Genomic DNA, 47284 nt, shown 5'->3' with positions numbered 1-47284 from the left:
AATTTTGTATCTTAGTTTTTAGTAACCCAATTTTGCTTTGATCGCGAACTTTTGCTGATCGAATGAAATTTATAAAATAAAATACAATGCCTTGGAATCCGGAAATCTATAATAAATTCAAAAATATTCGTTATCAGCCTTTTTATGATCTGGCCGATTTTATAAAGCCTGTAAACGGCATGAAAGCCATTGATTTAGGTTGTGGCACGGGAGAGCAAACGGCTATTTTGTCTGATAAATTCAAAGAAGCCAGTTTTCTGGGTGTAGATTCGTCGGCAGAAATGCTGGAACAATCGAAAGCTTTAGAAACAAATCGTCTGCATTTTAGAAAAGCAACTACAGAAGAAACATTAGCTTCAGGCGAAAAATGGGATTTAATTTTTAGTAATGCAGCTTTGCAATGGTCAAACGATCACGAAACGTTATTTACAGACTTAATAAAACTCGTGAACCCAAAAGGACAATTTGCAGTACAAATGCCGGTTCAGCCGGAAAATAAACTCAATGTAATTCTTAGTGATTTGGTTGATGAAGAACCTTTTAAATCGTATTTGAAAGGCTACAAAAGAGATTCCCCTGTTTTGAGTATCGACGAATATGCGCAAATTCTGTTTGATGGCGGACTCGAAGAGTTGCAGATTCAGCAAAAAGTATATCCTATCATTGCCAACGATCATGAAACGCTTTATAATTTTATATCGGGCTCGGCTTTGATCCCGTATATAGAGCGTTTGGAAGGGGAGGAGAAAGCGCTTTTTATTAAAACGTATAAAGAGAGAATTGCGGAGTATTTCCCTAAACTTCCAGCGATTTATTCGTTTAAAAGGATTTTGCTTTATGGTATTAAGAGGTAATTAGATGTCTAAATATTTTCACGTAGATTTTAAAAAGATTTGGGCAGATGTTTGCAGATGATTATTTTGAATTAAATCTGCATAATCTGTTGTAATCTGCGAAATCTGGGTGAAAAAAATCTTTTAATCTTTGGCTTTATTTAAACACATAGAAACATAGCTTTTAGGATCGTTTAAAAAGCTTTTTACTTTAAATATTATCGCATAGACCGGTCGTAAAGCTATGTGTGTAAAAATTTTTACGCAGATTTTAAAAAGATTTAGGCAGATGTTTGCAGATGATTATTTTGAATTAAATCTGCATAATCTGTTGTAATCTGCGAAATCTGGGTAAAAAAAAATCTTTTAATCTTTGGCTTTATTTAAACACATAGAGACATAGCTTTTAGGATCGTTTAAAAGGCGTTTCACTTTAAATATTACCGCATAGCTTGAGTTGAATAACTATGTGATAAAGTCTAGATTTTTTTAAGCTACCTCTAATCGGAGCGCAGAATCTATGTTTCTATCTGTTTAAAAATTTTCACCCAGATTTTAAAAAGATCTAAGCTGATGTACGTAGATAATATCTAAAATTTAATCTGCTAAAATCTGAGAAGAATATTTAATCCTTTAAAATCTTATTTAGCCTTGTAAAAAGTAAATGCTTTATCAAAAAAAATGCCCTTTAGGCTTTTTATCGGATTAGAATTTTTCTTTCGTTTCATTAAACCAATTTTTAATGTAAGCCAGGACAAATTTGGATGTTGATGATGAACATCATGATTGCTAATGCCAAAACCCATTGGAAACCAATATGTATTAGTCTTGCGTTCTAAAGAAGTTCCCATATGTTCGCACCAATTTCTTACTACTGAAATAAGATTTAAAAGTAAAAGTGTAAGCAGGATAAAATGAAATGGAGGTTTAATAACAATAAACCACATTACACTAAGAGCAATAGAAAGCATAAAATAGATTTTGTTAATTTGGAGTGCACTTGTGACTTTTTGTATATTTTCTCTTTTATTAAAATCAAATATTAAATAGGAGGTATATAAAATTGGAATTGTTTCCATAAGCATATATAAATACCTGTTTTTATAGTATAAATTTTTTAATAAAGGAGAAGCAAGGGGATCCAGATCTGTGTTTGTATAGCCATGATGGATTAGGTGATACTTTCTGTAATGCTCACCATAGAATGGTATGAAGATTAAAGCAGCACTTATATTTAGAATTAGACGATCGTACTTGGTTTTTGTTATTGCTTTGTGTGAGCCATCATGAACAGTAATGATTAGAAAGGAGTGCGCAAAAAAAGCGGCCGGAATAAATGCCCAATAATAACCTTGCTGAAACAAATGCATACAATAACCAATTCCTAACAATAAAATTGATGCACATAAGATTGTTGCGAATGGTATTAAGTAATTTTTTTTTCTAAGCTTTTTTTTAATAGAAATTTCTTCTATTAGTTGTGTGTTTTTTCTCATAATTAGCAAACTATAGCATAACTGTTCCTGTAATCCTGTCCACTCTTTTAATTTGACAGATAAGAACAATTAAATGCAAACGTAATGTTACTTAGAAAAGAAAATGTCCCCTTTAAGTTTAAAAATAAAAAGAATAAGACATTTTTTTCTAATTAATAGTAATTATGAGATATCGAAAAATTAGATAATTAGATAATGAGTAAATGAGCGATGGCACACGGATGGCACGGATTCACTTACGCCAAAATGCGGATGTGTGCGGATTTTGTTATTGTTTGATTGCTTTAAACATAGCGAACGGTTTAAACCGTTTGATGCAATCCATGACTGCAATATATACACAACACGATGCCGATATTTTATCACAATCTGTATCCCAAGGTTGAAACCTCGGGCTATGCTAGAATAAATCTTTTTCAAAGTTATAAACTTTGAAAAAGATAGGGAAAATCTAAAAATCTAAAAATCTAAAAATCTAAAAATCTAAAAATCTAAAAATCTAAAAATCTAAAAATCTAAAAATCTAAAAATCTAAAATCTAAACCTTCAGCGAGGTCGGTGCATAGCCAAATTGTTTTTTAAAGGCATACGAGAAATGAGATAAATTTTCGAAACCCACTTCGTAATAAACCTCGATTGGTTTTTTCTTGTTTTCGGATAATTGATAATGGGCGAGCTCTAGTCTTTTTTTTGTGAGCCATTTTTGTGGGGTTGTGTTGAAGTATTTTTTGAAATCCCTGTTGAAAGTAGATAAGCTTCGGCCGGTTAAATAGCCTAATTTTTCCATTGGCATATTAAACATGAAGTTGCGCTGCATAAAATCTATTAGATCTATTTTGCCGGGTTCATCAAAGTTGGCGAGGATATTATCGATTCCTTTGTCAATTTCTCTAAGAATACTAATGGCTTCGGTGATTTTTAGAGAGGCTAAATTCTCAGGGAAATCGCCTTCGATATCAAAGTAGGGTATTAATGAAGCCAGACAGCTTTCTAATAACGGATGATTGTTATAACTGATAATTTTTTGTTCAGCAATTCTGTTTGCATCTAAATCGATATTTTTGTAGAATTCCTTCAGGCGTTTGGTCGAAAGATACATTACGACGGTTTTATGTGGCTGACCATTTTTAGGATAGTTGATAATAGTGGCGAGTAAATTTCTGGGAATCAAAAAAATATCCCCTGCCTTGAAAGTAAAAGCAGCGTCGGCCTGAATGATTTTCGTTTCTCCTGATATGAACCAAATCAACATATGATCATCGAAAACCAAATCTGATTTAAAGAACTTATCTTCGTAGCACGAGAGTTTGATATCCTGAGTTAAATATTTTGAGATATGTTCCATTTTGAAATATTATTAATTTTTAACCAGCAGATTTGCTATTTCAATTTATCAAAGATAAGAATCTCTGGTGGCATTTTGTTTTCTACAGTAACGGGATTAATTAATTTCGAATGTGATTCCGGTCATTCTTTCGCTTAAATCCCATAATCTTTTGGCATTATCATGATCTAAAGAATAGGGCTGCACACCGCGAATTGTTGCAGGATCATCAAATCTATGTTCGATATTGCCGAGGTCAAGTTCTGCTATATCCGCATCTTCGCAATACACTCCGCCTATATTATTGAGCATTGGGCTTGTAGCGCACCAGATGGTTGTTGCAGTCCCTTGCGGAATTGTTTTTAGCAAAGCAGCAACCTCAGGTTTCAGGTTGCCATCCTGATCGTGTGTTCCCATTTGTTTGAATAATTCTATGGGTTCTTCTCTCCCTAGATCGGTTCCTAAAACGCTTCCCGGATGTAAAGAATAAGCTCTTACATTGAATTCTTTGGTGCGATTGTCTAATTCTAAAGCAAATAAATTACAAGCCGTTTTAGATTGTCCGTAACCTTGTAACGTGTCATAATCACGATGAAGAAAATTAGGATCATCAAAATTAAAAGGTGCCATTTGATGCCCGTATGAAGATACATTCAGTACTCTCGCTCCGTTTGCTTTTTTAAGGGCAGGAAATAATTGGGCAGTCAATTGAAACTGACCCAAATAATTGGTCACCAATTGCGATTCATGACCGCGATGATCTCTTCGTAATGGCACCCACATAATTCCGGCATTATTAATCAATAGATGCAGAGGTCTGTTTGAAGATAAAAATTTTAAGGCAAAAGCATCAATAGAATCCGGATTCATGAAATCCAACGCTTCTAATTCTACATTGTTGATTCCGTTTAGATTTTTTTCGGCTTTAGCCAAATCTCTTGCGGCAACAATTACGGTGGCTCCGGCGTTCGAAAGTGTTTTGGTTGTTTCTAGACCAATTCCGGTATGTCCGCCCGTTACAATAGCAATTTTTCCGGTAAGATCAATTCCTTTGATGATTTCGTCTGCTGTTGATTTTGCATTAAATCCTGATTGTAAAGGTTTTTGCAATGCTCCCTGATAATTATTTGTTTCCATTTTTAGTAAGTGTTATTTGTTACGGGAGCAAAGTTATAGCGGCATTATTTTTTGAGTTTTGTTTAAAAAGTCAATTTTACTTTGTTTAAAAAGTCATTTGAGACGATCTTCAAACAGGAATAAATTGTATGATTTTGACTTTATGTATCTTCTTTTTACCGGATATATATTTTAAGTAATAAAATTCTTAAAGCCTTGCTATTGTGTGTTTTTAACATTGGTAAACTAAAAAATAGGGTAGTGGCCGGTTTAGATTTTTACAGCCTACGCGCTACACGTAACGATGCTATTGTAAATATGCCTGTTATGGATTATAAAAAACCGGGAGATGCTTACAATAATTTTAATATAAATAAAGTGGCTCCAATGTTTGCTGATCCTAAGATAAAATTCACGAATTATGTATCGACTAACGAAAATGCGTATAGCGCCTACGTTTCGGATGTTTTGAATGTAACAGACAAATTATTAGTAATGGGGGGAATTCGTGTAGATCGATACGAAAATGAAGGAACTTATTACCCAAGTAAAGACTCTATTGCAGGAAATTACAATCAAACGGCATTTTCACCAAAATTTGGAATGGTATATCAAATTATGAAAGACAGGATTTCTGTTTTTGGTAATTATATGAATGGTTTTAGCAACGTTTCGGGTTCTGATTTTAACGGAAACACTTTTAAACCCAATCAGGCGAACCAGTATGAGGGAGGTTTTAAATTTGATTTGAATAAGATATCAGCAACACTTAGCTATTATGATATTCAGGTTACAAACATTACACGCGATGATTCGGATCATATCAATTATTCTATTCAGGACAGAACTCAGGTGAGTAAAGGTTTTGAAGCTGAGTTGATTGCCAATCCAATTTCAGGATTAAATATCGTCGCTGGTTATACGTATAATGATAGTAAATTTGAAAAAAGTAATGCCAACGTCCAGGGATTAAGGCCAACAACAGCGGGGTCTCCAAGAACGGCGAATTTATGGGCGAGTTATAGAATTGTAAACGGTCCCGCGCAAGGGTTAGGTTTTGGTTTTGGAGGTATTTATGGCAGCGAATATTACCAGACCAATACGACGACTTTCAAATTTTCGATTCCGTCCTATACCGTCTTAGATGCTTCACTTTTTTACGATCAGCCTAAATACAGACTGGGTATTAAAGTAGACAATTTAACAAACATTTAAGCTCTTTAGAAAATAAAATTAATCTCGCAATCCCGATGGCTATCGGGAGTTAAGAAGAAAGTTTAAACACAATATTGTTGTTTTTAATGACATTGTATAAACAGTTTATATAAAAGCTCCATAGGAGCGATATATAAATATGTATGGGAGCTTTGGTTTTCTATGAAATATCGGTTCAGCTTTGACTTGAAATATTTCTTATTTATTCAACCATGCTTTAAATTCTGCAGCTTTATTTTTGCTAATGATGATATCGATTGTAGAATTGGGAACAACTTCGATTTTCAACTGATTATTACCGTATTTGAGTATTTTGTCTATTGATTTTATAGCCAGAATAAATTGTCTGTTGGCTCTGAAAAAAGTTGAGTTGTCTAATTCGGTGTAAATTTCTTCGAGACTGTTGTTACTGGTCGAGATTTTTCCGTTTACATCTTTCACGTAAGTGATCGTATTTTCCATGTAGATATAAGCGATTTGTTCTATCTCGAGTGAGACGATTTCGTTTTTAAGATTCGTTAAAATCCTCTTTTTATTCGCAGTAAAACTAGATACTTCCTGAACCTTTAATTGCTCATTCAATTCTAATTTTGATTTGTAACTGGTTAAATCATAATTGAGTTTCGAAAGGCTTAAAACTTCATTTAAAAGGTTTTCATTTTTCTGTTCCAGTTTTCTTTCGTATCGACTTCCAAAAAGGCGAATCATAAAAAAAGAAAGCAAAACAATCAAAGCCCCAGTGCTTATGTACACCAGAATAAAGTAGAATTTTAAATCCTGCACCTGTTTATTGATGCTTTGAAGATTGGCGTGCGAAGCAATAATCCAATCGGTGTTTTTTACCGGATAGAGATAGATAATTTCAGAATCTTTTTTTGGATTATTGTAGTTGCGAATACCGCCGCCTTCGGTTTTGTTTTTTAGATACGAATAAAAATCTTCAGGATTTACTTCGTTATGCGTTGTAGAAATATACGATTCTTCAGGACCCGTCATTCGGCCAATTTTTTCCGGATTAGGATGGCATATTTCTTTTCCTGTTTGATCGAACATGCAAATGAATCCGGTTTGGGTATCGGTTTTTTCAATGCTCTTTTGTACGTTATTAATGATTACCTTTCTATCACTATTTTGTTGTGCTTGTAAAGAAATCAGGTTCGCCATTTCTTTGGCTTCTCTTTTACTGGATTCAATCTGAATTTTTAGAAATTGTTCGGTACTCAGATTGACCAGATAATTCATGCTAAAGTATCCGCAAATGTATACGACAATAAGTAATGATAAAAAAGTGAAAAGATAAAGCTTGTCTTTTTTCATGGGAAAAGTTTGTATTCAAGAGTCAAATTTAATTAATAAATATGGGTTGGGTGTAATTATTTCGATACTAAAAAGAGAATTGGAAATCAATTTCTGTAACTAAGATATCAATATAGAGAAAGCCAAATTCTATTCAATTCTATTTATTCCCTTTTAAGTTCATTTTTTCCCTTTCGCGCATTTTAAGTTGATTTCAGTGGGTTTTCAGTTCTTTATTTGCAGTATGAAATTTCGAAATGATCATTTTTGGTCTGTCTGATTTTGATTTTCAAATTTAAATTGAGTTTAAAGTTTAGCAATTAACCAGAAAAACAACGATATGAAGAAGCAAAAAGTGTATAAAAGAAAAGTCATCGTGATTCCGTTAATAATCTTGTTTTTGATTTTTGCAGGAATACAATTTATTCGTCCCGTAATTACAAATCCACCAGTTACGGGAGATTTAAAAGTACCACATGGAGTACAAACTATTTTAAGAAACTCCTGTTATGATTGTCATTCGAACCAAACCAATTTAAGTTGGTATGATAAAATAGTTCCCGTGTCGTGGTTTGTTGCACAACATATAAAAGAGGGAAGGAGCGGACTCAATTTTTCTGAATGGGATAAGTTATCACCGGCAGATCAAAAGGCAAAACTTTGGGAATCTGTCAATCAGGTTGCTCAGGGAGCGATGCCTTTGCAGAGTTATACATTGGCACATCCTCAGGCTAAACTATCTCAAAAAGATATAAAAGTGCTTCAAAATTATATATGGGGTCTAAGAGTAAATAATAAACCACAGGATACAGCGAAAATAAAGGCTCTGAATGATCAATCTAAAGAACTAAAAAAGGTTGAAAATTCAGTTAAAATACCAAAGACACCAAACGGGATTGCTTATATATCCGATTATAAAAACTGGGCTGTTGTAAGTACGACGCAACGTTTGGATAATGGAACAATGCGAATTATCTACGGAAACGATATTGCCATAAAAGCTATTAAAGAAAAGAAAATTAATCCTTGGCCCGATGGTGCAATTTTAGCGAAAGCAGCTTATGAAGAAATTGAAGATGAGGATGGGAATATTTCTCAGGGCGCTTTTAAGCAGGTAGAATTTATGAGTAAAGATCATAAGAAATACAAGAAAACAAATGGTTGGGGATTTTCGCGCTTTAAAACCACCGAACTGATTCCGTATGGCAAGAGAGCCGATTTTGTAATCGAATGTATGAATTGCCACAAACCTATGGAAAAAAACGATTATGTATTCACACTTCCAATACGTCATTAAATATGAAAACAATACTCTATTTTACAGGAATTCTTTCTTTGTTTTTTCTTTTCTCCTGCTCAGATAAAACAAATGAAAACGCTCTGAATAAAGATGCTTCATTACCGGATGCAATGCTGGACAAGGTTTCAGGTTTGCAGGTCATTAATTCTTCTATCAATAATAAAAAACACACAACATCATTGCTTTATGGAAATCAAATGGCAATTGAAAGAATTAAAACAAACAGTTTCCATCTACAAAAAGGTGAAAAATTAGTATGGATTACATGGTATCAAAAGTCAGATCCTAACTGGATTGGTGCCATTATTCCCGGAGAATTATTGTCTCTTGAAATTCTGGAATCTGTTGTAGAAAAAGAACGTTTAATCTATCAAAAATACGCAGGAAACAAAATGGAACTACAAAAAGATACTCTTGGTAATGCTTATCGAATAAGTCTTTTACTTCAGCAAAAAAAGGCAATTGTGCCTCAATTATAAATCTGCTGAAATCGAAGCGAGACATTTGTAATGCTTTAGAAGCCAGCTAGAAGTGTTAGGTTTTATTGACGATGCTGCAATGGCAAAATGATTTAAAAGGTAAATTAGAAGCTCCGAAGTCATAGATTTTGGAGTTTTTTTTATGAAGTTTTATTGGTAAAACCTGTTAAGTATAATGAATTCTTTCACGCAGATTTTTAAAAGATTTAAGCTATTATTATCTACATTAAAATCTGCGTGAAAAAATCCTTGTAAGTGGTGACTGTCACTTGTGTTATTGGAGTTTTGTAATCTCTACCCATAATCGTGTAAAATTTCTGACTTGATCCTGAATTAATTTTAATCCTCTGTAAAAGAAATTATTACAACAACAATTCAAGCTATAATCATTATGATACATAAAATAGAAACAGCCAAAAATTTAATTGCTTTTAGGGCTTTGGGTCAGGTAACAACAGCTGATTTTAAGAGCGTTGTGCTTCCTGAATTAGAAGGATTATCAAAAGAATCAAATGAAATTAATTTTTTATTTGCGCTAGATACAGATGTTCAGAATTTTACTGAAAATGTCTGGTTCCAGGATGCTGTTTTGGGATTACAACAATTTGAAAACTGGAACAGGGTAGCGATTGTCTCAGACTCTGAAGAAATGAATTTTAATGACGGATTTACTTTTAATAGCACGGGTGAATTACGTGGTTTTAAAAAGCTAGCTTTCAATAAAGCCCTGAAATGGGTCGAAGGAAATTCAATTTTATAAATTAAAGTTATGAGAGCAATTTGGACAGGATCGATTAGTTTTGGGTTAATCAATATTCCCATTAAAATTTTTTCTGCTGTGCAGGAAAGCAGTATTGATATGGATATGCTGGATGAAAAAGATCATGCCAACATCAAATTCAAGAGGGTAAATGAAAATACGGGAAAAGAAGTCGCGTATGCCAATATTGTAAAAGGGTATAAAATAGACGACAAATATATAATTCTTGAAGATGCTGATTTTGAAGCCGCAGATGCTGAGAAAACAAAAACGATCAACATTCAGAGTTTTGCGTTAGAAAAAGAAATTAATAGCATTTACTACGAACAGCCGTATTATCTTGAGCCTGACAAAGGCGCCATGAATGCTTATGCTTTGCTAAGAGATGCGCTTGAAGCATCAGGTAAAGTAGGGGTAACGAGTTTTGTTTTGCGTAACAAGGAAAGCCTGGCCATTTTAAAACCATATAAAAATGTGATTCTTTTAAACCGAATTCGTTTTGAACGGGAAATAAGAGATACATCAGAATTAAAACTGCCCGCAGCGTCTAAGAAAGCCACGAAAGAAATGGATATGGCCGAAAAACTGATCGATCAGCTTACGGAGAAATTCGATATCAGCGCTTATAAAGACGAATATACCGCCAAGCTTATGCAAATTATAAAGAACAAAGCGAAGGGTAAAAAACAAGCTGCACCAAAACTTAAAGTTGTTCACAAACAAAGCGACGATTTGATGGCGATGCTAAAAGCAAGTCTGGAAAAAAAGAAATCCTCTTAATGAGGATTTTTGTTTTCCAGTTTGTGTAATATCTTTTTAATATTAGCACCTTTTCCTAAAACGGGCTGCCATAAATCTCCTTTTTTCTCAAAACGTTTCAGCACATTTTTGATAGTAAATTGGGATGGATGCAGTTTCGAATTTACTTCGCTCCATTCTAATGGGGTCGAAACTGTTGCTCCCGGCTTAGGCCTTACAGAATAAGGCGATGCCAGAGTTTGCCCGCGTCGGTTTTGTAGATAATCAATATAAATTTTATGGTTTCTTTTTTTGATACTTCGTTCTAAAGAGGTTGTTTTGGGTAAACGCGAATGAATTTCGGTAGCCAGTAATTCGCCAAAGATTTTAATAGAATCGTAATCGTATTGCGCGCCTAGCGGAATGTAAACGTGTAATCCGGTAGCGCCTGAAGTTTTGCAATAACAATCGGTTTCGAGTTCATCGAGAACTTCTTTTACGGTTAGAGCCGTTTTTACAACTTCTGCAAAGTCATCTTTTTCAGGATCAATATCAATCACAAGCCAGTCCGGATTTTCGACGTGTTTGATTGTAGAATTCCACGGATTCATTTCGATGCAGCCTAAATTGGCCATATAAAGCAAAGTTGCCCTATCATTACAAATCAGGTAATTGAGATATTCTTCATTCGATTCTGAAAAGATTTTTTTGGTTTTGAGCCAGGACGGAACTTTATCTACGTCGACATCTTTTTGATAAAATCCGGGCGCATTGATTCCGTTAGGAAAACGATTCATAGATTGCGGACGATCTTTAAGATAGGGAAGAATTAAATCGGCTACCTCATTATAATACTGTACAATTTCTCCTTTGGTAATACCATCATCAGGAAAATAAATCTTGTTTTGATTGGTCAAATGCAAAGTAGTTTTTCCTATTTTTAAATCGTAATCGTTTTCTGTTGAGGGAGTTGGTTTCTCTTTCAAGGTATCTTCTTTTACATCTTTTTCGATTGCATTATTTGATTTAATATTAGATGGAACAAAAACTTCCGATGCTTTTTTATCTATTCTTAAACCCAGATATACAGGATGTCTTAAATGCTTGTCATTTGTCCATTCTGAGAATTTAACCTGACAGACCAGCTTTGGTTTCACCCATTGAATTTCATCCCTTAGTGCAATTTTTTCGCTAAGCGGAGATTCATTCACAAAATGCGGCTGCAGTTTTGTATACAACTCTTTTAGGGTCGAATCTGTAAAACCGGTTCCGCACTTTCCTATAAACTGAAGCCTTTTGCCGTAATATTGCCCCAGTAAAATGGCTCCAAAATATTTTCTGGATTTTTTGGGTTCGGTAATTCCAATAATAATGGCTTCTTCTTCATTCGAAATTTTAATTTTAAGCCAGTAGCTGCTTCTTTTATTGGGGATATAAGTACTATCGGCTTTTTTGGCAACAATACCTTCGCCTTTATTTTTTATCGAAAGATCGAATTGTTTCAACCCTTTCTCTACGGTATGTTCTGAGTAATAAATATTTTTAAAATCATATTTATTGAATAAAATTTTAAGCAGTTCCTTTCTTTCGAGCAGTGATAAATCAGTGATGAGGTTTCCATCTAAATTAAGAAGATCAAAAACATAATATTTCAAAGTTCCAAAACCTGTTTTCAGATAGTTTTGAAGTAGCTGAAAATTGGCTTTTCCGTTTTCGTCTTCCACAACAATTTCACCGTCTAAAACTGCAATATGATCTATTTTTTGTAATTCATCTGCTATAGGTTTAAAATTGGCATTAAAAGATAATTCATTTCGGCTAAATAATTGTATATCAGCAGGATTAATTACAGAAATCGCCCTGTAGCCATCGTATTTGTTTTCGAATACCCAATTACTGTCATCAAACGCTTTTTCTTTGGTATTGGCTAACATGGGTTTGATAAAAACGGCAGGCGTTTCAGTTGAGGAATGATTTTTTCTTGAAGCTTTTTTTTCATTTGCTTTCTCATCCATTTTTTTGGATTTTTTTTCTAATTCTTCCAGAGTCCTTTCAGATATAACCGATTTATTTTTATTTAAGATATCACTTTCTGTAGCATGAGGATCGTGTTTTTTTATGAGTAACCAGGCATTTTCCTGTTTGCCTTTTAGTTTGATTAATGAGAATTCTCCTTTTAGTTTTTTTCCTTTTAAAACAAAACTTAAATGACCTTTTTTAAGATCTGCCAATAAGGTTTTTTCAGGGTTTGGCGTTGGTTCATCTGGCGTATAAGTACCATTATCCCAAACAATAACATTTCCGGCACCGTAATTTCCTGCGGGAATTGTGCCTTCAAAATCTTTATAACTGTACGGATGATCTTCGACCATCATTGCCAAACGTTTATCATCAGGATTCATAGACGGACCTTTAGGAATCGCCCAGCTTTTCAGCACACCATCCATTTCTAATCTAAAGTCGTAATGCAAATGCGAAGCGGCATGTTTTTGTACCACAAAAATCAATTGGCTTGCCGATTTTTCGACTTTACCTTTTGGTTCCTGAGTTTGTTTAAAATCTCTTTTTTGATTGTATTTAGACAGTGACATGAGCGTTTGTTAAGATTAAAACAGTTAATGAAAGAGTATAAATACCTGTTGCAACAAGACCGAAAATGATATGGGCGAGAAGCAACTGAAAATAATAGCCTTTAAAATCGATTTTAGGTTGATGATCACTCATTTTAAACATAATCATCCAGCCAATAATGCCAATGATTCCGCTAACAAAACCCAGTAAAAAGGCCGTTAGAAAAGAAATAGGTAAAATGTCGTTTACCCATAAAAAATAATAGGCCAGGACAAAAAGAAAACCTATAAAATAATGCAATAACCAGGCTAATGTTTCTTTTACCTTATTGGATAATTCGAGTTTGAGTTTGCTTAACATAAAAGTTAATAAAACGGGTTCTTTGTACAATTCCCGAAAACTTGCTGATACAATATAACTGAATAAAGTCATGGCCGTTGTGGCTGCGATTGTAACAATTACTAATTGAAAAAAAGTATAGATATCCATGATAAGCTGATTTGATTTATGAGAAATAAAATAAACCATTCACGAGAGAATGGTTTATCTGAGTAAAGCTTTTATTAAAACTCTCTGGGTTTGTTTACGGGATCTTTTTCTTCAAGATCCTGATCGATATCGTATTCCTGATCGAGTTCGTCCTGTTTTAATTTTTCGGTAGTGAAACTGTCCGGCTCACGATCATTTTCGTCATAATCTTCTATAAGATCATCATCTAAATCACTTTCGTCAAGCTCTTCGTCGAGATCATCTTCTTCAAAATAATCGTCGTCTTCATTTTCTCTGTCCAGTGCATCTTCGAAATTATCATCTAAATCATCCGGATCTTCCTCTTCATTTAAAATTTGATCGTCATGATAATCTCCTTCTTCATCCATTCGTTTCTGATATTCATCAACATAACTTTCGTTGCTATTGTAACTTGAAGCATAGATATCATTTTGTGTGGTATCAGATTCTAAGCGAGTCTCATCTTGCTGTGGCTGCAAAATGCGATCGTCCTTGATGTAACTTCCATGAGTTTGTCTTGTTTTATGGTTTGAAGTATTCATAGCTATTTGATATTAAATTATTAGATAATCAAAATGTATTTTCCTGATTCTAAATGTGTAACTCAAAATTAGTTATGAAGTAGTGGTATTTACTTATAAAATTTGAAACAGTAATTATATAATTAACAGCATTTTAGCTTTTAGCAAAAGAAATCCTTAACCATATTGCGGTAAATGAAAATTATATAAGGAGAAATGAAGATTTTGTAAGTAATTTTCGCTCAATTTTTAAAATATTTGAATAGAATAAACTGCATGAAGTAGCGCACGTGCAAACCAGAATTTAAACTTATTGTTATGAATAAAAAAGGACCTATAGTTGTAATAGAAAATAAACAGGAAGACCGTAAATTATTTATTGAGGTTTTTAGTGAACTCAACTACGCGAACCCAATTCTATATTTTAATACTGCCGAAACGGCTTGTAATTATATGCTTCGCCATCAGATTAAACCTTTTTTGGTGTTTTCTGATATTGTACTATTGAATGTTATGAATTATAAAGTAATGGAAACGAATCCGGATAATAATGGAGTAGGGACGATATTCAATTGTCCGTACTTGTTTTTTACCACATTATTTGAGCAGAGTTTTGTAATCGATCCTTATTCTTTGCCTACTCATAGTTATTTTGTGAAGCCTTTTGACTATGATAAATTCAAGCAGGTTATCAAGACGATTATAGAATATTGGCATGAACCAAAATCTATTGCCCAGTATAATAAGATCGAGATTAAAGCAGTTAAAATTGAATAAAAAAAATCCATTCGCCGCAACGAATGGATTTTTTTTATTACTACTGATGAGCTTATCTCACTGATCAAATTTTGATTTATCGAATAGCATATCTTAGTTTAAGCCCATAAGAAACCAATCTGATATCATTTGAAATAGAAGTATCAAGTACGCTGTTGTATTGCAGCTGCACAGGTAATTCCGGATGGTATTGTACCAGATTTTTGCTTCCTTTATTATCATAGATATTATTTAATCCGTAGTCTAAATAAAGTCCGATGTAGATAGCGCTGTGATCCCCAATTTTTTGTTTCAAACCAGTTTCGAATGTAGCAGAATAAGACACCTTTGTATCCAGATCCTGTTTACTTGTTTTTAAGTTGTTTACATTCTTAAACCCGGCAAATGCCGGGCTGAACAGCTCTACATTATATTGCGGATAATAGCCGCTTGTAGTAAGGTTCTGGAAAGTACTTTCGTAACTTCCGGTGGTAGCAAAACCTATTTTAGCTCCTGCTGCAAGATATAATTTTGTAGCGCCGGGAGTTTCAAACTGAATATTAATTGGAATATTAACGTATCCTAATTTTTGTTGCTCTCTTAAATTTGTTGCTTTGTATCGAAATTGAAAAGCTTCATTTTCAGCATCAACAGCGTTATATTGTCCGCCATAAAATCCATATTTCACATCAGAACTGTAAGTTTGATATTCGGCACCAATACCAATACTTAAACCTTCATTTAAGTAATAAGAATATCGAATTCCTGCATTTATTCCGTTTCCGGGTACTAGCTCTCCGCCATTATTAGATTTTAGAAATGAAAACGGTCCTCCCACAGCTATTGATAATTCCTGCTTTCTATCCTGACCGTAACTGTTTAGGCAAGATCCTAAAACTACTGTAACGATGGATATTGATGTTATATAGTTTCGTATATATTTTTTCATCTTATTTTTTTTTAATGCCAGTGCTATTCGAAAATAGCACTGACAGGTTTTATTTATTTACAATTACTTTTAGCGTTTTCTTGATATTGGCAGTTTCAATAACTACAACATACATATTACTCTCAGCATCAGGTAACTGAACTTCAGTTCTTACCGTAGATGATTTCAATGTTTTTATCAATTGACCCGAAACAGAATACAGGCTAATTTGCATGTTTTCTAATTCTTCTGCAGGGAAATCTGCTTCGACCGTAATCACTTGTCCTGTTTGAATTGGGTTAGGATAAAGTCTGGCCACCAACGATTTTTGAGTCGTAATTTTGGCACTACAAGTCTGAAGTGTTTTTCCGTCTTTGGTGGTCATTTTTACACTATAGTCGGCAGAAGTATCTAATGAATTCGCTAAATCATCTCCCGCTGAATAATATTGACCTGTTCCTACCAATTGCCCATTTTTAAACCATTGGTACGAAACAAATTCATAACCTCCATTGGTTTGAGGATTGTTATTGATTAGCAATACATTGTTGAATTTTTGATGAACAATATCATAGAAACCAAATGGCTTTTCTATAGTTAAAGCATACATAGCCGTTGCTGTTCCGTCTTGTGAAGTAACAGTAACATTTTGCGTATAAATTCCCGGTTTAGGAGTTGTAATAGTAAAATTGGCAGAAGGTGTGAATGTTGCTCCGGTTTCATTTGAGAAGGCAACATTTGGATTGTTTTCACCACATTCCATCAAATATTTAATTTCCTTAGCGGGATTTTGGTATACTTTACTTCCAAGCGTAATTTTTGGAATCGTTATATCATTGTTTTTAATAACAAGAACTTGTTCCACATTCGCAGCAGGTAAATAGTTTTCATTACCATCCTGATGTGCTACAATTACTAAATCGCCAGATCTTAACAAATTAACTAACCCAATTGCCGAAACATTTGCAGGTGGCAGGGCAGAAGTATATGTAAAAGAGTAACGAATTGGCAAACCTGAACTAGAAGTTGCTTCTAAGTTGAAGTTATTATTTGCTCCAAGAATTTTTGCAGGAATTGCATCAAAAGTAATTTGTTGAGGCGCTTTATTGATAGTAAGTTGCGCAGTAAGTGTAATTGGTAAACAATTTGGCGTACTTGCTGAAGGTGAAACTATTGCAGTAACAGTATAAATACCAGCATTTATTGCACCATTTTGTGTACTTGCCGTTGGTGTAATAGTATACGCTACAGAAGCTCCGGCAGGAAGATTTTCAACTTGCAGGCTATGAAGATTTCCATCAAAAGTATATTCAGCATTGCTAAAAGTTACCTGATCTAAAGATGAAGCTGTTACATTAATCGTTTGATTTTGAGATGAAGTATTTCCATGTCCGTCATCATAAGTCCATGTGATGGTATAAGTTCCCACAGCTGTGTAGCTTAAAGGACTAGTTGTGGTAGCATTTATAATTCCTGCACAGTTGTCAGTTGCTGTTGGAACAGGAATTTGAGCCGCTGTAATTGAACAGCTAGCAGTGATAGTTGGCAATGTTGCTAAATTAGGCACTGGCGCTGTTACATCAGGAATTGTTATTATGCTTAGTGATTTTGTCACTGAACATCCGTTTGCATCGGTAATTGTTACAGTGTAATTTCCTGCGATAAGACCAGTTGCAGTTGCAGCGTTTCCACCTGATGGAGACCATGCATAAGTATATGTACCAGTTCCTCCGGTTGCAGTTACACTTGCAGATCCATCAGTTGCTCCCATACAAGTTACATCTGTTTGTGTAGTTGTTGCAGTTAAGGCAGATGGCTCACTGATTGTAACGTTTTGTGTTGCACTACATCCATTAACATCAGTTACTGTTACGGTGTAAATTCCAATATTAAGTCCTGTTGCCGTTGCTGCGTTTCCACCTGATGGAGCCCATACATAAGTATATGCGCCAGTTCCTCCAGTTGCAGTTACCGTTGCAGATCCATTACTTGCACCATTACAAGTAACATCTGTTTTGGTTGTAATAGAAGCAACGATTAAGCTTGGTTCAGTTACAGTAACGCTTTGAGTTGTAGTACAGCTATTAGCATCAGTAACAGTTACTGTATAAGTTCCCGCAGTAAGTCCTGTTGCCGTTGCAGCAGTTCCTCCAGAAGGTGACCATGAATATGTATAGGTACCAGATCCTCCAGTTGCGGTTACGGTTGCAGCTCCTGTAGTTCCACCGTTACAACTCACATTTGTTGGAGCTATTGTAGCACTAAGAGCATTAGGCTCAGTTATCGTAACACTTTGAGTTGTAGTACAGCTATTAGCATCAGTAACGGTTACGGTATAAGTTCCGCCACTAAGTCCTGTTGCAGTTGCAGCATTTCCTCCTGATGGAGACCATAGATAAGTATAGGTTCCGGTTCCTCCAGTTGCTGTTACAGTTGCAGATCCATTTGCCTGACCATTACAAGTAACATCAGTTTGACCAGTAATAGAAGCAGTTAAAACAGCAGGTTGTGTAATTATAAAACTTTGATTTGCAGTACAATTGTTTGTATCTGTTACGGTTACTGTGTAAACACCTGGGCTAAGTCCTGTTGCTGTATCAGCCGTTCCACCTGATGGAGACCAAGCGTAGGTATAAGTTCCGGTTCCGCCAGTTGCTATTACGTTTGCAGATCCATTGTTAAGACCGTTGCAGGTAACATCACTTTGACCTCCCACAGAAGCAATTAAAGCAGCTGGTTGAGTTATAGTAACACTTTGAGTTGTAGTACAGCTATTAGCATCTGTAACCGTTACGACATAAGTTCCCGCAGTAAGTTGTGTTGCCGTTGCAGCAGTTCCTCCAGAAGGTGCCCAAGCGTAAGTATAAGTTCCAGTTCCTCCAGTTGCAGTTACTGTTGCAGCTCCTGTAGTTCCTCCGTTACAGCTCACGTTTGTTGGGGCTATTGTAGCAGTAAGAGCATTAGGCTCAGTTATAGTAACACTTTGAGTTGTTGCACAATTATTAACATCAGTAATGGTTACGGTGTAAGTTCCGCCACTAAGTCCTGTTGCAGTATCAGCCGTTCCACCTGATGGAGACCATGCATAAGTATATAAACCTGTTCCGCCAGTTGCTGTTACCGTTGCGGATCCATTTGCCTGACCATTACAAGTAACATCAGTTTGACCTGTAATGGTAGCAGTTAAAACAGCTGGTTCTGTAATTGTGAAAGATTGAGTTGCAGTACAATTGTTTGCATCTGTTACGATTACTGTGTAAACACCCGGGCTAAGTCCTGTTGCAGTATCAGCCGTTCCACCTGATGGTGACCAAGCGTAGGTATAAGTTCCGGTTCCGCCAGTTGCTATTACGGTTGCAGATCCATTGTTAAGACCGTTGCAGGTAACATTATTTTGACCTCCCACAGAAGCTACTAAAGCAGCTGGTTCTGTTAGAGTAACGCTTTGAGTTGTAGTACAGCTATTGGCATCTGTAACCGTTACGATATAAGTTCCCGCAGTAAGTTCTGTTGCCGTTGCTGCAGTTCCTCCAGAAGGTGACCATGCATAAGTATATGCACCAGTTCCTCCAGTTGCAGTTACGGTTGCAGCTCCTGTAGTTCCTCCGTTACAGCTCACGTTTGTTGGAACTATTGTAGCGGTAAGAGCATTAGGTTCAGTTATCGTAACACTTTGAGTTGTTGTACAGCTCTTAGCATCAGTAACAGTTACGGTATAAGTTCCGGCACTAAGTCCTGTTGCTGTATCAGCAGTTCCACCTGATGGAGACCATGAATAAGTATAAGCTCCAGTTCCGCCAATTGCTGTTACAGTCGCAGATCCTGTAGTTCCTCCATTGCATAAAATATAAGTTTGACCAGTAATAGAAGAAGTTAAAACAGCTGGTTCTATAATTGTAAAACTTTGATTTACAGTACAACTGTTTGCATCTGTTACTGTTACAGTATAAGTTCCCGGGCTAAGTCCAGTTGCTGTATCAGCAGTTCCACCTGATGGAGACCAAGCGTAGGTATAAGTTCCAGTTCCGCCAGTTACATTTACTGTTGCAGATCCATTGTTAAGACCGTTGCAGGTAATATCACTTTGACTTCCCACAGAAGCGACTAAAACAGCTGGTTCAGTTAGAGTAACACTTTGAGTTGTAGTACAGCTATTAGCATCAGTAATTGTTACAGTATAAGTTCCTGCGCTAAGTCCTGTTGCTGTATCGGCAGTACCTCCGGTAGGTGCCCATGCATAAGTATATGCACCAGTTCCTCCAGAAACTGTTACAGTTGCAGATCCATTAGTTCCTCCGTTACAGCTCACATTTGTTGGAGCAATTGTAGCAGTAAGAGCATTAGGTTCTGTAATTGTAAACGATTGTGTGGTTTGACATAAGTTACCATCCGTAATTGTTACCATATAAGTTCCGGCAGTAAGTCCTGTTGCAGTTGCAGCATTTCCACCTGATGGAGACCATGCATAAGTATATGCACCAGTTCCTCCTGTTACGCTTACAGATGCTTGTCCTGTAGTTCCACCATTACATAACAGATCGATTTGTGATGGAGTAACTGTTAAAGCAGAAGGCTCAGTAATTGTAAAGTTTTTTACAATAGAACAACCATTTGCAGAAGTTATTGTTACTGAATAGTTACCAGCTGTAAGGTTGCTTGCAGTATCGCTATTTCCGCCAGAGGGTGCCCAAACATAACTAAATGGACCCGGTGCTCCTGATGGAACTACCGAAGCTGAACCTGTATTTGCACCATTACATAAAACATCAGTTTGAGATGTAGTAGCAACAAGTGTGTTAGTTGTACCAATAACTGTATTTTGGGTAGTGGTACATCCGTTTCCATCAGTAACAATGACTGTATAATTTCCTGCGCTAAGACCTGTTGCAGTTGCTGCGTTTCCACCTGATGGAGACCATGAATAAGAATATGGGAGCGTACCGCCATTAACACTTACAGTTGATTGACCGCCTATTAAGCAAGTTGCATCTATTTTTGTTATTGATGAAGTAAGAGTTGGAGGTTCGGAAATTGCGAAAAATTGTGTAAAAGTACACCCGTTTGCATCAGTAATCATACAAGCATAGTTTCCAACGCTAAGCCCTGTTGCAGTTGCATCAGTTCCGCCAGCCGGTGACCACGCATAAGTATAAGGTAAAGTTCCTCCGCTAGTTGTTACAGTTGCTGTTGCGGTAGCTCCACCATTACATAAAACATCAGTTTGTGATGGGATAACGGTTAAAGATGCAGGCTGATCTATGGTAACGCTTTGAGTTATAAAACAACTATTTGCATCAGTAACAGTTACGGTATAAGTTCCCTGAGGAAGCCCCGATGCTGTTGCGGCATTTCCACCTGTTGGTGCCCATGAATAGGTATATGCACCAGTTCCTCCAGAAGCTGTTACGGTAGCTGATCCATTAGTTCCTCCATTACAGGAAACGTCTACTTTTGCAATCGTACTGGATAATGCAGAAGGACCACTAACAGTGACAGGTTGAATCAATATACATCCTTTTGAATCAGTAATTGTACAGGTATAATTTCCGGCAGTAAGCCCTGTTGCTGTATCGGCAGTACCTCCAGAAGGTGCCCATGAATAAGTATAATTAGGAGTTCCTCCAGATACCGTTACGCTTGCAGTACCATTTGATCCGTTATAACAACTAACTCCTGTTGAAGATGTACTTGCTGAAAGTGCTGCTCCAGGCTGGCTGATGTTAAAGTTTTGAGATGTCATACACCCATTATCATCGAAAATGGTTACAGTATAATTTCCAGCGGATAAGCCTGACGCTGTAGCTCCTGTACCACCAGAAGGTGCCCAAGAGTAAGAGTAAGAACCGGTCCCGCCGGTTACATTTACGGTAGCTGATCCGGTAGTTTGTCCATAACAATTTACATTAACAGTTGTTCCTTGAGAGGCAGTTAATGGAGTTAAAGGTTCTGTTATTGTAATTGATTTTGTAGTTGAGCAGCTGTTAGCGTCTGTGATTGTTACTGTATAAGTACCAGCAGTTAAGCCAGTAGCAGTAGCAGCTGTTCCTCCTGACGGAGCCCATGAATAAGTATAAGTGCCTGTTCCTGTTCCTCCGGTTGCATTTAGAGTTGCAGATCCAGTTGCAGATCCGTTACATAATATATCAACTTGCGAAGATGTTACAGCTAAGGCTGCAGGTTCAGTAATAGTAAAAGGTAAAGTTTTTTGACATGAATTAGCATCTGTTACGGTTACTGTATAAGTTCCAGCTGCAAGTCCTGATGCTGTAGCGGCAGAACCTCCTGTTGGAGCCCATGAATAAGTGTAACTGCCTATGCCTGTTCCTCCCGTAACATTTACCGTAGCAGTTCCGTTAGAACCTCCGTTACAGCTTACATTGTTTATTGCTCCTTGAGACGCCACTAATACAGGTGGTTCAGTTATTGTGAAATTTTGTATTTTTTCGCATTGGTTAGCATCTTTAATCGTTACACTATAAGTTCCTGCTGTAAGGCCGCTTATAGAAGAAGTAATCGCATTGTTAGACCATAGAAAGGTATAAGGAGCTGTTCCTCCGGTTGGGCTAACAGTTGCAATACCAGTTGCAACACCATTACAGGCAATATTAGTTTGTGATGCGCCTGCAATAATAATAGGTATTGTTAATGTTCTTGCTGAAGATGTAGCTGCAGGTGTACATAAGCCTGTCGTTACAACCCGGTATACATATCCATCCATATCGGCAGTAACACCTGTTATGGTAAGTGTTGCTGTAGTTGCTCCGGAATAAGGAGCAATATTTGGAATATTAAAGAAACCAGCACCTTGATTTACCTGCCATTGATATCCGGTAGCATTGGAAGCAGCAACGGTAAAAGTAGCATTTGTACCTAAACAGGTAATACTATTACTAGGTTGTGTGGTAATGGCGGGTGCAGAATTTATGGTAAGAGCTGCAGTGTTTGAAACGGCATCAGGTGTACATGCCCCTGTAGCGACAACTCTGTAAACATAACCATTTAATCCAACAGTTGCTCCTGTTATAGTAAGTGTTGCAGTAGTTGCTCCAGAGTAAGGAGCCCCATTTGCAATATTAGAAAAACCAGCACCCTGATCTACTTGCCATTGATATCCGGTAGCACCAGAAGCTGTAACAGAAAAGGTAGCATTCGCTCCTACACAGATTGTACTGGCAGAAGGTTGTGTTGTAATACCCGGTGCAGAATTAATAGTAAGTGCGGCAGCGTTTGAAACTGCATTTGGTATACATGTACCTGTAGCGACAGCTCTGTAAACATATCCATTAAGTCCAGTAGTGGCTCCTGTTATAGTAAGTGTAGCTGTAGTGGCTCCTGAATAAGGTGCTCCATTTGAAATATTAGAAAAACCAGCACCCTGATCTACCTGCCATTGATAGCCAGTGGCATTAGTAGCAGTTACAGAAAAAGTTGTATTGGCTCCTGCACATATGGTAGAAGCTGAAGGTTGTGCTGCTATAGAGGGAAGAGGATTAACTGTAATGACTACGGTAATCGGTGTACCAGAACAACTATTAAGACTAGGTGTTACGGTATAAGTAACAATACCATTGCCAGTAAGAGTCTGATTGATAGAAGTCCCCGAACTAGCAGAAGCACCAGTAACTGTACCACTTGTTGTAACAACTGTCCAGGAGAATGTAGCACCACCTGGTGCTGATGTTAAAGCAATATTTGGAGAAGTTCCGCTACAAATTGATGCAGAAGCAGGTATTGCTGTAGCTACTGGTAGCGAAGTTACATTTAATTGCGCCAAACCATTCGATGCAATTGTATTGGAGCATGAACTTGTAAGTACAACTCGGTAAGAATAACCATTCATTCCAGAAGTAATAGAACTTATGCTAAGGTTTGCAGTATTAGATCCGGAGTAATTAGGACTAGCACCTCCATTGGTAATATTAGCATATCCGGAGCCATTGTCTACCTGCCATTGATAAGTTGCAGTATTTGTTGCAGCAACTGTAAATGAAGCAGTTGATCCTGTACAAGCTGAATAAGAAGCAGGTTGGGTCGTTATTGATGGCGATGAAGCTGCTAACGTAGGCTCTGTTATTGTTACAGTATATGGTGTAGGACATCCAATATTATCTGTAGCCGTAACTGTATAAGTTCCTGCAGTAAGATTTGTTGCGGTTGCTGCTGTACCCGCCGAAGAGGACCATAAATACGTATAGGGTGGAAAACTTCCTGAAGCTGATACAGTGGCTGAACCATTGTTTCCGCCATTACAGGTAACATTGCTTTGTGCAGTTGTAATAACAGTTGTACTAGGGACAGTTAATGTTGCCGGATTAGAGGTGGCTGTGCCAGTTCCGCTTGCAATACATCTATAGGTGTAACCGCTCATCGCTGCCGTTACTCCTGTTATGGTTAAAGTTGCTGAAGTTACGCCAGAATAAGGTGCTGTATTAGAAAGGTTTGCAAAACCACTTCCTGTATTTTCCTGCCATTGATAACCACTGGCATTCGTTGCGGTAATTGGAAAAGTAGTGGTACCGCCAATACAAAGCGTTCTGTTAGGCGGATTACCAGTAATTGCTGGTGGTGTTCCTAAAAAAGGAGCAGCTGATGGCATGGCAAGTGAAATAGCAGAAAGTGTCCAGTTTGACGGATTCATGACTGCGGTTCTAATTTGTGCTATAGTAGTAATAGGATCAGTACTGCTTAGATTAAACTTTGCAGCGCTAGGAGTAGAACCTCCTGTATAAAATGCACTTGTACCTGCAATTAGAGCCGGAGGCCTGATAGAGCCATTTGTTCCGTTGGCACAGGCATCAGGATCCCAGGTTGCCTGAGAGGTTCCCGGTGCAGTAGCACAACGAAAATAATGTAATCCACTAATAAGGGTAACTCCGCTTCCAGTAACAGAGCCTGCACCGCCTTGAAAAGCGATAACCTGATCTCCCGTAAAAGATAAATTTAGTCCATTTGTCATAGTTCCTTCGGTAATAACTACGGTACCATTTGTTGTTGTAGCACCAGTAGCCACGTTATAAGTCGAAGCAGTCATACCTTTTATCATGACCTCTGTTCCTGCCGCAATAGCAGTTCCACTAGTCCATGAAATGGATCCTTCGGTACCACTTACAACTTGCCAGGTTAAGGTTTCAAAATAGCCTCTGTCTGTAAAATTAATTACAGTACCTGCAGGTATAGGGGTAAGAAGTACAAACGAAAATACATCACCACCATCGGTTTGTGAGAAATTTGAATCGTAGCCGGTAAAAATAAGGTCACCGTTTGCCAGAGTCTGAGAATTCACAATGTAGCTTTGTAAAAATATCCCCAAAAACAAGGCGATATTTAAAAATTTTTTGATTTGAGAGTAAAAATGTTCCATAATTAAGATAGTTAAATTATAAAGTGGCAAATTGTTCACCGTTTTTGATACCAAAAGCGAGCAATTTATGCCCACTCATAAATCCTTCATCCGTATAAACTGTATTGATACGCAATTGGGTATTATTATAACATTGTATGATTAATCCCTTGTTTTCATTTATTTCTAAAATAGTTCCGGGAGCATGCTGATCTGCGCGCAGTGTATCCGTTTGTGAGACTTCTACTATTCGTACATTTAAACCATTCCAATGCGTGTAAGCTCCTTTATTCCAGGGATTACATGCATTTACTAAAGCCTGAATTGATTTTGAATCCTGATGTTCCCATTGAATGCTGACATCAGCAATAGTGGGTTTTTTATAGTATTCCGCTACTGTTTCATCCTGATGCATACCTTCATCATTACGATGCAGAAGCGTTAATACTTCTGGCAAAATATAAGAAGCGAGGTACGATAAATGAGTGCATAACATTCCATGTGTAAAATCTGTATGCAGCGGAAGCGTTTTTCGCAAGATTATTTTTCCCTTATCAATTTCTTTTTCTATAGCGTGAACAGAAATTCCAGTTTCATTTTTTTGTTTTTTGATCGATTGAAAAACAGGATCTGCTCCACGCATTTCCGGCAACAGACCATAGTGGAAATTATAAAACAAATTAGGATGTTGTCTGATCAGTTCTTCAGGGACTTTCCATGGAAAAGTCATTGTAAAAATGAATTTCAGATCCTTAATTGCCGTGATTTCCTGAAGCTGAAATTTTAGTTTCGATTTTTCAATTATTATTAAATTAATTCCTGCATCTGAAGCAAAAACAGCACAAAAGGCTTTTACATCTTCATTTTCTACAGGTACTCCAATAGAATGTAGCCTTCCAAGGCTATGTAAAGTTTGTATAGCCGGAAAAGCCATTCTGTTATTACATAAAATCGCTATGTCTCTAATAGTACTCATGATTCCAGACAGGCATAAGAATTAATCCAGGAATTTGAAGGTATATCTTGAACAGCCAGGATATGATATTGTAAGCGTTCACGTTCTTCCTCCAAGCCCGAAACTTCAGTTATATTTTCTAAGAGGCAATTGCCTGTTTCTTCATTTTTGGTTACAGTAGCGTAATACAGTGGTGCTTCGGAAAATCCAGTGTTTGGATTCATGTATACTTTTCCTCTCGGGGAGTCAATAGCAATATTATCTAATGACTGGCCATCTGAATTTGTAATAAACAAAGCAGCTTCCCATCCTAAAAGAGAAAAGAGATTCGCTTTCTGTTCTTTAATATTTTTCATTGTAGCTATAAAATCTTCATTTTCCTTATTGTCAGTAACTGAAGACCATGCAACTGCACAGCTCCAGTTGTATCCTGGATATGGTATTTTATTGAGCCATAATTCTTCGGCTGTAAAGCCACTTCCGTATGTTTTTGAAGAAGCAATATTTTTTAATTTTGATGATTCTCTAAAGAAATCTTCTGCCATGTCTCCGCAAAATGAGGTAAATATGGAGACATCCTTATGCTGTTCAATATATTGATCTAATGGACTTAAGTTTAATTCTGAACGTTTCAAAGGAGTAATGTGGTTATAACTAATAGTGGCTCCTTTGTCTTCTGCAGCAGTCGAATACGTGTAGGGAGGGCGGTATCCTGCATCATAAAAAGAACAGGTAAAAACAAAATTATTTTGACCTTCTTCGATAGCTTTACGAACAATAGCCCGTGAGCATAAATTACCTTCTAATGAAATGAAATAAACGTTAGATAATTTTTTTTCAAAATTTTGAAAGTGGTAACCGCTGTCTAATACAATCAATAATTTACCCGAACTTTCAAAAAGCGGTTGTATAAATTCAGCAGTAACAGGGTTTATGTAAGCAATTATAATATCTGTACCATTTAAGAGTAATTGTTCAGAACAAGTATAAATTTCCTTATTATTACCGCCAACTCCTATACTGGCAGTTACAATTTCATGTTTTTCGTCGTGGCTTGTTTTTTTCAGGGCAGATTTAAATCCATCCATTATGTCAAAAGACATCGAAGGGTAAATCACAGATCGGGGCATGAGTAAAGCTATTTTCATAAGCAATTGAATAGATAATTTTAAAAAACAAAACAACCCATTAGAAACTCTAATGGGTAATTTATGTTAGTTTCTTGAAGGGAAAAGCCCCTGAAGGCATATTATATAATTCAGGCCCAAATAAGGCTGTTGAATTGACATGGGCTGGTTATTTCCTGTTTGTCCTATTGTTATTACAGCTGTTACTGGCTTTAAAGCACTATCTGGTGTAGCTGTAGAATAAAGATTGGGTAAAGAGGCCAGACTGGCATCTGATGCAGACCCTGTATCTCCTGTATCTGCAAACGCCTTTAATGTCAATGAACCCTGAGCTGCATGTGTATGCAATGGCAGATTTGAAAGAGTTGCCGTTACAGTATTTGTACCAGTTTTGGCACCTAATGGAAATTGAGTAATTCCTTGCGCAGGACCTGTTCCTGCAGCAATTCGTCCTCTAAAATCAGGCAATTGAAAGGTTTGAATTCCGTTACCTCCGTATGTAGTCCCTAAAAGACTGAATAATGCCTGGTTAGTGTTAATATTAAGTGTTTGGCCCGCACAAATTGCCCAAAATTTAGGTGCAAAATTTCCAGCAAATAATCGAATTTCTGAGATTATTCCTTCCATAATTATTGTTTTTAGTTAGTTTCTAGTTGGAAAAATACCCTGCATACAAATAATGTAATTTGTAGAAAGATAAGGTTGTATAATACTGAAAGGAGTAGTGTTGCCTGTATTTGTAAGAGTAACCGTTGCCGCAGCGGTTTTTAGCGTATCGTCGCCTGGTATTGCGGTATAAGCTTTTGTTAAACCGGCTAAAACATTTCCTGTTGGTGATCCTGTATTTCCTGGTGCATTAACGGTAGCTATTGCAACTGACCCGGTTCCAATATGACTATGTGTGGGCATTTGATTTATGGTCATAGTAGTTGTTTCTGTTCCGCCTATCTGACCCAGTACAACATTAGGCAGGCCTATGCCCTGACCAACACCAACTGGAACTCGGCCACGAAGATCAGGAAGATTAAATGTTGATACACCATCTCCGCCATATGTGGTGCCTATTATGACAAAAAGAGCGTCATAGTTAGCAATACTTTGTGAAGATCCATCGCAATAAGCCCAATTTGCTGGTGGGAAGTTTCCGGCAAATAATCGGATTTCTCCTAAATTTCCTTCCATAATTAATATATTTTTAGATTTAAATTATAGTTTTTGAGTTTGTTCGTTTATGAGCGGGGAGGAAAATTTCCAACTAAACAGATCATGTAATTCATGCCCAATGTGGGTTGAGTTATAGTGATTGGCTGCCCCGAGCCAATTGGCCCAACAGTTACACCGAATGCAGTAGGTTTCATATCATCTTCACCTGGTGCTGAACTGTACATATTGGGTTTAGCGGCAAGAGTGTTTCCAGCGGGCGTATCAAGATCACCTGAATCTGAATAAGCAGGAATTGAAATCGAAGCCAAAGAGACATGTGTGTGTGAAGGGAGTTCTAAACTTGTTAGTGTTATCGCATTTGTTCCGGATATCTGACCTAAATCATAATCTGATAAACCTACTCCCTGACCACTTCCAATAACTGTACGACCGCCCAAATTGGGCAATGCAAATGTAGTGGAGCCATTTCCGCCATATGTGGTACCTATAATAGCAAATAATGGAGTGTTGCTTTGTACTGCAAGTATCTGACCATTACAAAATGCCCAATTGACAGGTGCATAACTTCCAGCCATTAGACGTATTTCTCCAATTGTTCCTTCCATAATTATATTGATTTAAATAGTTAATGATTAGATTTAGTTTTAGATTACGACTATTTTTTTATAAAACAGAACGCTATCGTATTTTAATAGAACGCTAATTTACTTTTTATAAATGTCTCATATACAGGTATTTTTACCTGTTTTTGTAGAGTGATTATATTATAATTCAGATTTTGAACCAGAAACTTTCAAAAAGTAAAACCTTTCGAAGATTTTGCATTTTGTTTTTATACCTCAATAATATTGTATGCTAATAAACACTGTTTCCTTAATTTGATTTTAAAATTATATATCTATTACCTATCACCAGAAAAAGATGTTATAAAACGGCTTTTTCATGTCATGAAATGTCCTTTTTATGTCAGATAAATTTTGATGTATAAATTCTGAATTCGCGGATTGATTTTTCGATAAAAAAAGTAGCTTTTTATGGAAAAATGTACTGATAAAACATGTTTTTAGGCTCGTAGAAAGGGTGGTTTCGCGTATTTGAACGAATAAAATTACAAAAATAAATAACATAACTATAAGGAAGACAGTGTTTTTTGTGTAAATTCTTATTTAATGTATAAATACAGCAAGAGTAAGCTTATATTCGTTTCATGACTATCTCATAGTATTTCAAATTTGTAAAGATTCTAATGTAAGTTAATGAGATTATTTTTTTAACGAAAATAGGCTTTGAATACTTTCGGAAGATTTACCACACTATACTTCACTACAAACCATGAATAATGTAAGCTTTCAGTAAATTTTTATTGAATGTCGATATTTAGGCACTTTGATGCTATTTATGAATGTTGAAGAAAATCATTTTTAGTTTTTAAAGTTTATATTCTAAAACTAAAAGATTTATTTTTGCAGTTTAACCACGGTTATAGTAAACTTGAATTCCGATACTTTATGAAAGCAGTTATTTTTGACATGGACGGTGTAATTATTGATTCGGAACCGTTTTGGCAAAAAGCCGAATTTGAGGTTTTTTCATCACTTGGCGTAGCCTTAAGTGCAGAATTTACTAATGTAACCAAAACAATGACCACTATAGAAGTAACCAGGTTTTGGTACGAAAAATATCCATGGGATAGCAAAACGCTTGAAGAGGTGGAAGAAATGGTGATCACAAGAGTAATGGAGCTGATAGAGCAGGCTGGGGGTGAAATAAAAGGCATTGAATTCTTTATTAAAAAACTCAAATCAAATGGTTTTAAAATTGGTTTAGCCACTAATTCGCCTTATAAAATAATACCAGTAGTTTTAGAAAAAACAGGTATTGCTCAATATTTTGATAGTATATTCTCCGCTGAATTTGTTGAGTTTGGCAAACCTGATCCTGCTATATATTTAATGACATCTAAAGAATTAGGAATAGATCCTGAAAATTGTATTGTTATCGAAGATTCTTATTCGGGAATGATGGCTGCAAAAAAAGCCGGTATGAAGGTGGTTGCATTTACAAACGGAAATCAGGATGTTAACTTAAGTTTAGCCGACTATAAAATGGAAAGTTTTTTAGAACAGGAATTGCACATATTTTCATAAGCTGAATTTAGTCTATTTTAAATAAAAACAGATTTTTTTTGAAATAACTTGTAGCCGAAATAGTCATTCTTAACCAATGCGCTTAGTATAATAGGGGATTACATCATGAACTTGTATATTTGCCATCAGTTTTTAAACATTAAAGTCTATAATGCTCAAATTTTTGCCGCTAGATCCAAAAACGATTTTTATACTTTATTTTTGGGGAAACTTGTTTATTTGCATTCTTATTTTTAGTTATTCGTTTTCGTATGCTACGGTTGAGAATAGAAAAAAACTAAAAACCTTTGGTAATGGTAAAATATTACTGACGATAGGCTGGATACTAATTTTTTTAAGAAATATCATTCCGGATTTTATTTCGATTAATATCGCTAATTCTATTATTTTATTCGGGGTTTGCTGCGAAACTATAGCGATAATGTCTTTGCTTAAAACAAAGTGCAAAAGACATTATGATTTACAAAAAGGCCTTACTATTACCACAATTGTAGTTTTTAACCTAGCGACATTATTCGAGAGTACTATTGATACCCGTATTTTCATTATGTCTATAGGAATATTTGCTATTTATTTACCGCCAACAATAGGTTACTATAGAGAAAAAGGAACTAATTTTTTCCGAATATTTTATTTACTATGCTACGTTTTATTTGAAATTTTAATTTTTCTGCGAGCCGTTTATAGTTATGTCGATCCGCAAAAATATTTTTTCAGACCCAGTATTTTCGACAGTTTGTATAGCATAAGTTTGTTTTTGCTCACTCTTATTGGCACAGTAGGATTTTTATTGCTGGTAAAGGAAAAGCAAGACCTTAAAATCAAGAAACTTTTAAACGATAAAAATTTATTCTTTTCTATCATCGCCCATGACCTTAAAGGTCCGTTGGGATCATCAGTTACCTTATCAGAAATATTGGCTCAAGAAATTGATACCTACAGCCGTGAAGAGATTAAGGAAATTACAGGAATGCTTCACGAATCGAACAAAAATATTTATAAACTGCTGGAGAATTTATTAGACTGGTCAAGGGTGCAAACCGGAATGATCGAATATAATCCGCAAAAAGTAGTATTAAATCAATTGATTGAAGAAAATATAGCACTCAATAAAAATAGCGCCTTAAATAAAAACATAGATCTAAGTTTTGAACCCACTGAAATTATCGAAGTTGAGCTGGATAAATACATGATTGATACCGTTTTGAGAAACTTACTGACCAACGCAATTAAATTTACAGATCAGCAGGGAGAAATTAAAGTTACAATGCAGGTAATAAATCAAAAAGTTGAGGTATCCATTACAGACAACGGCATTGGAATTCCTGATAAGATAAAAGAGAAGTTGTTTAAAATTAACGGAAAAGTGATTCAAAAAGGAACCGAAAACGAAACCGGAAATGGTTTAGGACTATTACTTTGCAGTGAATTTATAAAAAAACATCAAGGCGAAATTTGGGCCGAAAGCGAATTTAGAAAAGGAAGTACCTTTAAGTTTATATTACCACTTAAAGGGTAATTTTTCAATTTTTTAAAATTCCAAATTCCAATTGTTGGAGTTTTTTAAACTTTGTAAAGGAGAGTAAAAGATTTTAATCTTTTACTCTCCTTTATGGAATTTGGAATTTAGATTTAAAAAAAGTCCCCCAGTTTCATAAGGGTGTGAAACTGGGGGACAAATAAAAAAAATAAAACACAATCTTTAGAACGAATATCTCAGACCAAGCTGTCCTTGGAATCTTGAAGCTAATTGATCCACAGTATAAGGTGTAGCCGTAGGTTTTTGGAAAGTATATGTTGGATCGCCAGTAGCAACTCCGCCTAAGTTTCCTGATTTTGTTAACCCAAGGTTGGCTGTTGAATTGTAAGTGTTTGGAACGAAATAACTTCTTCCCCAATCTTTGTTGATAAGGTTTCCAACATTGGCCATGCTAAATGAAATTTGGAATGTACCTACTTTTTGAACTTTAATTTCATCTGTTAATTTCAAATCTGCCTGAATGTTCCAAGGAGTAGTATCACCATTTCTTTGAGTGAATGTTCCTCTTCTGCTTTTTAGGTAATCATTTCCATTAATGAATTCTTCGTAAGCTGCAACTTGTTGAGCTGCTGTCGCTGAAGGAACTCCTGCTGCATTTACACCAATGTATTTAGCTGCTTCTGCTGCATCTTTAAAGATATAAGCTAATCCTGCTGCTTGTCCTGTTCCTGCAATTGTAGAGTTTACAAATCCCCATGAGAACGGATTTCCTGATTGCGCATTAAAATACGCATTAGCAGAGAAAGTATTGTTGTCTGCCAGTTTTACCGAATATCCTACATTAGAAACGATTCTGTGTTTGATATTAAAGTTTGAAGTGGCCAATTGAGGATCATTTGGTGTCAATGACTGGTTCATCTGGAAGTTACTTTCCATAGAATTACGAATTCCGTTTGTAACGTCACGAGAATCTCCATAAGTATACGCCACCATAAAATTCAAACCAAAATCGTATGTTTTCGAAACCATTTCGGTAATGCTGTATCGGTATCCTTTATTTGTATTAGAAAGCAAGTAAGCATTAGAAAAAGCTGAGTTTATGTTTGCTGCATAAATTGGCATTTGGTGATTCGTATCGTAAGAGAAATAAGTAGGGTTATCTGTTTTATTTACTTGTTGAAATTCAAGATCACGAATTACTTTCGTATAAATACCTTCGGTTGTAAATTTGTAACCGTTGATGATTTTATCGATTGCCAAAGAGTTTCTTAATACAGCCGGCATTTTAAATTTATTATCTACTAAATCTGCCTGTACTTTTGGCGTAGCATCGTGATATCCGTTTAATCCGCCTGTTGCTAAGGGATCACCAGCTGTTGCAACCTGAGCAGGAGTAAGGTTGTTTTTATCATAACTTCCGTAACCAACACCATCATTATAGTAAGCATATCCTAACCAAGCAAACGGAATTCTACCTGTAAATACTCCAGATCCGCCTCTTAAAACCATCGTTTTATCTTCATCTACATTATATGTAAATCCTATTCTTGGAGAAACTAATGCTGTAGTAAAAAAGTTGTTATTGATTTTGCTTAATGGTGTGTAAGTATAAGTATTACCGTAATTAGGATCAGCAGGAGAACTTTGAACTTGCGGGCTTAATTTTGGTTTATTTGGTAAATCAGTATAATCAACTCTTACACCAGGAGTAACTTTAAGTTTGTTTCCAATTCTAATCTCATCCTGAACATAAACACTATAAAGATTTACTTTGAATTTAGCGTACGGATTATCAAAAATCTGATCTCTCGTTGAACCATCAAAAGGATATGTTCCGCGAACACGAGTAGGAAGTTTATTCATGAAATCTGCCAGAGATTTGTACGAAACTCTTCCGTTTAATGCGTTTACAAATCCGTAATTAATGTCGTAGAATTCGTTGTGAGTTCCAAACAATAAAGTATGATTTCCTGTTTTGTAAGTAAGGTTATCAGTGATTTCAGCCGTATTTTGTTTCATGTTAAAAACAGTTGCTTCACGATCATTTCCTAAGAAAATAGTTCCCCCGTTGTAACCAATTTCTGCCTGAGGAAACATGGCATTCGATGATTTTGGATCACGATAATCTTTAATGGCCGAATAACTTGCAAGGAATGAGTTAGACCATTGGCTGTTAAAGTGGCTTTTTAATTCTAAAACCGTACTAATAGACTGGTTTTTTTGAGTGAAATCCATGCTTGAAAACCTGAAGTTTGCTGCATCACGCTCTAAATTCGAAGCTTGAGAAATAACTGTATTGTTTCTTAGCGAAAGCGAGTGTTTGTCATTAATTTTCCAATCTAATTTATTGAAGAATTTTTGGCTTTTTGCAAAGTTGTTGTAAGCACCATAACTTCCAGGATCAAAACCATAATTTGTTTTAACGAAGTTTGAAATTTGTTCTGCTGTAGCATTATCAACCAATGAAGTTAATTTTCCTGCAGAATTGGTTTCTCCGGCATTATAGAACAAAGGATCTGTTCTTTCTGCATATTCCATGTTGGTGAAAAAGAACAATTTATCTTTAATAATAGGTAAACCTAATCTGAAACCAACTTGGTAATCCCCGAACGAATTTGGCATTTTTGATCCGTCACCAGCATTATTAGGACCTGTGATGGCAGCATTTCTTCCATAGCTATAAATAGATCCTGTTACTTCATTTGTACCGCTGCGGGTAACAGCATTAACGCTTCCTCCTAAAAAGTTTCCTAATTTAATATCGTAAGGAGCAATATAAACCTGAATGTCCTGTATCGCATCCAAACTTATAGAGTTCGAGCGTGTGCTGCTTCCTGGCATTCCAGAAGTTCCGGACTGACCTCCTAAAGATGGACTAAAACCAATCGCATCATTATTGATAGAACCGTCAATTGTAACGTTGTTGTATCTAAAGTTGGTTCCTGCAAAAGAGTTGTTTGAACTTTGCGGAACCAGTTTTGTAACATCCTGAATTCCTCTGTTGATTAACGGTAAGCCATTGATTTTTTTCTCATTAATACTTGTTCCGTTATTTTTAGAAGAAGGTTTAGAGCCTGTAATCACCACTTCTTCTAATACATTATCTTCGGCTTTATTAACCACAATTAAAGGTAAATCATTATCGCCCAATGCTAAATGTATTTGTGCGTTTGAATAATCTTTAATACCTGAACTTTTAATTTCGAGTTCGTAAGGTCCGCCAGCATTCAAATTTTCGAAGCTAAACCTACCTTGTTTGTCGGTAACAGCTCTGTAAACTGCATTGGTAGGCAAATGTGTTAATGTAACCTCAGCGCCAGTAAGCGGACTTGTACCATCGCTAACTTTTGCAGATAAAGATGAGGTTGTAATTTGAGCAAAAATGTTCCCCATAACAAGAAGCATAAATGCCGAAAAAAAGAGTTTTAGTTTTGTCATGTTGTTTTTAGTTTTTATTTGACAAAGAAACTGTCTTTGTTTCGATCAGATTTAACGCTTTTGTTAACTTAAAATGATAAAACTATTCATTGTTAACTTAGGATTATGAAGATGTTATTTCAAGAAAAAGGAATTAGCTCTTTAAAATCAACTACTTGGGTAAAATGGTAAAAATAAGTAGATTAAAGCTCGATTTAAAGTAGATTAGAAAAAGATTAGAGTGTTAAGCTAATGTTAGCGATTGTGAAAATTGATAATCTTAGGTATTGATATTTTAATGTAAATGTGTAATTGTTTGACGTTTTAAGCGTAGGCATTTTTGTCATCCCTCGTTCCCCGGGATGACAATGATTGTGGTTAAGTTATTTTCTATGTTGTTAATTATACTCAACAATTAAATTCTTTATGGAAACACCAAAGAAAACGAAGTACCTTTCCCCAGTTCAGAATCTACGATTAAAGTAATATTATGAAGTTTAAGAATCTGGGTTGTGATAAAAAGACCCAATCCTTGTCCCTGAATATGGCGTGTATTATCGCTTCGGAAAAAGAGATCGAAGATAGATTTTTGATCTTTTTCCGAAATTCCGGGACCCTGATCTACGATTTTTATAATGAGTTTATTTTCATCCGAAAGTGCAAAAACTTCAACCGGTGCAGGAGAGGAGAATTTAATAGCATTATCTAAGATATTGTACAACCCAATAAAAAGCATGTGTTTATTAGCGTAAACAGAAAGTAAATCTTCCTGATCTGCAATCGCATTTAAATTGAATGAAACCTTAGATTCGGGATATTCTATGGCTTTTTTCTCGAGAACATTCCATAATATCTCATCGACTCTGATCGTTTCCATTTGTTGCGGCTCAGAAAGTTCCAATCCGGATAAAACCAAAAGACCTTCGAGAGTGGCTTTAAGATGTAAGGTATCTTTGCGCAGCGATTTTAGAATTTGCTCATATTGCTCGTTGGTTCTGGGTTGTTGGAGCGATACATCAATGTCTCCTATAATAATGGTAAGAGGTGTTTTTAATTCGTGCGAAGCATTTTTTAGAAAATTATTCTGAATCATGATACCGCTTTCTAATCTTTCCAAAAGATAATTGAAGGTCGTCACCAATTCTTTAATCTCATCTTTGCCGTTTGTTTGTGGTACATCTAATCTCGAATGAAGATTCTCGGTTGTTATGGTGTTAACTTTTGCAATCACTTCGGTAAACGGACGGAAAGTTTGTTTGGCTAAGAAAGTTCCTAAAAGATAATTTAGAGGAATTCCGGCGAGATAAAACAGAACAAACATAAGACCAAGCATTTCCAGTTGTCGATTTCCGGCACGATCGATTCCTGAAACTACAATGATAAAATCGCCCTGATTGTCTTTATAAAACAAACCAACAAATTGTCTGTCGCCTCTTGTAAACGTTAGTAATTTTTCTTTTTTGATGTTCTCTAAATCTTTATCACTTAAATGAAAATCAATAGCGTCTTTTATATAAATTTTATTGGTCTTAGCATCATAGACACGTATAGACTCATTATTGATGCGTTTGTACTGAAGTTCAATTTGTTGATAACGCGAACGGTTGAGTTCTTTTATTTCATCTTTTTCAAAATAAAAAAGAGCCGTTGTCATGGCGTGATCTTCTAGATTATCAAAATAAAGATCCTTCATATGACTCCTAAACAAAAGGAAAGATCCGGCCATAAGCAGTCCTACTATAAAAGCAAAAAGCAAAGTAGAATTAGTGGCTAACTTATTTTTAAGATTCATAACTCTTTTGTTTGAGCATATATCCTGTTCCTTTTATGGTATGAATGAGAGGAGTAGGGAAGTTCTTGTCGATCTTATTTCTTAGATAATTAATATAAACATCTACGGTGTTTGATGTCGTATCAAAATCTATATTCCAAACCGCTTGTGCAATCGCAATTCGGGATAAGGCTTTCTCGCGGTTTTTCATAAAAAAGATCAAAAGCTTTAATTCTCTCGAAGATAAATTCAGTTCTTTTCCGTCTCTTCTAGCGCTTTGTTCTTTCATATTAATTTCGACTCCGGCATACGACTGAAAATCGAGAATTCCGGTGCTGAATTCGGCACGACGAAGCTGGGCGTTGATTCGCGCCAGTAATTCTTCAAACAAAAAAGGTTTTGCCAGATAATCATCGGCTCCGGCCTGTAATCCTTTTACTTTTTCGTGCGGAGTATCGAGCGCGCTCAGAATAAGAATTGGAACAATTATTTTCCGGCTTCGTAAAACTTCACAAACTTCAAATCCTGTAATATCCGGAAGCATAATGTCGAGAATAATAATATTATATTCGTTCTCCATTACTTCTTTTATCGCTTCAAAACCTTTGGTAATGGTTTTGACTTCATACAAATGTTCCTCAAGTCCTCTCGTAATAAACGAAGCAACCCTTGGATCATCTTCAACTAATAATACTTTATTCATAACCGGATAGTAATCAAATTTGTTGTCATAAAAGTAATTAAAAAGCAATAGTTATTTAAAAAAAAATCATGCGCGAATAGGAGTACATTCTCTATTAAATTTAAATGAAAGGTCTGCAAGAATGTTATATATTTGAAGTATAAAACTATATTTATTTCATAGTCAGAACTATTAATTACAAGTATATTATGAAGCTACACTATACTAAAGCATTATTTTTTTTAATGTTTTTAACCTTTTTTTCCTGCGAAAACAAAAAACAAAAACAAGAATCGAAACCGTACAAAGCAGGTGTGATTTTATCTTTTGATGATGCGTATGTAAACGAATGGTACGAAGCCGATCAGGCCTTGAAAAAATACGGATGGAAAGCGACTTTTAATGTTTGCAGAATCGATTCGATAGGAAAGCCTCAGATTAAAAAACTTCTTCAATTGCAAAAAGAAGGTCACGAAATTGCCGGTCACGGATATCATCATTACAATGCTGTAAAATTTGTCAACCAAAACGGAATCAATGCCTATATGCAACAGGAAGTAGATCCTATGATTGTTTCCATGAAAAGGTTAGGTTTTAATGTTACGACCTTTGCGTATCCCTACGGAGAAAGATCTGACGCACTTGATAAAGCTTTATCGGATGATTTTAAAATTATAAGAGGAAGAGCTTTTGGTGGTGAAGCTCCGGAGAAACAAGACAGTTTTTTTAGCAACTCAAAAATTGTATTTGCCTTTGATATCGATAACAGTCACATACATTTTAGTATTCCGTATGTTTTAGAATTACTGGATTACGCCCAAAAACACAATAAAATTTTGCTGTTATGCGGTCATAAACCCGTAAAAAATGTAACCGAAAATTATCAGACAAAAATTGAAACCTTAGAATTCATTTGTAAGTATATGAAGCTTAACAACCTTAAGTTTTATAAAACATCTGATTTGGATGATTTACTGCCTGAAGAATAAATTTTAATGATGGGCTTTTGTCAAGCTTCTCGCGAAGATTTACTTGGTCTGTTCGCTATCGTTCGAGTCTCCTGCTTCGAAATGACAATATTGTGTTTAAACTTTGAGTCTTAGCGCCTTTGCGAGATTAATTTTATTTTTCATAAAATATGAAACAATTTTTAAATTCGTGAATTCGTGGCTTTTTTTTGCGAGGAAATACGTATCATGTTAAGATGATTTTTACAAATTATAAAATCATTTTAATCCTATAATCTGTGGCTAAAATTTCGTTTTGTAAATCTTTGATCTTATGATCTACAATTTTTTCGTCTTTTTCGAAAATCTTAAAATTCGCTTTCTGACCACTATCATTCTTACAGTTTTGTCTGTAAATGTTAATAATCCCGTTATTTTTTGTATGATTTTGGGCCAAACTGCTCGATTTTTCGTACCTTAAAAATTCTAACAAATAAAAGACAATGATGACAAAATTACGAATTTCATTAATCAACATTCACGGCCTACTAAAAGGTTCAGGTTTGGAGATTGGTAGAGATGCTGATAATGGCGGACAAACAAAATATGTATATGAACTTGCAGAGTTCTTATCACAACACGAAGATGTAGAACATGTTCATCTTTTTACAAGGTTAATTGATGATAAAAATCTTTCTCCGGAATATGCAGTACCTATCGAAATCATTAATGACAAACTGGACATAAGGCGTATTCCTTTTCTAGGGAAAAAGTATAAAGCAAAAGAACAATTATGGGAAGGTTTAGACACTTTTGTAAACGGAATTGTTCAGCATATCAAACTTCACGATATTTTCCCAAACTGGATTCATTCTCATTATGGCGACGCAGGATATGTAGCCAGCGAATTATCTACAATTTTAAATATTCCTTTCGCGCATACCGGACATTCTTTAGGTTTTCATAAAAAAAATAAACTACTCGAAAGTGGTTTGAGCGAAGAAGAAATCGAAAAGAAATTCAAGTTCAAACAAAGAATTGCTGCCGAAGAAAAAACATTAGAATTATCTGAATTTATTGTTACTTCGACAGAACAGGAAATTGAAACCTATAAACCCTACAAAAATTTTGAATTAGGTAAATACCATGCCATTTCTCCCGGAATTGATACTAGAAAATTTGTTCCTTATTATCACAGAGAACAGGATGCTGATAAGCAAATGGAGGAGGAGCAGAGAAAATATTGGGTAGCAGAAACCATTTCGAAATTTTTAATAAATCCGCACAAACCTTTTATTCTGGCACTTTCGAGGCCTGATCGCCATAAAAACCTTCATACCTTGATTGAAGTTTACGGTAAAGACAAAGAACTGCAAAGCATTGTCAATCTGGTGATTTTTGCGGGAATAAGAAAAGATATTTCGAAAATGCCGGAATCTGAAAAAGATGTTCTGACAGATTTATTACTATTAATGGACAAATATGATTTGTACGGAAAAATGGCAATTCCGAAGAAACATGACGTCGAAAATGAGGTTTCGATTATCTATCGTTATGCAGCCGAAAAAAGAGGTGTTTTTGTGAATTTGGCTTTGCATGAAAACTTCGGTTTAACCGTAATTGAATCGGCTAGTTCGGGTTTACCTGTTGTGGTAACCAAGAACGGCGGACCATCAGAAATTATTCCCACTTGTCAAAACGGAGAATTGGTAGATCCGCTGGACGAAGACGAAATCAAAAAAGCATTGCGAAATATTTTAACCAATGAAAATAAATGGAAATATTACTCGAATAACGGAGCAATAAATATTCAGAAACATTACAGTTGGTTAAGTCACGTAAACCAATATGTAGATTTAGTCAATGAAAATTTATCATTATCATCAGGTTCAGGAATCAAAAAGCAGCATTATCCTAATATTAATATCGAACGATTAAAACGTAAGGTTGAGCATTTATTTGTTTCGGATATAGACGGTACATTAATAGAACCAAAATTAAACAATCCCGGCTTAAAAGAATTAAAAGAACACTTGATTAATCGTACCGATAAAATGGCATTCGCACTGGCATCCGGACGAAATTTAGCTTTGGTAAAACAAGTGATCGACGAAGAACAGTTTCCTTTGCCGGATTTTATAATTTGCTCTGTAGGAACCGAAATTTATTATACAAATGGTAAAGATTATATTTTAGACAAAGGCTGGGCTAAATTTTTGGCTGGTCGATGGAAAAGAGAAGATATTGTCAGCCGTTTGAAAGAAGTTCCGTGGTTACGATTGCAGGAAGAAGAAGCGCAAAACCCTTATAAAATATCCTATTATTATGATAAAGAAAAATACAATCACGAGCAATTAATCACCGTTTTAGGCGCTGGATGGTACAAAGTAAATATCATCCCGAGTCATGGTGAATTTCTTGATTTTATCCCAAAAAGAGCTTCAAAAGGAAATGCGATTAAATTTTTATGCCGTAAATGGTCTATTCCTTTATCGAATGTTATTGCGGCAGGAGATTCAGGAAACGATATCGATATGTTCAGAGGCGCTGTAAAAGGAATCATCGTAGGAAATCGTAGTGTTGAATTGGCTGATTATGAAACTACAAAAAGTATTTATGTGGCCAAAGATTCAGCTTCTTCTGGTATTTTAGAAGGATTAAAACATTATAAAATAATTAAATAAATAACAGATGTTGGTTATCCTTTGATATGTCCGGATGATCGTTGTTTTTAGAAAGTTTCAAAGGAACGATTCATATTGTAGCAAGGGATTTTAATGCCTTGAAATGTGGCATTTAGACTTCGCTCAGGATGACAAAAATGACACAATATGTTCAATAATAAAATAGGTTAAATATGTATTCAGGTTCAGGATTTAGTAATTGGGAAATAGGAGACGTTGATGTATTTATAGATGAAAGCGGAGTGCATCATTTATTTCACCTTATTATTCCCAATCACGATTATATTGCGCATGCAGTATCAAAAGATGGTCTTTCTTGGAAAAGAGTAAAAAATGCCTTGTTTGTAGGTGATCCAGGTGAATGGGATGATGATATGTTATGGACAATGCATGTTAGTAAAAACTCTGACGGAGAAGGTTATGAGATGTATTATACCGGTTTAAAGCGTAAGGACAAAGGAGTTACACAAAAAGTAGGAAGGGCAGTTTCGCCGGATTTGATTCACTGGACAAAAGACAATCAGTATGGTTTACCGCTAAAAAGTGATGCTCCGTATTATGAAAGCCGGGATAATAATCCGCGTGAATGGCTGAGTTTTCGGGATCCTTATAAATACCAGTTCCAAGGCGAAGATTATTTGCTGATTTGTGCCCGAAGCGCAGTAGGACCAACCTATAGAAGAGGTTGTATTGGCGTAGCAAAACGAGAAGAAAAAGGTTTTGTACTGCAAAAACCATTGCATGTGGCTTACGTTTATGATGATATTGAATGTCCTTGCGTGGTAGAAATAAAAGGAATGCATTATTTGCTGGGTTCCATTCGCGAAGATATCAAAGTGCGTTATTGGTTTTCTCCGGATTTTAAAGGAGAATACCATGCTTTTCATAATAATGTTTTAATGCCACAAGGTAATTATGCAGCAAGAATTGTAAAAGAGGGCGAGTATTATTTGATTTATAATTTTTACTTCGTTGGCGGAAATGTCAATACTCTTCGTGTAATTCCACCACCAAAACAACTGGATGTTGATAGTAACGGACGATTATTATTAAAAACCTATCATCATTGGAGAACACTTTACCAAAGAACCATTCACCATAGAAACTTGCCTGTTCCGGTGCCTATTTTAGGAAATCCGTCGGCAAATTTTGAGGTAGAAAATGAAAATAAATGGCGAATTGGCTGTCGAAGCGGATACGAAGTTTTTTGCTTTGATAAACCTTCTGAAAATTTTGTCTGGGAAGGAACGCTGGCCGTCGAAGGAATGGGAAAAACTGGTTTTGTGATCGAATGTGACGAACAGGGAACGGCCTATTATATCTCAATTGATTTTGTAAATGGTTTTGTGCAGTTTAGAGCCTGGGGATTTAATGAAAAAGATGTAAAAAATAATTTTGTTTTCGAAAATATTCAAACCAATCAATTTGAAATTGTAGACAATAAAGAGATTTATTTTAAGATTATTCGTTACGGAAATTATTATGAACTTTCGATCAACGAAATCGTCAAACTAACTTTACTGGATTACAAATACAGCGAAGGTAAAATTGGTGTTTACGTATGTTCAGCAATTGTTTCCTTAAGCGATTCAAAAATTCATGTCATTCCCGAACCGGAGAACGAATATGCAACCGCAGATCCTAATAAAGCAATTGATGAGTATAATAAAATAGCTCAATAATTAATGTACTTTGACAGATTGTGATGGAGTTACTTAGAATTAGTATCTATAATACTTTTTACACTTTTAATAAAAGTTTCGGTATTGTGAATTTCGCCTTTTATGTAAATGTCATACTCGATTAATTTAAACTGTTCCAGCATATCTTTTTTAAGATATTTTATCATAGACTCAAGACTTCGGGTATCGTTTTCGTTTTGTCTTTTTAATTCACGTTGTTTGCTTTCCAGGTAAGCTAAAGTTCTTTTTAATCTTAGTACATTAATATTGTCCAAACTTAATATTCTTAAAATTTAATAAAAAATAACGATAATCAGGAATAAGATAAAATTCAATATTTTTCCAAAAACGTACCAGTGAATTGAATTTATCTTATTACAAGACTATCGTTTGAGGTAATTACGTAAAAATTGAATTTTTAGTTTTGAAATATAAGTCAAAAAAATAAAAAAAATAGACGGAATTATATGTTTTTTTTAGATAACCATTTGAAAGACTATTGTTTAAAGGTTAAAATTGTAAGAAGATTTTGCTTCTTTTTTATTTTAAAACTTTTCAAAAAATAAATAAATTGATTTGATTTTTTCAATTTTAAAGAAAAAAAATAAACAAAAAAGCTGCGTTTTTCCTGAAAAGAAAGACACAGCTTTTTTATATCATGAAGACTTTATTTTACAACAGTCGCTTCGAGTTCAACTTTTAAAGTTTCAAAAAGGCTTTTTACTTCCAGTAAAGTTGTCGCTTGTTTCATACCATGTTTCGCCACCCAATCCTGAATAAGATTAAAATGTGGCCAAAGTTCATCAGTCGCAGTAGTATAGATATTCAACCGAACAATTCCGCTGCATTCATATCCGGCTTCCGTAATGACTTGTTCCAGATTTTGCAATGCCAGTTTTATTTGCGATTCCATGTTTTCATTACTGGAGATTCCGTCAGCACTTATCGCCGTTTGTCCCGAAACATATAATGTTCCTTGCGGATTTTTTACTTCAATTGCTTGTACATAACTGCGTTGATTTTGCCATTCCCAAGGATTAAATTCTTTTTTTTCCATTTGTTTTCCTTTTTTCGTTTGTGCCAATACAGGCATCGTAGTTAATAATAGTAATACTAAAAGGCTTGCCGTTTTTTTCACGATTACAGTTTAAAATTGTAATACAAAATTGAGCATAACGGCTGGAAAGTACTCGTGACATTTTTCACGATTTTGATGTGAGAATTGTCACATCAGGAAGATAATCGACTTAATGTTTCGCGCGAAACGCCTAAATACGAAGCAATAAGACTTTTAGGAACACGCTGCAGGAGCGAAGGATATTGTTTTAATAATTGGTCGTAACGCTCTTTAGAGTTAGAAGTCTGCCAGGAAACAATGCGGCGTTGTGATCCCAGAAAACCAAAAGTGGCTTTCTCCAGAAAAAAGCGTTCCATTTTCTGCAAGCCGTTGCATAGGTTTTTATAATCTTCAAACGAGCAGCAAAGTACTTCAGTATCTTCAAGGCATTCTAATGACATTGTAGCTTCAGTTTGGGTAAAAAAGGCGTAGTAATCACTTTCCCACCAATCTTCCATAGCAAAAGAAACAACATGCTGCTTTGCTTTTTCATCAGTATATACCAATTTTAAAAGTCCCGAAATGATAAAATAAGAATACTTGACAGAATCACCTTCCTGAATAAGAAACTGATGCTTCTTAAATTTTTTGACAGTAAAATGAGAAGACACAAAAGCAAACTCTTCATCTGTAAGAGGAATTATTTTTTCTATATGTTCTCTAAGTTGATTGTGCATAGTAGCATCCAAAGTTATTGAAATTTTAATAAAAGAGAAGCTTTTATTATCGATATCAATTTTGTGGTTAGCATAAAATATAAGAAAATTAAATTTAGGAAGTAGATAACGATTTAATAAAATTAATAACAATTTCTTAAACTTTTGTTTATTAGTGTGTTGATAAATAATGTTTTATAAAGCGATTTTAGGAACATTAGTAACGAATTAATATTTATATTTGAGAATGAATCAGAGTCAAATAATTTAAAATATTTACAAATGGATAAAGCTATAAAACTAAAAGTTCGTAAGGAGTTGGATAGTCAACAACAGTTGAATATTATTAAATTAAAGGGTAGTTTAATCTCTAAAGGCTATACCGAAATTATTCATATCCTCGATCAGGATGATGAGTTTCATATCAATTCTTTCGCAACTCCTTCTGAAACTACAAATGAAGTCCAGGAATTTATCAAAGCATTTATCTACAAAGAAAATTTGGCAGATACCATAACAATTTTTAGATAATAAAATATTTATTGCTTATAAAAAAAAATACATTTTATTAGATCCTTCATTTCTAATCCTATTTCAACTATAACCCAAGTTTTCAACCTTGGGTTATGTGTTTTTTTAGAACCCAATTCTCCAAGCCTCAACAATCGAAATCGTTGCCAATCTTACAGCTGTATTTTAACTCAAATTAATTTGGCAAAAACTTGCTTTTAAGTCACTTGTATTATTAATAGTATTTTTGTTAATTCATTGTTAAAAATGTAATTTCGTTGACTTGTACTTCTTTTTATAAAGATAATCATATCTTTACGTGAGATTTTGGTCTGTTTTCTTTAGAAAAATAAAAGAAAATAGTTAAAAGGGAATCAGGTGCAAATCCTGAGCAGACCCGCTACTGTAAGTTCTATATAAGTCTTTAAACGTTACTAATGCCATTGTTCGCCGCGGCGAATGAGAAGGTTGTTTAAAGATGGAACAAGTCAGGAGACCTGCCATAATCACATAGTTTAAGGCTTTCGTGGAATAAAGTCGAACAACAAAAATTGACCTGCTATTGCATAGTGGGATTCTCTCTTTTTGCTTTTTGATTACTACATCCGCGAAGTTTATTTAATTAAATCAGTGATGTATAATACAAAAAAATTACTCTTATTATTTTTCTTATTTATTGCTCCATATTTGCTTCATTCGCAAGTATCTAATGACAGTTTGCGTGTTTTAAAAGAAGTTATTCTAAAAGGGAAACCATATCAGGAAGTAATTCCCGTACAAAGTCTTTCAGGAAAATTACTGGAGAATTTAGCAAGCCATAATGTTGCCGATGCATTGAGATATTTTGCAGGAATTCAAATTAAAGATTATGGCGGTCTCGGCGGACTCAAAACAGTCGATGTACGTAATATGGGTACACACCATGTAGGTGTTTTTTATGATGGTATTCAGTTAGGTAACGCGCAAAATGGAGTCACGGATCTGGGAAAATATTCCCTGGATGACATGGAATCCCTAACCTTATATAATGGACAGAAAAGTGAAATTTTTCAGTCTGCAAAGGATTTTTCAGCCGCTTCGACCATTTATTTAAGAACAAAACGTCCTGTTTTTGTTGGTGATAAAAAAACAAATTTACTGGTAAGGTTTAAAACCATGTCTATCAACTATTTCGATCCTTCTTTTAGATGGGAACAAAAACTGAGCGATAAAGTCAGCATGAACGTTAGTTCTGAATACATCAAATCAAACGGACAATACAAATTTAGATACAAAAGAAACAATCTCGACGGATCAGTAGCCTACGATACCACTGCCACCAGACATAATAGCGATATAGAAGCATTACGATTTGAATCCGGCCTTTACGGAAAAATCAATAATGGTTTCTGGGATGCCAAAGTATACTATTATGATTCTGACAGAGGAGCACCCGGAGCCATTGTAGAAAATAAATTCTCAGATGGTTTCAGGCAGTACGACAAGAATTTTTTCGCACAAGGAACTTTAATCAAGGATTTTACCAAAAGATATAAGTTTCAGGCCAAAGCAAAATATGCTTACGATTACACGCACTATGTGGCACGAGATACCACCAATATATTAGGAGAAACCGTAACCGAAGGCGCACAATCTGATGATAGTTACTACCAACAGGAATATTATCTGTCAGCCGTAAACATGTACAGTATATTGTCGAATTGGGATGTTTCGCTATCTACAGATTTTCAGTACAATAGATTAAATGCAACCAGAAAAGGAA

At 35.4% G+C, this 47284-nt stretch carries 34 protein-coding genes and 1 riboswitch (1 of these 35 running past the window's edge); of the genes, 14 read left to right on the top strand and 20 right to left on the bottom strand.

Annotated elements, in window-relative coordinates; genetic code table 11:
- The first annotated feature begins 86 nt into the window (after window positions 1-86).
- The gene (locus tag GIY83_RS10170) at window positions 87-854 is read left to right on the top strand and encodes a methyltransferase domain-containing protein (protein ID WP_194614937.1); all 768 of its coding nucleotides are present in this window, start codon (window positions 87-89) and stop codon (window positions 852-854) included.
- Window positions 855-1474: 620 nt separating this feature from the next.
- Here GIY83_RS10170 and GIY83_RS10165 read toward each other — a convergent pair.
- The 3 genes from GIY83_RS10165 to GIY83_RS10155 form a co-directional block, all read right to left on the bottom strand.
- Window positions 1475-2329 carry a fatty acid desaturase gene (locus tag GIY83_RS10165; protein WP_208686764.1) on the bottom strand — a complete coding sequence of 285 codons (855 nt, stop codon included), beginning with the start codon at window positions 2327-2329 and terminating at the stop codon, window positions 1475-1477.
- A gap of 538 nt (window positions 2330-2867) precedes the next feature.
- Window positions 2868-3674, bottom strand: coding sequence for an AraC family transcriptional regulator (locus GIY83_RS10160; RefSeq protein WP_194614935.1), 807 nt, complete (start codon window positions 3672-3674; stop codon window positions 2868-2870).
- 96 nt (window positions 3675-3770) lie between these two features.
- A complete protein-coding gene (locus GIY83_RS10155) occupies window positions 3771-4790 on the bottom strand; it encodes an SDR family NAD(P)-dependent oxidoreductase (protein ID WP_194614934.1) in 1020 nt (339 codons plus the stop codon).
- Between the two features lie 201 nt (window positions 4791-4991).
- Between GIY83_RS10155 and GIY83_RS10150 the strand changes: the two genes are divergently transcribed.
- Window positions 4992-5984 carry a TonB-dependent siderophore receptor gene (locus tag GIY83_RS10150; RefSeq protein WP_229029275.1) on the top strand — a complete coding sequence of 331 codons (993 nt, stop codon included), beginning with the start codon at window positions 4992-4994 and terminating at the stop codon, window positions 5982-5984.
- 198 nt (window positions 5985-6182) lie between these two features.
- Here the strand turns inward: GIY83_RS10150 and GIY83_RS10145 are convergent, their stop codons facing one another.
- Window positions 6183-7301 carry a LytTR family transcriptional regulator DNA-binding domain-containing protein gene (locus GIY83_RS10145; RefSeq protein WP_194614933.1) on the bottom strand — a complete coding sequence of 373 codons (1119 nt, stop codon included), beginning with the start codon at window positions 7299-7301 and terminating at the stop codon, window positions 6183-6185.
- Between the two features lie 319 nt (window positions 7302-7620).
- Between GIY83_RS10145 and GIY83_RS10140 the strand changes: the two genes are divergently transcribed.
- The 4 genes from GIY83_RS10140 (at window position 7621) to GIY83_RS10125 (ending at window position 10599) form a co-directional block, all read left to right on the top strand.
- Complete coding sequence (locus tag GIY83_RS10140; protein WP_208686762.1) at window positions 7621-8577, top strand: heme-binding domain-containing protein; 957 nt, start codon at window positions 7621-7623, stop codon at window positions 8575-8577.
- 2 nt (window positions 8578-8579) lie between these two features.
- Window positions 8580-9059: a hypothetical protein gene (locus GIY83_RS10135; protein WP_208686760.1), complete on the top strand. Its 480-nt coding sequence runs from the start codon at window positions 8580-8582 to the stop codon at window positions 9057-9059.
- A gap of 391 nt (window positions 9060-9450) precedes the next feature.
- The gene (locus GIY83_RS10130; protein WP_194614930.1) at window positions 9451-9819 is read left to right on the top strand and encodes an STAS/SEC14 domain-containing protein; all 369 of its coding nucleotides are present in this window, start codon (window positions 9451-9453) and stop codon (window positions 9817-9819) included.
- A 9-nt stretch (window positions 9820-9828) separates the two neighbouring features.
- The gene (locus tag GIY83_RS10125; protein WP_208686758.1) at window positions 9829-10599 is read left to right on the top strand and encodes a Ku protein; all 771 of its coding nucleotides are present in this window, start codon (window positions 9829-9831) and stop codon (window positions 10597-10599) included.
- Here the strand turns inward: GIY83_RS10125 and ligD are convergent.
- From ligD to GIY83_RS10110, 3 genes are all read right to left on the bottom strand, one after another.
- Window positions 10596-13148, bottom strand: coding sequence for a DNA ligase D (gene ligD / locus GIY83_RS10120; RefSeq protein WP_208686756.1), 2553 nt, complete (start codon window positions 13146-13148; stop codon window positions 10596-10598). The genes GIY83_RS10125 and ligD overlap by 4 nt on opposite strands.
- A complete protein-coding gene (locus GIY83_RS10115; RefSeq protein WP_208686754.1) occupies window positions 13135-13617 on the bottom strand; it encodes a hypothetical protein in 483 nt (160 codons plus the stop codon). The genes ligD and GIY83_RS10115 overlap by 14 nt, the downstream gene beginning before the upstream one ends.
- Before the next feature lie 74 nt (window positions 13618-13691).
- The gene (locus GIY83_RS10110; RefSeq protein WP_208686751.1) at window positions 13692-14180 is read right to left on the bottom strand and encodes a hypothetical protein; all 489 of its coding nucleotides are present in this window, start codon (window positions 14178-14180) and stop codon (window positions 13692-13694) included.
- Window positions 14181-14477: 297 nt separating this feature from the next.
- Here GIY83_RS10110 and GIY83_RS10105 point away from each other — a divergent pair, with 297 nt between their 5' ends.
- Window positions 14478-14936: a response regulator gene (locus GIY83_RS10105; RefSeq protein ID WP_194614925.1), complete on the top strand. Its 459-nt coding sequence runs from the start codon at window positions 14478-14480 to the stop codon at window positions 14934-14936.
- Between the two features lie 76 nt (window positions 14937-15012).
- Here GIY83_RS10105 and GIY83_RS10100 read toward each other — a convergent pair whose 3' ends face one another.
- From GIY83_RS10100 to GIY83_RS10070, 7 genes are all read right to left on the bottom strand, one after another.
- Window positions 15013-15864 carry a hypothetical protein gene (locus GIY83_RS10100; RefSeq protein WP_208686749.1) on the bottom strand — a complete coding sequence of 284 codons (852 nt, stop codon included), beginning with the start codon at window positions 15862-15864 and terminating at the stop codon, window positions 15013-15015.
- 49 nt (window positions 15865-15913) lie between these two features.
- On the bottom strand, window positions 15914-25204 hold the full coding sequence (locus GIY83_RS10095) for a T9SS type A sorting domain-containing protein (RefSeq protein ID WP_208686747.1): 9291 nt from the start codon (window positions 25202-25204) through the stop codon (window positions 15914-15916).
- Window positions 25205-25220: 16 nt separating this feature from the next.
- Window positions 25221-26159, bottom strand: a complete 939-nt coding sequence (locus tag GIY83_RS10090) for a formyltransferase family protein (protein ID WP_194614922.1) — start codon at window positions 26157-26159, stop codon at window positions 25221-25223.
- Entirely contained in the window at window positions 26156-27286 is a 1131-nt protein-coding gene (locus tag GIY83_RS10085) for a hypothetical protein (protein WP_194614921.1), read from the bottom strand. The genes GIY83_RS10090 and GIY83_RS10085 overlap by 4 nt, the downstream gene beginning before the upstream one ends.
- A gap of 66 nt (window positions 27287-27352) precedes the next feature.
- Window positions 27353-27892 carry a phage tail protein gene (locus tag GIY83_RS10080; RefSeq protein WP_208686744.1) on the bottom strand — a complete coding sequence of 180 codons (540 nt, stop codon included), beginning with the start codon at window positions 27890-27892 and terminating at the stop codon, window positions 27353-27355.
- 15 nt (window positions 27893-27907) lie between these two features.
- Window positions 27908-28447 carry a phage tail protein gene (locus GIY83_RS10075; protein WP_208686742.1) on the bottom strand — a complete coding sequence of 180 codons (540 nt, stop codon included), beginning with the start codon at window positions 28445-28447 and terminating at the stop codon, window positions 27908-27910.
- 47 nt (window positions 28448-28494) lie between these two features.
- Complete coding sequence (locus tag GIY83_RS10070; protein WP_208686740.1) at window positions 28495-29034, bottom strand: phage tail protein; 540 nt, start codon at window positions 29032-29034, stop codon at window positions 28495-28497.
- Between the two features lie 903 nt (window positions 29035-29937).
- Between GIY83_RS10070 and hxpB the strand changes: the two genes are divergently transcribed.
- Window positions 29938-30576 carry a hexitol phosphatase HxpB gene (hxpB, locus tag GIY83_RS10065; protein ID WP_208686738.1) on the top strand — a complete coding sequence of 213 codons (639 nt, stop codon included), beginning with the start codon at window positions 29938-29940 and terminating at the stop codon, window positions 30574-30576.
- 151 nt (window positions 30577-30727) lie between these two features.
- Window positions 30728-32095, top strand: coding sequence for a sensor histidine kinase KdpD (locus GIY83_RS10060; protein ID WP_208686736.1), 1368 nt, complete (start codon window positions 30728-30730; stop codon window positions 32093-32095).
- A gap of 183 nt (window positions 32096-32278) precedes the next feature.
- On the opposite strand, the gene GIY83_RS10055 is transcribed toward GIY83_RS10060, so the two are convergent.
- The 3 genes from GIY83_RS10055 to GIY83_RS10045 all read right to left on the bottom strand — a co-directional run bounded on the left by GIY83_RS10055 (window position 32279) and on the right by GIY83_RS10045 (window position 37947).
- Window positions 32279-35494: a TonB-dependent receptor domain-containing protein gene (locus GIY83_RS10055; RefSeq protein ID WP_208686735.1), complete on the bottom strand. Its 3216-nt coding sequence runs from the start codon at window positions 35492-35494 to the stop codon at window positions 32279-32281.
- Between the two features lie 403 nt (window positions 35495-35897).
- Window positions 35898-37265, bottom strand: coding sequence for a HAMP domain-containing sensor histidine kinase (locus tag GIY83_RS10050; RefSeq protein ID WP_229029274.1), 1368 nt, complete (start codon window positions 37263-37265; stop codon window positions 35898-35900).
- Window positions 37255-37947 (bottom strand): response regulator transcription factor, encoded by a 693-nt coding sequence (locus GIY83_RS10045; protein WP_208686733.1) that lies wholly within the window; start codon window positions 37945-37947, stop codon window positions 37255-37257. The genes GIY83_RS10050 and GIY83_RS10045 overlap by 11 nt, the downstream gene beginning before the upstream one ends.
- 188 nt (window positions 37948-38135) lie before the next feature.
- Between GIY83_RS10045 and GIY83_RS10040 the strand changes: the two genes are divergently transcribed.
- The 3 genes from GIY83_RS10040 (at window position 38136) to GIY83_RS10030 (ending at window position 43239) form a co-directional block, all read left to right on the top strand.
- Window positions 38136-38915, top strand: coding sequence for a polysaccharide deacetylase family protein (locus tag GIY83_RS10040; RefSeq protein ID WP_208686731.1), 780 nt, complete (start codon window positions 38136-38138; stop codon window positions 38913-38915).
- Window positions 38916-39376: 461 nt separating this feature from the next.
- On the top strand, window positions 39377-41557 hold the full coding sequence (locus GIY83_RS10035) for an HAD-IIB family hydrolase (RefSeq protein ID WP_208686729.1): 2181 nt from the start codon (window positions 39377-39379) through the stop codon (window positions 41555-41557).
- 173 nt (window positions 41558-41730) lie between these two features.
- Entirely contained in the window at window positions 41731-43239 is a 1509-nt protein-coding gene (locus GIY83_RS10030; protein WP_208686726.1) for a glycosyl hydrolase family 32, read from the top strand.
- Window positions 43240-43268: 29 nt separating this feature from the next.
- Here GIY83_RS10030 and GIY83_RS10025 read toward each other — a convergent pair whose 3' ends face one another.
- From GIY83_RS10025 to GIY83_RS10015, 3 genes are all read right to left on the bottom strand, one after another.
- Window positions 43269-43514 carry a hypothetical protein gene (locus GIY83_RS10025; RefSeq protein WP_208686724.1) on the bottom strand — a complete coding sequence of 82 codons (246 nt, stop codon included), beginning with the start codon at window positions 43512-43514 and terminating at the stop codon, window positions 43269-43271.
- A gap of 392 nt (window positions 43515-43906) precedes the next feature.
- On the bottom strand, window positions 43907-44296 hold the full coding sequence (locus tag GIY83_RS10020; protein ID WP_208687165.1) for a RidA family protein: 390 nt from the start codon (window positions 44294-44296) through the stop codon (window positions 43907-43909).
- A 173-nt stretch (window positions 44297-44469) separates the two neighbouring features.
- Complete coding sequence (locus tag GIY83_RS10015) at window positions 44470-45033, bottom strand: Crp/Fnr family transcriptional regulator (protein ID WP_208687163.1); 564 nt, start codon at window positions 45031-45033, stop codon at window positions 44470-44472.
- A 261-nt stretch (window positions 45034-45294) separates the two neighbouring features.
- Between GIY83_RS10015 and GIY83_RS10010 the strand changes: the two genes are divergently transcribed.
- A complete protein-coding gene (locus GIY83_RS10010) occupies window positions 45295-45543 on the top strand; it encodes a hypothetical protein (RefSeq protein ID WP_065449787.1) in 249 nt (82 codons plus the stop codon).
- 290 nt (window positions 45544-45833) lie between these two features.
- A riboswitch (cobalamin riboswitch) is annotated at window positions 45834-46042 on the top strand.
- Between the two features lie 113 nt (window positions 46043-46155).
- On the top strand, window positions 46156-47284 hold the 5' portion of the coding sequence (locus GIY83_RS10005; RefSeq protein ID WP_208686722.1) for a TonB-dependent receptor. The gene runs 920 nt beyond the window's last position; the window shows 1129 of its 2049 coding nt (coding positions 1-1129); it begins with the start codon at window positions 46156-46158; its stop codon lies off the right edge, out of view.

The sequence above is a fragment of the Flavobacterium sp. SLB02 genome (assembly GCF_009664855.1).
Lineage (GTDB): Bacteria > Bacteroidota > Bacteroidia > Flavobacteriales > Flavobacteriaceae > Flavobacterium.
This window is presented reverse-complemented; position numbering and strand designations above follow the sequence as displayed.

Coding starts and splice junctions, on each gene's coding strand:
- GIY83_RS10085 (WP_194614921.1), bottom strand. CDS start 27,286: ATGAAAATAGCTTTACTCATGCCCCGATCTGTGATTTACCCTTCGATG.
- GIY83_RS10070 (WP_208686740.1), bottom strand. CDS start 29,034: ATGGAAGGAACAATTGGAGAAATACGTCTAATGGCTGGAAGTTATGCA.
- GIY83_RS10015 (WP_208687163.1), bottom strand. CDS start 45,033: ATGCACAATCAACTTAGAGAACATATAGAAAAAATAATTCCTCTTACA.
- GIY83_RS10165 (WP_208686764.1), bottom strand. CDS start 2,329: ATGAGAAAAAACACACAACTAATAGAAGAAATTTCTATTAAAAAAAAG.
- GIY83_RS10030 (WP_208686726.1), top strand. CDS start 41,731: ATGTATTCAGGTTCAGGATTTAGTAATTGGGAAATAGGAGACGTTGAT.
- GIY83_RS10135 (WP_208686760.1), top strand. CDS start 8,580: ATGAAAACAATACTCTATTTTACAGGAATTCTTTCTTTGTTTTTTCTT.
- GIY83_RS10095 (WP_208686747.1), bottom strand. CDS start 25,204: ATGGAACATTTTTACTCTCAAATCAAAAAATTTTTAAATATCGCCTTG.
- GIY83_RS10115 (WP_208686754.1), bottom strand. CDS start 13,617: ATGGATATCTATACTTTTTTTCAATTAGTAATTGTTACAATCGCAGCC.
- GIY83_RS10060 (WP_208686736.1), top strand. CDS start 30,728: ATGCTCAAATTTTTGCCGCTAGATCCAAAAACGATTTTTATACTTTAT.
- GIY83_RS10130 (WP_194614930.1), top strand. CDS start 9,451: ATGATACATAAAATAGAAACAGCCAAAAATTTAATTGCTTTTAGGGCT.
- GIY83_RS10145 (WP_194614933.1), bottom strand. CDS start 7,301: ATGAAAAAAGACAAGCTTTATCTTTTCACTTTTTTATCATTACTTATT.
- GIY83_RS10155 (WP_194614934.1), bottom strand. CDS start 4,790: ATGGAAACAAATAATTATCAGGGAGCATTGCAAAAACCTTTACAATCA.
- GIY83_RS10140 (WP_208686762.1), top strand. CDS start 7,621: ATGAAGAAGCAAAAAGTGTATAAAAGAAAAGTCATCGTGATTCCGTTA.
- GIY83_RS10110 (WP_208686751.1), bottom strand. CDS start 14,180: ATGAATACTTCAAACCATAAAACAAGACAAACTCATGGAAGTTACATC.
- GIY83_RS10160 (WP_194614935.1), bottom strand. CDS start 3,674: ATGGAACATATCTCAAAATATTTAACTCAGGATATCAAACTCTCGTGC.
- ligD (WP_208686756.1), bottom strand. CDS start 13,148: ATGTCACTGTCTAAATACAATCAAAAAAGAGATTTTAAACAAACTCAG.
- GIY83_RS10020 (WP_208687165.1), bottom strand. CDS start 44,296: ATGGAAAAAAAAGAATTTAATCCTTGGGAATGGCAAAATCAACGCAGT.
- GIY83_RS10050 (WP_229029274.1), bottom strand. CDS start 37,265: ATGAATCTTAAAAATAAGTTAGCCACTAATTCTACTTTGCTTTTTGCT.
- GIY83_RS10040 (WP_208686731.1), top strand. CDS start 38,136: ATGAAGCTACACTATACTAAAGCATTATTTTTTTTAATGTTTTTAACC.
- hxpB (WP_208686738.1), top strand. CDS start 29,938: ATGAAAGCAGTTATTTTTGACATGGACGGTGTAATTATTGATTCGGAA.
- GIY83_RS10170 (WP_194614937.1), top strand. CDS start 87: ATGCCTTGGAATCCGGAAATCTATAATAAATTCAAAAATATTCGTTAT.
- GIY83_RS10045 (WP_208686733.1), bottom strand. CDS start 37,947: ATGAATAAAGTATTATTAGTTGAAGATGATCCAAGGGTTGCTTCGTTT.
- GIY83_RS10100 (WP_208686749.1), bottom strand. CDS start 15,864: ATGAAAAAATATATACGAAACTATATAACATCAATATCCATCGTTACA.
- GIY83_RS10075 (WP_208686742.1), bottom strand. CDS start 28,447: ATGGAAGGAAATTTAGGAGAAATCCGATTATTTGCCGGAAACTTCCCA.
- GIY83_RS10010 (WP_065449787.1), top strand. CDS start 45,295: ATGGATAAAGCTATAAAACTAAAAGTTCGTAAGGAGTTGGATAGTCAA.
- GIY83_RS10090 (WP_194614922.1), bottom strand. CDS start 26,159: ATGAGTACTATTAGAGACATAGCGATTTTATGTAATAACAGAATGGCT.
- GIY83_RS10080 (WP_208686744.1), bottom strand. CDS start 27,892: ATGGAAGGAATAATCTCAGAAATTCGATTATTTGCTGGAAATTTTGCA.
- GIY83_RS10125 (WP_208686758.1), top strand. CDS start 9,829: ATGAGAGCAATTTGGACAGGATCGATTAGTTTTGGGTTAATCAATATT.
- GIY83_RS10035 (WP_208686729.1), top strand. CDS start 39,377: ATGATGACAAAATTACGAATTTCATTAATCAACATTCACGGCCTACTA.
- GIY83_RS10055 (WP_208686735.1), bottom strand. CDS start 35,494: ATGACAAAACTAAAACTCTTTTTTTCGGCATTTATGCTTCTTGTTATG.
- GIY83_RS10105 (WP_194614925.1), top strand. CDS start 14,478: ATGAATAAAAAAGGACCTATAGTTGTAATAGAAAATAAACAGGAAGAC.